Here is a 54620-nt window from a genome sequence, read left to right as displayed (position 1 = left end):
CTACAAGCCGGTATTGCAGACACTCTCTATGGCTTCCGCTACCTGGCGCTGGGTTTCGCCCCACCCGCGCCGGACCGACAGGGCTGCGAGCCGGGCGTTGGTCTCCAGGTCGCTGCGTTCGACTGCCCGAGAAAGGGCATCAGCCACGTTTTTTGGTGCCGGAGGAGTCCAGAGTGCAAATTCGGATGTCAGATCGGCCCTGGCCATTATGGAATCGTTTATGACTGGCAGGCATCCCGCTGCAAGCATTTCCTCCGCGCTGAGCGAGACATTTGTAAAGGACATTGCGATGCCGGTAATTGACCGATTGAACAGGACATTCAACTCGGCGGGACTGAGCCTGCCATGGTTGATTGTTGGGACGGTCCATCCAGAGATTGTGTCGCCAACCACATGGATATGTTGTTCGGGGTGCCGCTCATGAAACAGCTCAATCGCAAGGCGCCCAAGCAGATAGCCGCGTCTGTCCGCGTTCGGCCTAGCATAAAAAACTACGCCATTTCGTGGGGGACGGTCACCGAAGCCCTGGAGGCCGTATATATCCGTATCGCAGCCGAAGGGAACTGTGAAATCTGGCTTGACCTGGGCCTCAAGTTGTAGGCGCTTGGCTACCATATTCCCCAGAGCGATATTACTGAAGCCGAATTTATACGTGTCCTCGGCGAAGGAATAGAGCTCCCCGCGCGGATAAAAGTACGGTTCATAGTCCTGAATGAAGTAGAACCGATGGATGGGACCCCGTGCCAGGGCTGCAACCACATGAGCGGTTGCCCATGAACTGGCTACGACGGCGTCTACGCCATCGATCGCAGGAGTCGCGCTGCGTATGTCAGCTTCCATCTCGGGCCAGTACCGACGAACGGTGGCAATCCGCCCGGACACGTCGTTTGAGTCGTGATCGTAGAGGAACAGCGTGCACGAGTGCCCACGTTCCTCCAGCCCCTTGACCATGCGGAACAACGTGGTGTGACCGCCAGAGCCCGGCCCTGGAGCAGTACATACCCACCCAATGCGAAGGGGACCGCTGAGGGCGGGGGCGTGATCCAGGTCCAGGCTTCCGGACTCCATGAGGTCGCTTGGCCGAAGCGGTAGATCGAAGTCTCTCCAGCTGAAGCGGGCACCCATGCGCTGCGAGAGTCTGAAAGCACTGAACCGAGCGAATTGGGAGAATCCGGAGCGCTTCAGTCGCTCAATAACCCGGCCTGGGCGCGGGTTATTCATTGGCGTGAATTCGCGCAGGCTGGTGGTCAGTCTCGTCATGGCAGGCCCCTCGGGGAAGCGTCGCAAAGGATACTTACCTCACCAAACCTAATGTCCAACCGGAAACCGAAATGAGTGGGAAGTCCGTGGTGTGGGTCGCAGGGCGCAACTCTGCGGATTTTGCGGTAACCCTCGGCCAAACGAAGCCGGCCTGCGGGCAGACTGCACTCGAAAGTCGACAGGTTTTCCACATACGCGCCGCGCTGCTTCCGCTCCGCCGCACCCGGCGCCTAGCCTTGAGTCAAGCGCGAATCGCCTATCCGTTCCAAATGCACTAAGATATTGAAGTCTGTGCTGCGCCCTGCCTCCGTTCCGTTGGCCGGGCACGCATGGCATCGCAAATGAACCTCCTGTTACGGAAATGCCGTAACCGCTTAGCCCAAAGGAGGTGGGTTCACATATGCGTCCTTACGAATTGATGGTAATCATCGACCCCGAGGTCGAAGAGCGTACCGTTGAGCCGTCGCTTCAGAAGTTCCTGAACGTCATCACGACCGATGGTGGAACCATCGAAAAGGTTGACATCTGGGGCCGTCGTCGCCTGGCTTACGAAATCAAGAAGAAGTCCGAAGGTATCTACGCAGTGGTGAACTTCACCGCCAAGCCGGAAACCGCCAAGGAACTTGACCGCCAGCTGTCTCTTAACGAGACCATCATGCGCACCAAGATCACCCGCCCCGAAGAGCAGAAGGTTGTTGCTGAGTAATTTCGGCACAAATCTTCATTCTTCACCCCGCAGGATCGAAATCTTCACCCAGGATCGAACAAGGAGGCAGTAGATGGCAGGCGAGACCACCATTACGGTCATCGGTAACCTCACCAATGACCCGGAATTGCGGTTCACACCGTCAGGTTCGGCAGTAGCGAACTTCACCATCGCTTCCACCCCACGCACCTTTGACCGCCAGTCCAATGAGTGGAAGGACGGGGAAACCCTGTTCCTCCGCGCAGCGGTGTGGCGTGAAGCGGCCGAGAACGTAGCGGAGTCCCTCACCAAGGGCATGCGCGTGATCGTTTCCGGCCGTTTGAAGAGCCGTTCCTACGAAACAAAGGAAGGCGAAAAGCGCACCGTTATTGAGCTCGAAGTCGATGAAATCGGCCCGAGCCTGCGCTACGCCAACGCCAAGGTCAACCGCACCCAGCGCTCCGGCGGTCAGGGTGGGCAGGGCGGCTTTGGCGGCGGCAACGGCGGCGGCGGTGGCTTCGGAGGAGGCAACTCTGGTGGAAACCAGGGCGGCAACTCCGGCGGAAGCTGGGGCGGCGGCAACCAGCAGGCTGCACAGGAGGATCCCTGGGCCACGCCCGGCGTCTCCAACGCAGGCGGCTGGGGCAACGGCCCCGATTCCGAACCCCCCTTCTAAACCAAACTCCAGGCCCGACGCCGGGGATCGCCCGGGTGCCCGCAACGCACCCGGTGACTGCCGTCGTCGGACCACCACCATCCCGTGGATCAATATCCACGGGCTCCAAAGAATAGGAGCTCCACGATGGCTAAGGCTGAACTCCGTAAGCCCAAACCAAAGTCCAACCCCTTGAAGGCCGCTGACATCACTGTCATCGACTACAAGGACGTAGCATTGCTGCGCAAGTTCATCTCCGACCGCGGAAAGATCCGCGCCCGTCGCGTCACTGGCGTCACGGTGCAGGAACAGCGCAAGATCGCCCAGGCAATCAAGAACGCCCGCGAAGTTGCTCTGCTGCCTTACTCCGGCGCTGGCCGCGGCTAAGGAAGGGATTAACTAACATGGCAAAGCTCATTCTGACCCACGAAGTAACCGGTCTCGGTGCTGCTGGCGACGTTGTTGAGGTCAAGGACGGTTACGCACGTAACTACCTGCTGCCCCGCAACTTCGCCCTGACCTGGTCGAAGGGTGGCGAGAAGCAGGTTGAGTCCATCAAGGCTGCCCGTGCCGCCCGCGAGCACGCTTCCCTGGAAGACGCTCAGAAGCAGGCCGCTGCACTCTCCTCCAAGCCGGTCAAGCTCGTTGTCAAGGCTGGCGAGACCGGACGCCTGTTCGGCACCGTCAAGCAGGCCGACGTAGCCGACGCTGTTGAGGCCGCTGGCCTCGGCAAAATCGACAAGCGCAAGGTTGAACTGCCGGCACACATCAAGTCGGTTGGTTCCTACCAGGCCAACGTTCGTCTCCACGACGACGTTGCCGCTGTGATCGAACTCAACGTAGTGGCAGGCAAGTAGCCTTTCCGGCTATCCAGTCCTGAACTGCACGAAAAACCCCCGTTGCCCCAACCGGCAGCGGGGGTTTTCTCGTCTTCCCCTGCGCTGACATGGCACTTAACGGCAGTGTTGACGCGTCGCACTGCCGTTAAGTGCCATCTCGCGGGGTCAGGGGGTGTGCAGGAAAGTGGTGACGTGCCGGTAGCCGGTGCGGATCAGCTCGGCCAGCACCGCCTCGTCGACGTCCTCGAGCTTGTTCACATACAGGCAGCCCGCACCGGTCTTGTGTTTTCCGAGCCGGGGCAGCAGCTCAGCGGCCTCGGGCCCGTAGAGCAGCCCGTATAGGGACAGGCTGGCCTTGCGGGGCGAAAAGCCTACGGCCGGAGCGTCGCCCTCCCGGCCGCTTTCGTACTTGTAGTGGTACCGTCCGAAGCCCACGATGGTCGGCCCCCACATTTCAGGCTCTTCCCCAGTGATCTCGCGCATCAGCTGCTGCAGCCGCAGGCCGTCCCGGTGCCGGACGGGATGCTCCACGGCAGCGAGGAACTCGTCCACTGACATGCCGGTTACCTGGGTTTTGTTCTCAGCCATGAGGGAAGTCTGGCAGAGCACCGCTGACTTGTCAGACGCGCCGCAACGGCTGATAGCCTGCGGCGGTGAGCCAGAACCCTTCCCCCGCGCCCCGCCGTCGTCCTTTCACCCAAATGGACGTCTTCACGGACGAACCGTACCGCGGCAATCCGCTCGCGGTGGTTGGTGAGGCGGCCGACCTCACCACCGAACAGATGCAACAGTTCGCCAACTGGACCAATCTCTCGGAGACCACCTTCCTGCTGCCGCCCACACATCCCGAAGCGGACTACCGCGTCCGCATCTTCACGGCGAGCGAGGAGTTCCCCTTCGCCGGGCATCCCACGCTGGGGTCGGCGCAGGCCTGGCTGGACGCCGGCGGGGTCCCGAAGCAGGACGGCATGCTGGTACAGGAGTGCGGGGCGGGCCTGGTCCGTGTAAGGCGCGACGGCGGACGGCTGGCGTTCGCCGCGCCGCCGCTAACGCGGTCCGGGCCGGTGGCCGAGGCGGACATGCTCCGGATCGCCGAGGGCCTCCGGCTTGCCCGCCACGAGCTGCGGGACGGGTCCTGGCTGGTCAACGGGCCCGACTGGATTGGTGTGCTGCTGGAGTCGGCCGGGCAAGTCCTGGGCATCAGGCCGGATTTCGCGGCCTTGGGGGACCTGAACGTCGGGGTGATCGGGCCGCACCCAGCGGATTCGGAAGTGGATTTCGAAGTGCGAACGTTCATCCCCGGGGACGCAGCAGTTGAAGATCCGGTCACGGGCAGCTTCAATGCCGGTGCGGCGCAGTGGCTGATCGGCAGCGGGCGGGCGCCGTCGTCGTACGTGGCGGCGCAGGGAACCGCGCTGGGCAGGACGGGCCGGATCCATGTGGACGCTGCGGACGGCGACACCTGGGTGGGCGGCAGTTCCGCTGCCCGGATCAGCGGAACGGTGGTGCTCTAGCCCGGTCGGAATAAACGCGGCATGCGTCCGGTTACCTTGGTACATGCAAACACATGTAACGTAGTTTGTACCGAAACCAAGAGGAGTCCATTGTGGAAACCCGCCGCATCACCGTACTGTCCGCCGGCCTGGGTGTGCCGTCCTCAAGCAGGTTGCTCGCCGACCAGCTCGCCGCCGCCGCAGAGCACAACCTGACGGACGCCGGCTACCAGGTGACGGTGGACGTGGTGGAGCTTCGCGATCTCGCGGTGGACATCGCGAACAATTTCGTCACGGGCTATGCCGCTCCCCGCCTCGCCGACGTCATTGCCGGGGTCGAGGCATCCGATGGCATCATCGCGGTGAGCCCGGTGTTCAGCGCGTCCTACAGCGGCCTGTTCAAGTCCTTCGTCGACGTCCTGGACCCCAAGTCCCTGGAGGGCAAGGCCGTGGTGCTGGGTGCCACGGGCGGCACCGACAGGCACCAGATGGTGCTCGAGTACGCCATGAGGCCGCTCTTCAGCTACCTTCGGACCCGAATGACCGCCACGGCAGTATTTGCCGGCCCCCAGGACTGGGGAAACACCGACGACGGCGCCTCGCCCCTTTCGGATCGTGTCCAGCGGGCGGCGTCGGAGTTCGCCGCGCTGCTGCAGGGTGCGCAGCCGGCCCGGAAGCCGGCAGTGGCTGAGTCCCTCCCCTTTGAACAGTTGCTGGCCGGCATCTCCGGCGGACGGTAGCGCCCCGGTCTAGTCGTCGAGGAGGGCGATGAACTCGCGCGCCTGCTTCAGGGAGATATCCGAGTGCTTGGTGAGCGCCGTAGCCGCACCCTCGATGTCGCCGCTGCGGGCCAGTGTGCGGATCCGGCCGTAGATTTCATCGTTGAGCATGTTGCTGCTGACCTCCCGCGTGACGTCGCCTTTGCTGGCAATGGCGCGGTAGCGGTAGGGGAACCGCTGGGGTGTGTCGTCGTCGGCGTCGACGTCGGCAGCCGGCGCCTGCGGGGCGCGGTAGGGCTGTGGGTGGGCGGCTAAGGCCCCTACGGCGTCCCGGGAGGCCCGCAGGCCCTCTCCTGTGGACTCGTAGTAGAACTTGATGGCAGCCATCGCCTGCCCCTGCGCAATGAGCGCATACAGCCGCTGGTGCTGTTCTGCGCTGAGTCTGGCAGCGGCCAGGCGCGCCAGCTCGGACGCATCCGGTGCCGGGGCGCTCCCGGCTGTCCTGGCCGCTGCCTGCCGCCTGCTGATTGAGCGGGCTGCCAACGCAACGACGGCGGCCACGACCGCGAGGATAATGACGGGGATCACGAGCGATTCCATGTTCTAAAGCCGATCTACGTACTTCTTGGCGGTGGCCAGGTCGGTGTGGGCTGCCTGGCGCAGGAGCTTGATGGCCTGGATTCTGTGTCCGTCGCGGGCCATCGTCTGGAGCTGCATGGCGAGCTGCGGATCGAACAGGCCGCCGGGCAGTGTGTGGCCGGTCGCTGCGGCGCCCGCGCCGGGGCGCGCCCGCAGAGCTGCGCGGGCGTGGTCCTCCTGCTGCGACTGCTGCTGCTCGTTCTGGCTGGGGCGGGTATTTGCTTCGAGCCGGGCGCGCACGGCCGTTGCCAGCCGCACCTGTTCGGCATAATGGGCAGCTGAGCGCCTGGCGAGGTCCTGCTGGTATTTTTCGGCATCCGATGTGCCGGTATCGCGCGGCCTTAGCGCCGTTGTGAGCGTCCAGAGGACTGCCACCAGGACACCGGCCGGCAGTAACACCATCAGTATGTCGCCCATGCTTAGAGCTTATGCCAGATGGGCGTTATCCACAGCACATTCCTTCGCTCGCATACACCAGGACCGCCCGCCGGTCAAAAGTTGGGAGCACTGTAAGTTTCATCACCTGCATGGCATGAATTACGGCCCGGACCGCTCCAAAACCCTCCGGCTTTCAAGCTCGACACGCCCCAAGCTGTGGATGAAGGTTTCCCAAAAGAATTTTTCCTCCACATGCCGCGGATAACATTTTCGCAGGTCAGGGGCTGGTGATGGGGCAAAGATTTTTTGTTTCCACAGGTTCATGCACAGGCTGTGCACAAGCTATGCCGCGTAGTGCACAGGTTATCCACAGGCCCCGGGGATGGATGGCTTGGAGGCCGGGGCAGGGGCGGCTAACGTTGCGGGATACCTGTATTTGAGAGTGCCGGAAGGCGCCGCCCGTGTGGGTGGAGCCGCTGCCACCCGGGCTTCCCGTCCGGGATCCCGCACCTCTGTGGATAACCTGTGGACGATGGGGATAAGTCCAGCGTGCCCGGCCGTCGATGCTTTTCGGGGCGGACGGTCCGGGTTGTCAGTGGCCGCTGGTAGACCTGAATGTACGTCGTCCCGTTGAGTAGCAGCGGGGCGGCAACGGCAGCACAAATGACTTACGTGGCGCTTACCGCGGCACACAATGGAGGACGGCAGCTTTGTCAGTAACGCACCTGGACTCGATCGAGGGTACCCGCGGATCGGAAACGAGCCGAAAGCCTCCCCAGGACATACCGGCGGAACAGTCCGTGCTCGGCGGCATGATGCTCTCCAAGGACGCCATTGCCGACGTCGTGGAAATTCTCCGCGGCCAGGATTTCTACCGGCCCGCCCACGAGACCATCTATGAAGCGATTATTGACCTTTACGGCCGGGGCGAGCCTGCCGACGCCGTGACTGTCTCCGACGAACTCACCAAGCGTGCGGAAATCAACAGAATCGGCGGCCCCGCGTATCTGCATGAGCTTATTCAGACCGTACCTACGGCCGCCAATGCCGGATACTACGCCGAGATTGTGGCCGAGCGCGCCGTCCTTCGCAGGCTGGTCAACGCCGGCACCAAGATCGTCCAATTGGGCTACGGTTCGGACGGCGAGGTGGAGGATCTGGTCAACCAGGCGCAGGCCGAGGTTTATGCCGTGGCTGAGCGGCGCACCGCCGAGGACTACGTCGTCCTCAAGGACGTCATGGAGTCCACGGTGGATGAGATCGAGGCCTCCGGGCACCGCGGCGAAGGCATGACCGGGGTGCCCACCGGCTTCTACGAACTGGATGAGCTCACCCACGGACTGCACCCGGGCCAGATGATCGTGATTGCCGCCCGCCCCGCCGTCGGCAAGTCCACGTTCGCCCTGGACTTCGCCCGCTCGGCAGCCATCAAGAACAACCTCGCCACGGTGATGTTCTCGCTCGAAATGGGCCGGAACGAGATCGCCATGCGCCTCCTGTCCGCGGAGGCCACCATCGGCCTCCAGGACCTGCGCAAGGGCACCATTAAGGACGAACAGTGGTCCAAGATCGCCACCACCATGGGCCGCATGAACGACGCCCCGCTCTTCATCGACGACAGCCCCAACATGTCGCTGATGGAAATCCGGGCAAAATGCCGCCGCCTCAAGCAGCAGCACGACCTCAAGCTCGTCATCCTGGACTACCTCCAGCTCATGAGCTCCGGCAAGAAAGTCGAATCACGCCAGCAGGAAGTCTCTGAGTTCTCCCGTGCGCTCAAACTCCTGGCCAAGGAACTCCAGGTGCCCGTCATCGCCCTGTCGCAGCTCAACCGTGGCTCCGAGCAGCGCCAGGACAAGCGGCCCATGGTCTCGGACCTCCGCGAGTCGGGCTCCATCGAGCAGGACGCCGACATGGTCATCCTGCTGCACCGCGAGGACGTCTATGACAAGGAGTCGCCGCGTGCTGGGGAAGCGGACATCCTGATCGCCAAGCACCGCAACGGCCCCACCAAGGACATCGTGGTTGCCTTCCAGGGCCATTACTCGCGGTTTGCCAACATGGCGGCCGACGCCGGCGGTGGCGGCTTCTAGGCAGCGTGCGGTAAGGAGCCGGCTGGCTCAGCCCTGCTTCAGCAGGTGGTTGGGCAGCCGGTTTCCCGGTGCTTTCCCGCGGATCTCCAGCAACTCGCGGGCGTGGGCATGCAGGCGTTTGTCCTCATCCGTAACCGGCACCCAGGCGGGGATGGGCACCGAGTTGCCGCCGGCGTCGCGCGCCACCATCACGGTGAGGCAGTAGGTGGTGAGGTTCAGCTCCCTGCTCTTCGGGTCTCCCGAGCGGACGTGCACCGCGATGTGCATGCCTTTGGTGCCCGTGTAGACCAGGCGGGCCTCGACCTCCACCACATGTCCGATCAGCAGGGGCCGGTAGAACCGGACGCCGCCGGAGAACACCGCCACCGTGTCCTTCCCGCAGTACCGCGAAGCGCAGACGTACGCGGCTTCATCGATCCACTTCATGACGATGCCGCCGTGGACCTTGCCTCCCCAGTTCACGTCGGTCGGGGCGGCCATAAACCGCAGCGTCACGCGTTCGGCGGTCCCGGCGTCGGTATATTCCTGGGCGTTCATGGCTTCGACGATCTGTTCCCGGATCCCGATCCGGGCCAGTGCGTGATCGCGCTCCTGGATCTCTGCCGGGGTGACGGGTTCGAACTGTTTCACCGGTACGGGTTTGCCGTCATCGCCCACCGCCACGAAGATCACCATGCACTGGCTGCGCATGGTGGCTGGGCCGCCCTTGGGATCGCCCGATGAAACCACCGTCCGGATGTGCATGGAGGAGCGGCCGGTGTAGACGATCGTGGCCTCGACCTCCACCATGTCGCCGCTGTTTACCGGGTCTGCGAAGTGGATGTTGCCCACGTAGGCCGTGACGCAGTAGGACTTTGCCCATCCCACCGCCGCGGCATAGGCGGCCTTGTCCACCCATTCCAGCACGGTTCCGGCATCCACCGAACCGCTGTGGCCCACGTCGGTGGGTGCCGCCAGGAAGCGAAGAGTGACGGAATTTGCCGCGGTCTCAGTCATGCTGCCCACCTTAGAGCGTGCGCCCGGTCCGCCCCAGTTGTGACGCCGCCCGCCACCCTGCACGCTCTTTCACTTAACGGGCCCAAACGCCAAACGCTCGCTCACTTTCCTGAAGAAAGTGAGCGAGCGTTTCGGGAAATCCCACGTTTAGTGAGAGAGCGTCCGGGGGCAGGGGGTGCTTTAGGCGAGGACTGCCAGCTTGTTGTTCATGCGGCCGAACACTGCGCGGTCCACGGAGATGCGGCCTGCGCCGATGAGGGCGAATGCCAGGGCGGCAGCCCCCAGGAGCAGTACGAGTTCGTAGCCGCCCTTGTCGGCGTAAACCCCGGCGCCGGCGTGGACCAGGACGATCGCGCCGATCATGTCCAGGGCGAGCAGCGCGGCGACGACGCGGGTGAGCACGCCCAGGATGAGGGCGATGCCGCCGGCAAGTTCGAGAACGGCGACCATGGGTGCTGCCACGTTTGCCGCGGGAACTCCCATCTGGGTGAAGGCGGCCTGGGTGCCTGCGATAGTCCACTCGTTGAACTTCTGCCAGCCGTGGGCGGCAAAGAGGAAGCCGAGGGCGACGCGCAAAATGGTCAGGGCGGAGGTGGTAAGGCGTGAATGGTTCATGCTTCAAGTGTTGCGGTATATTGGTTGAAGTGTCAAGTAATATAGGGGTTTTGTGTTCTTTGTCATGACGCGGGACGTCACGGACGGCGGGCGCCTGCACCCGGCCCGCCCTTAAGCTGGCACTGTGCCGATCCCATCCTCCGTTGCGCCCGCGGTGCGCCCTGCCAGTCCTGCCCGGGAGATTCTGCGGCTGGCGGTTCCGGCATTTGGCGCGCTGATTGCCGAGCCGCTCTTCCTGCTTGCCGATTCGGCCATTGTGGGCCATTTGGGGGTCGCCCAGTTGGCCGGGGTGGGGCTGGCTTCTGCTGTGCTTCACACCGCCGTCGGCCTGATGATCTTCCTGGCCTATTCCACCACCCCTGCGGTGGCCCGGGCGATGGGTCACGGCCAGTTAGGCAAGGCTCTCGCTGCAGGGCGCGACGGCGTCTGGCTGGCTTTGCTCCTGGGCATTGTCCTGGCGGTGGCCGGCTTCTGGGCCGCCGAACCGCTGGTCATGCTGATGGGAGCGGAGGGCGACGTGCGGATGTTCGCCGTGGACTATCTGCGCTGGTCTATGCCCGGCCTGGTGGCCATGCTGCTGATCTTTGCCGGGACGGGCGTGCTCCGCGGGCTGCAGGACACCAAAACACCGCTTGTGGTGGCCACCGCCGGCTTTACCCTGAACATCCTGCTTAACCTTTGGCTGGTCTATGGCCTCGGCTTGTCGGTGGCCGGCTCGGCGATCGGCACCAGCGCGGCCCAGTGGGCCATGGCTGCCGTCTACCTGGTGATGGTCCAGCGGAATGCGGCCAGGCACAGCGTCAGCCTGCTGCCCCACTGGAAAGGTATCCGGGCGCTGACCCGTGTGGGCTCCTGGCTGATGCTTCGCACGCTAAGCCTGCGCATCGCGATTCTGGCCACGGTCTTTGTGGTCACCGGGCAGGGTGCCGTGAACCTCGCGGCACACCAGCTGGCCATGACTATTTTCTCGTTCCTCGCCTTTGCGCTCGATGCCCTCGCGATCGCCGCGCAGGCGCTGATCGGCAAGGAGTTGGGTGCGTCAAACCCGGCGAACGCACGGCGGCTGACGCGGACGATGATTCGCTGGGGCATCGGGTTCGGCGCTGTCACCGGGGCGCTGCTGGCCATCGCGGCACCGTGGGCAGGGGTGTTGTTCACCGCCGACGCCGACGTCCGGTCTGCCCTGACGTATGCCCTGTGGATACTGGCGGCCGGCCAGCCCATCGCCGGCTACGTTTTTGTCCTCGACGGTGTGCTGATCGGAGCCGGAGACGCCAGGTACCTGGCGCTGGCCGGGGTGGCGAACCTCGCCTTCTATGCCCCGCTGCTGGCGGCGGTTGCAGCCGCCGGAGGATCCGGCCCGGCCGGGCTCGCGTGGCTGTGGGCGGCGTTTGCGGTCGGCTACATGGCCGCCCGTGCTGTGACGCTGGGCTTGCGCGCACGGTCTGACCGCTGGATGGTGCTGGGTTCGCCTTAGGACCAGCTCCCACTAAACTGGACCGGTGAACCCACCACTGACCCGTGCAGACACGGCCGCAGAAACCGCCCACCAGGCTGACCTGTGGAAGCCGGTACTCCTCCGTGCCCTGGCCGGCCTGGCCTTTGGTGCGCTGACCATTTTCTGGCCGTCGCCGTCAGTCCAGCTCATGGGCTGGGCGGGCGGACTCTACCTCCTGGCTACCGGCCTGCTGGTGCTCTGGGGAATCCCGAAGACCGGCTACATGCGGGACCGGATGCCCGGCAAGATCTTCGCCGCCGCAGGGGCTGCCCTGACGGGGGCGGGCGTTGCGCTGGTCCTGCTGCACGGTGACCGGGTCTTCGGCTCCGTGGCGGCCCTGGGCGTGGGCGTGGCCGGAGCAGTGGAGCTCTATTGCGGTATCCGGTACCGGGGAAGGCACGGGCTTGCCCGCGACTGGATCGCCTCGGGCATCATCGGACTCGGCACTGCGGCGATTCTTCCCTTCTTCATCAGCCTGGGCGCCCACGCCCTGCTGGGTGTGGCCGGCGGCGGTGCCATCATCTCCGGCGTGTTGTGGGTACTGTCCGGGCTGACCCTCAGGCACGATGCCAGGGACGCCGCCCGGAAGCCGTAAACTAGAAGCAGGCCGTTCTACCCGGCGTAGAAAAAGCGTGGGACGGCTACCATTCAATATTCAAAACCAGCAGGCCTCTCCGGCCCGGCTGTAGGAGGAAATATCGTGGCAGACCAGCAACCAGGCAAACCGCGCAGGCTGCGGACCTCGGTGAAGGGGCCGCTGATGTTTTCCGCGTTCTGGGCCGTCCTCGCCTTCGTATCGGTGCTGATCTTTGCCTCCGGCGGCAGCGCAAAGTCCCCGCGGTTCGATCTTGCCTTCACGGGTGCCGGCATTGCTTTTATTGTCACGTTGGTGATCGCTGCCATGCTTTCCATGAGCTACAAGGAAAATGCCGAACACCTGGGCAAGGGCTCGGGCGTCAACCTCAGCTCGGCTAAGAAGCCCTCTCACGGCTTCGGCGGGAACAGTCACGGCCAGGCGGACGGCTCTACGGATACGCCCGACGTCGACGGTCCAGGTACGGGCCGCTCCTAGCCCGGCGGCGGCGCCTAGCCCGCCGGCGAGCTGACTGCTGTCGCCTGCCTTGCCCGGTAGGCGGCGACGTGCGCGCGATTGGCGCAGTTCCCCGTGTCGCAATACCTCTTGGACCGGTTGCGGCTCAAGTCCAGGACCACGGCGTCACAGTCGTCCGCGCCGCAAACCAGCAGGCGGTCCATCTCCTTGCTCCGGATGACGTCCACCAGTGCCATGGCAGCCTCCGTCCCCATCCTGTCTGCGAGTGGGGCGTCCCCGGTAGTGGCGTGCAAATGCCAGTCCCACCCGTCGTGCTTTTTGAGCTGGGGGAGCGCATTGGCTTCGCGCAGCAGCCGGTTGACGCCGGCCACCGCGGTGTCCTCGTCAGCGGTCCATAAAGCGGCCAGCCGCTCGCGCAGCTCGTGGACGCTCGCCACTTCGGCGCCGTCGCGGGTGCGGGAGCCGCTGAAGCGTTCCGCTTCGAGAAAACGGTCCAAGTCGGCCACTGTAACCAAGGACTCGCGTCCGTTCGCGGCCGTGTTGATCAGATTCACCACCGTGCGCAGGGCAACTTCCGTGTCAGGGGCAAAGACCACCTTGACTCCTTACTGAAACCGGGCGTAATGTCAGGACCATTACCCCACTTTACTCCTGACAGGAGGCGCCGGTGTCCGCCGCGCTCAAACCCGCAACCGCACGTGGATTTCTGGGCTCCGGCCTTGGCATAGCGTTCTTTTCCTCGGCCGTCTTCGGATTGTCCGGCTCGTTTGCCAAGGCACTTTTGGAGTCGGGCTGGTCGCCCGGCGCAGCCGTGACCGCGCGATTGACCGGTGCCGCGCTGATCCTGGTCATCCCCGCGGGCCTGGCACTGCGGGGACGCTGGCACCAGCTGCGGGACAACTGGATCGCCATCTGCCTTTTCGGGCTGATCGGGGTGGCTGCCTGCCAGCTCTTCTACTTCAACGCCGTGGCGCGCCTCTCCGTGGGCGTGGCCCTGCTGCTTGAGTACCTCGCCCCGGTGCTCATTGTGCTGTGGCTATGGGTGGCCAGTCGCAAACGGCCGCGGGCCTGGACATTCGGCGGAACGGTGCTGTCCGTCGCCGGCCTGGTGCTGGTGCTGGACTTCACCGGGGCGGTCAAAATCGACGTTGTCGGCGTCCTCTGGGGGCTTGCCGCCGCGGTTTGCCTGACCATCTATTTCTTCATCACGGCCAAGGAGAATGATTCGCTGCCGCCTATCGTCCTGGCATCAGCCGGGCTGCTGGTGGGTGCGGTGGTGATGTGGCTGGCCGCGGCCACCGGGATCCTTCCCATGGCCTTCAACACCGCCGACACCCGGCTGGGTCCTTGGATAACCGCCTGGTGGATTCCCTTGGCCGGGCTGGTCATCCTGGCAACCGTCCTGGCCTACGTTTCCGGCGTCATGGCTGCCCGCGCGCTGGGCTCGAAGGTTGCGTCCTTCGTCTCGCTGACCGAGGTGCTGTTCGCCGTGATTTGGGCGTGGCTGCTGCTGGGCGAGCTGCCCGGCGCCATCCAGCTCCTCGGCGGTGTGTTTATTGTTGCCGGGGTAGTCCTGGTGCGGCTGGACGAGCTGCGCACCGGTGCCGCGCTGCACGCCGGCGTTGCCGCCCCGCTGGATCACGCGAACGACGTCGAGCCTGTCCCCCGGGTGCCGCGCGGGTAAACGGGTGCCGCGCGGGTAATCGGGTGCCGCGCGGCCGCCCGAAGGGCCCTTTCTGCAAGCAAAGCAGGCCTAGCGTGAAGCCTGGTCCTGTTCGTTGGCGTTCTTCGTGGCCTTCTGGCCGGCATCCTTCAGCGCCTGGACCACCTGGTTCAGCGCATTGGTGTGCGTGCCGGACCATTCGCTGCGAAAGTGATCCGCGTCCGGGCCCTTCCACAGGGTGCTGTCCAGCAGGCGGGTCAGGTTGCTCCGCTGCTGCTCGATCTCCGACGCACCGGCCTGAAGCTTCGTGCCAAGAGTCCTGAGCTGCTCTACATCTGCGCCCCAAATAGCCATCAGTTTCTCCTCATAAAGTCATTGGATCCGATCCAGATCGGCATCCCCAGCGGCCTCCGGCTCATCCGGAAGATCCATTGCCCCAAACCTATCCCGGCCCGCCAAAACCCGTCGATGGGCACCGCTGCCCATGCACCGCTCCTCACGGGCGGGACCCCGGGCAGGACCCCGGAAAGGGGACCGGGCCGCGCCGGACCGGGGTCGATTCCGGGCGTGGCAGAGCCTAGCATGGCGGTATGTGCCGGAATATCCGAACCCTTCACAACTACGAGCCGCACGCCACCTCCGAGGAAGTGCATGCCGCCGCCCTGCAGTATGTCCGCAAGATCAGCGGGAGCACCAAGCCGTCCAAAGCCAACGAGGACGCCTTTGAAGCCGCAGTGCACGAGATCGCGCACGTCACCCAGCACCTGCTGGATTCGCTGGTGACGCAGGCGCCGCCGAAGGACCGCGACGAGGAGGCGGCCAAGGCCAAGGCCCGGTCCGCCGTCCGCTTCGGCACGGCCTGAGCGCAGCCTACTTGCCGAAGCTGCGCAGCCGCAGCGAGTTGGCCACCACCAGGACCGAACTCGCGGCCATCGCACCGCCGGCAAGCATCGGGTTCAGAAGACCCAGGGCCGCTACCGGTATGCCGATGGCGTTGTAGAAAAACGCCCAGAACAGGTTGGTCTTGATGGTGCCGAGGGTCCGCCGGGAGAGTTCAATCGCCTGGGCCACCTGGCCGAGGTCATCGCCCATGACAGTCAGGTCCGCAGCTTCAATGGCCACATCGGTGCCGGAGCCCATGGCGATGCCCAGATCGGCCTGGGCCAGCGCGGCGGCGTCGTTCACGCCGTCGCCGGCCATGGCCACCGTGGCACCGTCGGCCTGAAGCTGCTTCACAACCTCAACTTTTCCGGCTGGCAGCACCCCTGCGTGCACATCGTTAGCGGAAATCCCGACGGCGGCAGCCACCTGTGCGGCCACTGCAGCGTTGTCCCCCGTCAGGAGGATAGGCCGTAGCCCCAGCCGCTTCAGCCGTTCGATGGCCGCCGCCGATCCTTCCTTAAGGGTGTCCCGCAGGGTGATGATGCCGGCAGGAACGCCGTCCACCGCAACCCAGATGGCCGTGGCGCCGCCAGCTTCCGCGGCCGCCAGCTTTTCCTGCTCCAACGGGGAGATGCGGACGCCATTCTCACTCAGCCAGCCCGTGCGGCCCGCCAGGATGACGCGCCCTCCCACGGTTCCGGCCACTCCGCCGCCGGGCGCCGAACGGAAGTGTTCGACGGCGGGAAACCCGCCGCCGTCGTACGTGGCCTGCACCTGGCGGGCCGCCGCGGCGATGGCATGGGCGATGGGGTGCTCCGAGGCAGCTTCGACTGCACCGGCGAGCCGCAGCACGTCCTGGCCACGGTGGCCGTCAAAGGCAACGGTGCCGTCCACGGAAAGCTTCCCCGTGGTGATCGTGCCGGTCTTGTCGAGCAGGATGGTGTCCACGGTCCGGGTGTCCTCAAGGACCTGCGGGCCTTTGATCAGGATCCCCAGCTGGGCTCCGCGCCCCGTTCCGGTGAGCAGGCCCACCGGGGTGGCGAGCCCGAGGGCGCAGGGGCAGGCGATGACCAGGACGGTGACGGCGGCGGTGAACGCAGCCCGAAGCTCTCCGGGGTCAATCGCCGGGCCGCTGAAGGCGAGCCACAGCCCGAAGGTCAGCACCGCCACGACCAGCACCACCGGGACAAAAACCTCGCTGATCCGGTCAGCGAGCCGCGCTATGGGGGCCTTGCCGGTCTGCGCCTGGGAGACCAGCCTCGCCATTTGGGCGAGCGTGGTCTCCGAACCCACCCGGGTGGCCCGGACCAGCAGGCGGCCGGACGCGTTGATGGTGGCGCCGGTCACCTTGCTCTCCGGCCCCACCTCCACGGGGACGGACTCGCCCGTCAGCAGCGAAGCGTCGACGGCGGAGCTTCCTTCGATCACCACGCCGTCGGTGGCAATCTTCTCGCCCGGGCGGACCACCACGATATCGCCCACGCGGAGCTGATCGGCCGGTATTTTATGTTCGGCGCCGTCCTGCAGGACAGTAGCGTCCTTGGCGCCAAGGTTCAGAAGGGCTTTGAGGGCGTCGCCGGCCTTCTGCTTGGCATTGGCTTCCAGGAACCGGCCCAGGAGCAGGAAGGTGGTGACCACCGCGGCGACCTCAAAGTACAGGCCGCCGGTTTCCATGCCCTCCATGCCGGGGTGTTCGGTCATGCGCGGGTCCAGCGCCAACTGCCAGACGCTGAAGAGGTACGCCGCGGCGACGCCGATGGAGACGAGGGTGTCCATGGTGGAAGCGAGGTGGCGTGCGTTGACCGCGGCGGCGTGGTGGAAGGGCCAGGCGGCCCAGCTCACTACGGGAAGCGCCAGCAGGCCGGCCACCCAGCCCCAGTGGGGGAACTGCAGGGCCGGGATCATCGAGATGAGGAATACGGGAACGGTCAGCGCTGCGGCCAGGATCAGCCGGGGGCGCAGCTCGGCGGCGGTGCCGCCGTGGGACAGGTGATCTTCCGGGTGCCCATGGACGCCTTGGGGACGGGCCGGGAGTGTCCGGAGGGTTGCCTTGTAGCCCGTGGCGTTGACGGTGTCCACAATTTGCTGGTCCGTGATACCCGCCGGAACCGTGACGTGGGCGGACTCAAGGGGAAGGTTCACAGACGCTTCGACGCCGTCGAGCTTGCCGAGCTTCCGTTCAACGCGGTTCACGCACGACGCACACGTCATGCCCTCGATGTCCAGTTCAACCACGCGGTTACCCGCCTGTTTCAATGACTTCTCCGTGTGCACGGTGGATCGCCCGATTTCTGAATAGTGCCCGGTGTATACGTAATTACGCGTCGATTGCCACAACCAGGTAGCCCGCCTCGGCTACGGCTTCGCCGATCTCGGCCGGTGACAACTCCTGGCTGGAGGTGATGGTGACGGTGGAGACGCCCCCGGCGTTGAGGTCGACGTCGACTCCCTCAACCCCGGCGAGGGACTCGATTTCTTCAGTGACGGAGGAAATGCAGTGACCGCAGGTCATCCCGGACACACTGACGGTGGTGGAGACGGTGCTCATGGTTGCTCCTTGATAAGGGCCGGGCGGGTTGTCCCGGCTGTGGTTGGCTGGTTGGCTGTGCTGCTGTCAGCGCAGGAGGCGGCCAATGGCTTCTGCCGCTTCCTTGACCTTGACGTCGATGGCTTCCGCGCGCAGGTCAGGATCAGGCTCGGCGGCGGCGCCCACCACGCAGTGCCCGATGTGTTCTTCTACCAGGCCCAGGCTGACGGCGTGCAGGGCCTTGGTGACGGCGGAAACCTGGGTCAGGATGTCGATGCAGTATTTGTCCTCATCCACCATGCGGGCAATGCCGCGGACCTGGCCTTCGATCCGTTTGAGCCTCCGCAGATAGGCGTTTTTGTTGGCTGTGTAGCCGTGCGGGGACGCGGCCTCGGGTGCTGCCTGCCCCTGGATGGTTGCCTGTTCTGAGTCCATAGCCACAACATATACCCCAAGGGGGTATCAAGGCAAGTACCCCCGGGGGGTATCAGGCTAAAGATTCTGCGCACAAAAAAGCTCCGGAGTGCGTTATTGGGGGATACGCACTCCGGAGCAGTCTTTGGGCAGATGCCAACGGCCCTTGGACCGAATCTCTCTGCTTGAATCAGCTTACTTGCCGGTATCGCCCGGCGCCAGCACCTCGAATAACTACTTTCGCTTTATTATTTCGGGCGTCTTCATGCGGGCCTCAGCACCCGTCCGGCCGGGCTATTCACGGTCCTCGTGCGCCGGCATTCGGTAGGGAACCACCAGCACCGGCCGGCTCTGGTGGTGGGTCAGCCACAGGCCCACCGAGCCGTTCAGCATTTCGGAGATCCTGTGGGACAGGCCGCGTTCGGAGGTGCCCACGATGATCATGGGAACATTGCTCTCCGCGGCGAGCCGGCCGAGGGCACGGGCCGGGTCGCCCGCCAGGGTGCGGAGAGTCCACGGGACAGGCGTGCCGCCCGTCCCGGCATTGGCCAACGTGCCTTGAATCAAGGCTTTAAGGCCGGCGGTCACTGCTTGGATGTCCGCGTCGTCCCGATCCGGGTGGAGCGAAAGGCGATGTGCCGACCGGCCGGGATCCCACTCCACCAGATAGCTGGCTTCGTCAACATAGGCACATAACAAAGGCGCCGACAGCCGGGCGGCAAGGTTCGCCGCCGTCGTCAGCACTTCCGGGTGCTGATCGGGCCGCACCCCCACGAGGAGCGGGGGCGGCCCACTGAACCGTTCAGGAGTCATAGCCCCATTTTGTGCCCGCCGCCGGTCCTTGAACAGGGCCAACCGGATCGCGCGGTCAGGAACGGGTGGTCAGGCGCGGACAGGTGACGCAGAGACCACGACGTTTTTGCCCCACGGATCCTCTGTGTAGCAGCTGATCAACACCACCCGGTTGGGCACCATGTCCCAGATGGGGCTGTCCTTGAGGCTGGCCTTGAGATAGGTGGTCACGCTGTCCACCCGGTAACGGATGCTGCCGGTCGCTGTGACGACGTCGAATTCGTCGCCCACCGCAGCCCTCGAGCTGAGGTGGTTGAACGGGGCGTCCCGGTCTTCCCAGCTGTGCCCGATGACGTACGTGGTGTTGTCCGAGCCGCTGCCCGGACTCCCGAACGGAGTGAGCCAGTAGCCGTCCATGGTGGCCGGCGGCACCACGGTCCGGGTGGCAACCGCCGAACCATCCGGTTCGAGCGGGTGGACACCGGCATCGATTGCCGCCCCCGGGTAAATGATCCGCACCGGCGCCGAAGCGGCCGGGAGTGCCAGCCCGGGATCGGCCGCAGCGGACGCGGGGCCGGAAACGGGGCCGGGGGCTCCGGCCTGTTCTTTGGACAGCGGCCAGGGAAGGGCCGACGGCGGTGCAGCCGCGGGTGCCGCAATTTGGGCAGCGTGGATGCCGGCAGCCCCGGGGTTGCCGGCGTCCCAATGGCTGAGTATCGGGCCGCCGAAGGTCAGGGACAGGAAACCCAGGACTCCGCACAGCAGGATCGCGAAGTCGCCCCGGTTCAAGCCCCGGCCGCGGGCCCGCCCTGAAGCGCGCCACAGTCGTCCGCCCGCGTTATGCCTGCCAGGTTTCTTTGGCATGAGGTCCCCATTTCCGTGCGGCTGGTCAGGTGCAGCTAATCGGAGAACGAAACGAGGGTGTCCCGCCGGGTATGGCGGGACACCCTCTGTGGTGTCGTCAGACGCCCGGTGGCGTCAGCGCGCCGTCGGAGGTTCTGTCCGGGACCTGCGCCGCACCGAGACCACTGCGCCCGCACCCAGCAGAACGCCCAGTCCGGCCAGCCAGGTAGTGCTGCCCTCAGTCCCGCCCACGGCCGTCTGTGCGTTGAAGCCTTCGTTGGTGCCTCGACTGACAGCCGCTGCTGGAACCTTGGCGGCCGCCACCTGAGGCGCGGCGACCTGACCGGCCGGGGTCTGCGTGACCGGGGTCTGCGCAGCGGGCGCTTCAGGCACCACCACTGGCTGTTTTGCTGGTGGCTGCTGCGCGGTCGGCTGTTCGGCGGGCGGCTGTTCTGCCGGTGGTTGTTCAGCTGGCGGCTGTTCGGCTGGCGGTTGTTCAGCCGGTGGCTGTTCGGCTGGCGGTTGGTCTGCCGGTGGCTGTTCGGCCGGCGGCTGCTCTTCCACGGGAGGCGCCACGACCACGCCGCACAGTTTGTAGCCCTCCCCGGCCACCCAGTTCAGTCCGGCGGGCAGGAACTCATTGGGTTCGATGATGTCGTTGGGGTGTCCGGCGTGTCCGTTCACTCCGTTCGGCCCCGCATTCGAGCTGACGCTGATCATCTTCCCTGCATGGCAGATGTCCATTTTGTCGGCGGCCGCCTGGGCCGGGGCCGTAACGCTGAGCAATGCCAGCCCTGCGACCCCCAAAATCGGTAAGGCTTGACGTTTCATGGTGTTTCTCCCCAGATTGTGTGAAACGGACCATGGCCGGAAGGAGTAGCGGACTCCTGGTGCCCCGGCACGGTCAGCTTGCTTGAGACTTCAGGCTAGGGCCGCCGGCCGGGGCGGGTCCTGAGTAGCGGGTACTCGTCTTTGAATGCCATTGACCTGCGGTGATACCTGCTTCTACGCGGAAATGACAGCGCGCTACCGGACTGGGATACCCGTACCGGCGATGCAGCCCGGACCCTTGAACGGCGACCTGCACGCGCCTACCGTTGTGTCATACGAAAGGTGCGTGACTGGCCATGGAAATCTATATGTGGTGGTTGGACCTGAACCTGAACAGCAAGGAATGGCTGCGGGAGAACCTGCGCGCCGAGGAGCTTCCATTACACGTGCTCCAGGGCATCGCCGAGGCGGGCGGGCCGCACCCGGAGACTCTCGTTGCCGTCCTCACAGGGCAGGACTGGGATTTCATCGAGGCCCAGTCGGAATTCATCGACTGAGCCCTCGCCGAGCTGGTCTGGGTTACCCACATGGCCGAAAAAACCGTTGCGGCCGCCCAGCCGTGATGGTTGCATTGGGGCATGGCAACCGCAGAGAGCTTTGTCCTGGCGATCGGAACCAAAAAAGGCCTTTGGTTGGCCACCAGCGACGACCGCCAACGGTGGACCTTCACCGGCCCGCACTTCCTGATGAGCGAAATACCCAGCATCGGCATAGACACCCGGGACGGCCGGACCAGGATCATGGTGGGCGTCAGGTCTGAGCATTGGGGCCCCACGGTGGCGCACTCCGATGACCTGGGCGCCACGTGGTCGGAGCCCGAAAACGGCGCCATCGCCTTTCCCGAAGATACTGGCGCGGCGGTGGAGCGGATCTGGCAGATCTACCCGGACGCAGAGTCGCGGCCCGGCGTGGTGTGGGCGGGAGCAGAGCCGATTTCGGTGTGGAAATCCACCGACGGCGGCGAGCACTTTGAACTCAACCGCGGTCTCTGGGACCATCCCCACCGCAGCGAATGGGGCGCCGGATACGGCGGCGCCGCCGCACACTCCATCGTGGTCAACCCCGCCGGGGACAACGTCCATATCGCCATGAGCACCGGGGGTGTGTACCGCTCGCTCGACGGCGGGACCTCCTGGGAGCCCCGCAACACCGGGATCTCGGCGTACTTCATGCCGGACCCCAACCCCGAGTTCGGGCAGTGCGTGCACAAGATTGCAGCGGACGCCGCCGTCGAAGGCCGCCTCTATGCGCAGAACCATCACGGCGTTTACCGCACAGATGACAACGGCGAGCACTGGGAGTCCATCGCGGAGGGGCTTCCGGCGGACTTCGGCTTTGTGATGCTCACCCATCCCCGGCGCGAGGGCACAGCCTGGGTAGTGCCGTTGAAGGCAGACGGCGAACGGATCCCGCCCGAGGGCAAGCTTGCCGTGCACCGCACGGACGATGCCGGCGCCACCTGGAAGCGGCTCGATTCCGGGCTGCCCACCAGCGAGTACAACAGCGTCCTGCGCGACGCCGCTGCCGTGGATTCCGCCGAACCGGCAGGCGTCTACTTCGGTACCCGAGGCGGCACGGTCTACGCCAGTGCTGACGAAGGCGAGACGTTCACCGAAGTGGCCACCCACTTGCCGGACGTCCTGTGTGTCCGCGCGGCCGTCATCCAGGGTGCGGCACTCCCGGTGCCGGAAACTGCGGCCGCCCGCAGTGCCTGACATCAGTGTGGTGCTGCCCAGTGTCCTCCAGCCTCTGGCCGGCGGGCAGTCCATCCTGACTGCGCCCGCCGACGGGCCGGTGACTGTGGGGAAGTTGCTCGAAACGGTGACGGGGGACTACCCGGTGCTGGCCCGGCGCCTGCGGGACGAAACCGGGGCACTGCGCCGCTACGTGAATATCTACGTAAACGGCGACGAAGTGCGCAGGCTCCACGGCCTGGAAACCGAAGTGGCCGCCGGTCAGGAGGTTCTGATCATCCAGTCGGTGGCCGGCGGCTGAGCGGGGTCCTCGACGGCGGGCAGTCCTGGCTGACTACGCCCGCCGCCGCGGTCCTGGAAGATGGACCCGTGCCCGGCGCAGAGCCTCAGGCCACGCGCCACACGCTGCATTCGTCCGTACTGATGGCTTTCCTGGAGCCGGTATGGCGGTCCATGATCCACACCATCCCGATTCCGGGGGCGGTCTCCTGGACACTGCCACGGCGGATTACCACGTCGTCGTAGTTCGGGCCCACGGACATCCGGGCTTCGATTTCGTCGCCGCGGTGGAGCTGGTCCAGGGCGCGGACCCGGGTTACATGGGCTTTGGCTTCCTTCAACATGGTGGCCTCCTGGCTGGAGCTGTCGCCTGCGCTTGCCGGCACTTCCAGTGTGGCGGCGCATTGTTGCGGAACGGTTTCCTGATGGTTATCGCCCTGTTAGTTCTCGGAGCCGGTCCGGTTTCGGTACCGGCAACAGATTGATCGGCCGGATTGCCGCCGGATTGCAGCCACTGCGGCGAACCGGGCGCATAGGGTTGGTACATGGAGATCGCAGGCGGGATCTGGACGGTGCTGCTGAGCGCTGCGGCGGTGGCTCCACTGGCAACCTTTGGCGTTGTCCTGGTGGCCTTCCTGACTTACCGGCAGAAAACGAACGCTGACAAGCGCGACCAGTGGTGGAAGCGCGCACAGTGGGGCATCGACTCGGCCCTGGACGCGGCCGATCCGCCGCGCCGGCTGGCCGGGATCAAGGTGTTGGTTCAACTCATTGGCAGCGATCTTGCCACACCGGAGGATGCTGACCTGATGAGCGCACTCGCCGTGGGCATCCAGGACCAGGAGCTCGCCCGGCACGAGCTTGTAGCCACACCTCGGGAGGGCGTGATTCCCGGGGCGCGCCCCGGCGGCCAGCCGGGTACGCGGCACGAAGTGCTGCTTAACTCACGGGGCAGGACAGCGGTGGTGGATTCGGCCGCAGCAGCCGGCATACTCCACGAGGCTGAGCTGCTGCTGGCCCCTGACGTGCGACGATCTTACACCTAGGCCTATCGCGGGCGCTGCCGGCGGGCAAGAATGTTGCCTATGAAACTCCCCGTCATGCCTCCTGTCCCGCCCATGCTCGCCAAGGCCGTCAGCGGCTTTGGCGGTGTCCCCGAAGGAGGCGGCCTCAGCTTCGAACCCAAGTGGGACGGGTTCCGGTCCATCATTTTCCGCGACGGGGATGATCTGGAGATTGGCAGCCGCAACGAGAAGCCCATGACCCGCTACTTTCCGGAGCTGGTGATTGCCCTGAAGGAGAATCTGCCGCCGCGGTGTGTGGTGGACGGTGAAATCATCCTGGTGGGTGCCTCCGGCGAACGGCTGGACTTCGACGCCCTGCAGCAGCGCATCCATCCCGCCGCCAGCCGGGTGAAAATGCTGTCCGAGCAGACGCCAGCCAGATTCGTGGCCTTTGACTTGCTGGCGCTCGGGGATGAGGACTACACCGGCAGGCCCTTCGCGGAGCGCCGGGCCGCCCTGGAAACGTCTCTCGCCGGCAGCAAGTCCCCCGTCCACCTCACCGCCGCCACCCAGGACGTGGCCACCGCAGAACAATGGTTCGAGCAGTTCGAGGGCGCGGGCCTGGACGGGATCGTGGCCAAGCCGCTGGATGGCACGTACCAGCCGGACAAGCGAGTGATGTTCAAGATCAAGCACGAACGCACGGCCGACTGCGTGGTGGCCGGCTACCGGGTGCACAAGAGCGGGCCGGACGCCATCGGTTCGCTGCTGCTCGGGCTGTACAGGGAGGACGGCGGCCTGGCCAGTGTGGGGGTGATCGGCGCCTTCCCGATGAAGCGGCGGCAGGAACTCTTCGAGCAGCTCCAGCCGCTTGTCACCGACTTCGATGACCACCCGTGGGCCTGGGCCAAACAGGCGGAAGGCGAGCGGACGCCGCGCAACGCCGAGGGCAGCCGGTGGAGCGGCGGCAAGGACCTGTCCTTTGTGCCCCTCAGGCCGGAACTGGTGGTGGAGGTCAGGTACGACCATATGGAGGGTGAGCGCTTCCGGCACACGGCCCAGTTCTCGCGCTGGCGGCCGGACCGGGATCCCGAATCCTGCACGTACGCCCAGCTGGAGGAGCCGGTGAACTTCGATCTCGCGTCGGTGCTGGAGACCGGACGCCCGTAGGGCCTCACGCCGCCGCCGGCGTGCTTCAGCTGCCGGACTGGCCCGTTTATCAACGCGAAAGCCCGCCATTTCCAGAAATGGCGGGCTCTCGGGTTTCAAAACCGGGCTGGTGCGTTACTTCAGGCCGAGCTGCTTGGTGGGTACCTTGTAGGTTTCCTTGGCCGTCAGGGCGGAGATCGCTGCGATACCGCAGATCACGGCGGTGAAGATGCTGATCTGGACCCAGCCGCCGGGCTTGATGCCGCCCATCGCAGCCACGATGGCCGGAGCAAAGCCTGCCATCAGGAAGCCCAGCTGCGTGCCAATCGCCAAGCCGGAGAAGCGGACCTTGGTGCTGAACATCTCGGCGTAGAACGACGGCCAGACCGCGTTGGAGGCTGCATAGCCGAAGGAGAAGAACCCGATGGCGGCCACGAACATCAGCGGCACGCTGCCGGACTCGAGGCTGAGCAGGAACAGCGGGGTAAGGACTGCGCTGGCCACTGCACCGTAGATGAAGACCGGCTTGCGGCCGATCCGGTCGGCAAGCTTGCCGAACAGCGGCTGGGTGCCCAGAGCCACGAGGTTGGCACCCACTACCAGCCACAGGGTGGTGGTGCCGTCTACGCCGGCCACCGTTTTGGCGTAGCTGATGGCCAGGGTGCCGAACACGGTGGAAACGGCGGCGATGAAGGCGCAGGCAACGACGCGCAGGACGTCGCGCCAGTGGCCCTTGAGGAGATCGGCAACAGGCAGTTTCGAGATCTGGGCCGTCTTCTGCGCTTCCGCGAAAGCGGGCGGTTCGTGCAGCGTGCGGCGGATGAAGAACGCAACCACAACGACGACGGCGCTGAGCCAGAACGGGATGCGCCAGCCGATGCCGTACTTGATCTCGTCCGGGAGGGCCAGGACGGGAATGAAGACGAGGGCTGCGAGGATTTGGCCGCCCTGGGTGCCGGTGAGGGTCCAGGAGGTGAAGAATGAGCGGCGATTGTCCGGGGCGTGCTCCAGCGTCATCGAGGAGGCGCCGGCCTGCTCACCTGCAGCCGAGAGGCCCTGGCAAAGCCGGGCCAGAACCAGCAGGGCCGGAGCCCACCAGCCTACGGTCTTGAAGTCGGGAAGGCAGCCGATCAGGAACGTCGAGGCGCCCATCAGGACCAGGGTGAACATCAGGACCTTCTGCCGGCCCACGCGGTCCCCGAAATGGCCCAGGATGACGGCGCCCACGGGCCGTGCCACGTAGGCAAAGCCGAAGGTGGCGAACGACATGATGGCCGCGTTCGCGTCGGCGCTGGGGAAGAAGACTGTCGGGAAGATCAGCGCTGCCGCGGAACCGAAGATGAAGAAGTCGTAATACTCGACGGCGCTGCCCAGGAAGCTGGCGAGGGCGGCTTTCTTTGGCGTCCCGGCCGGGGCAACGATGCCCGGCTCCGCGGACGGAAGTGTCTGGCTCATGGAGTTCCTTTTGGTGTGACGACGTTGTCGCGGATGGATCTGGAGAAGCGCAGCCGCACCTGCCTGTCGTGGCAGAGGGCGGTGCGGCTGGTGTCCGTTCAAAAGACCCGGACTAGTAGCCACATGGTGGGAGCTACTTGTGCGATACAGCAATGATGGCTGTGAGCACTGTCACTTGTCAAGAAAATAATCACCATCTAGAAATAGCTCTCACAATGTGGCAACATCGAGATATGAGTGTGAACCAAACCACAGCCGACAATGACGTCTCCAGCGGGCAAGACCCGAGCCCGGCCCCCGACCAGGCCGCCGCCCCCGCCCCAGGCGAGGGCAAGTCCGCCCGGTCCGCAGACCGCACCGACATGGTGGGCAAGGCACTAAGCCTGCTGGTCCTGCTGGGGGATGAGCCGCGCGGTGCAAGTGCCGCCGAGATCTCGCGCCGCGCCGAGCTTCCGTTCAGCACCACCTACCGGCTGCTGGGTTCACTCACCCGGGACGGTTTTGTGGACTACGAGCCGGACGGCCGGCGCTACCACCTTGGCCTGCGCATCTTCCAGCTGGGCCAGCGGGTCTCGAACCACCACGGCTTTGCCGGTACGGCGCTTCCGATCCTTCGCCGCGTCACCGACCAGACCGGCGAGGCCACCATCCTCAGCGTCCGCGACGGCCATCACCACCTCACCGTCAACAAGGTGGATGGCCCCCAGACGTTCCGTGTCACAAGCGACCCCGGCCACCTGGGCGCCCTGCATGCCACCGCGGTGGGCAAGGCCCTTGTGGCGTTTGCCGAGGATGCGGAACGGGAGGCCCTGATCGAGGAGCTCGACCTGGCGCCGCTCACCGACCACACCATCACCGACCGCGCCGCCTTCCGCGCCGAAATGGAGCGGGTTCGGCGTCAGGGTTTTGCCGTGATGGATGAGGAAAACGAGAACGGGATGCGCGCGGTGGCGGTCCCGCTTCTCAACGCCCAAGGCCATGCCTTTGCGTCGCTCGCCACTGCTGTCCCGGTTTTCCGCCTCAGTATGGAAGGCCTCCTGGCGCACGTTCCCCTGCTTCAGGACGCTGCTGCCGAGCTCGCCGCGCGGCTGCCGCAGCGCTAAAAACGGCCCCAAAAGTTCGCATGTAGAACAAGCGTGCGATAAGTGAACATCTGCTGTACTGTAATCCCTATCACCTGGCCCGCCGCGTCCGCCCTGTGCGCCGCCGCCCGTCAGGTGCCGTATCAAAGGAGCTGCCCGGATGAGCAATCGAACTGAGTCCTACCTTGTGGGACTGGTCGGCGACGGCGTCACGCCGTCACTCACTCCACCCATGCACGAACGCGAAGGCGACGTCCAAGGCCTGCGCTACCTCTACCGCCCCATCGACCTGCTGGAACTCGGATTGCCGGGCGACGCCGTCGGGGAGCTGCTTAAGTCCGCCCGCAGCCTCGGTTTCAACGGACTGAACATCACCCACCCCTGCAAGCAGCTGGTCCTCCAGCACCTTGACGAAGTCTCGCCGGATGCGCGCAGGCTCGGCGCCGTCAACACCGTGGTGATCGAAGACGGCCGCTTCATCGGCCACAACACCGACTTCTCCGGTTTCGCCGCCGCCCTGGCGTCCGGCCTTCCGGACGCACGGCTGGACCGCGTGGTCCAGCTCGGCGCAGGAGGCGCCGGGTCCGCCGTCGCCTACGCGCTGCTCACCGCCGGCGTGAAGGTGCTGGACCTGGTGGACACCGACGCCGCCCGCTGCGCGGCACGTGCCGCAGAACTGTCCGGGTTCTTCCCGGACCGCACCATTACACCGCGTACGACGGCGGAGCTGCCGCAGCTGATGCCGCCGGCTGACGGTCTGGTGCACTGCACACCCGTAGGCATGGCCGCTCATCCCGGCGCCCCGCTGGACCTGGAACTGCTCGAAGCCCGGCATTGGGTGGCGGACATCGTCTACCGGCCCATCGAGACCGACCTTGTGCTGAGCGCCCGCGCCAAGGGCTGCCAGGTCCTGGACGGCGGCCGCATGGCCGTTGGACAGGCGGCGGACTCGTTCCGGATCTTCACCGGCCTGGACGCCGACGCGGACCGCATGCGCAGCCACTTCCTGGAACTCGTGGCCCAGGAAGAGGTGGCTGCCTGATGCGCACCGGAATCGCCACAGTTTGCCTCTCCGGCACCCTGAAGGAAAAGATGCAGGCCTGCGCCATCGCAGGTTTCGACGGCATTGAAATCTTCGAGCAGGACCTCGTCACCTCGCCCCTCACCCCGGAGGACGTGCGCAAGATGGCGGCAGACCTGGGCCTGACGCTGGACCTTTACCAGCCCTTCCGCGACTTCGACAGCGTGTCCGAGGATCTCCTCGCCGCCAACCTTCGCCGCGCCGACGCCAAATTCAAGCTGATGGCCCGGCTGGGCATGGACACCGTGCTGGTCTGCTCCAACGTGGCCACCGCCAGCATCGACAGCGACGACCTCCGCGCGGAACAGCTCGGCCGGCTGGCTGCCCTGGCCGGGGATCACGGCGTCAAGGTTGCCTATGAGGCCCTGGCCTGGGGCAAGTACGTCAGCGATTACGAGCACGCCCACCGGCTGGTTGAGGCCGTGGACCACCCCAACCTGGGCACCTGCCTGGACTCCTTCCACATCCTCTCCCGCAACTGGGACACAGCGCCCATCGAAGCCTTCAGCCCGGACAAGATCTTCTTCGTCCAGGTGGCGGATGCCCCGAAGCTTTCCATGGACGTCCTGTCCTGGAGCCGGCATTACCGGGTGTTCCCCGGCGAGGGCCAGTTTGAGCTGGCCAAGTTCATGGGACACGTGGTCCGTGCCGGGTACAGCGGCCCGGTCTCGCTGGAAATCTTCAACGACGTCTTCCGGCAGTCCGATGTTGAGCGCACCGCCGTGGACGGCATGCGGTCGCTCATCTGGCTGGAGGAGCAGAGCGCCAAGTGGCTCGAGGCCAACGCCCCGGCCCTCTCCGCCGGAGCCCTCGGCACCCCCGGCATTGGTGCGAGTGGCAGTGGTGCCACGTCCCGCCGTCGTTATCCCATGGAACTGGCCACCCTCCCGCAGGTGGCCGAACCGGCCGGCTACAACTTTGCCGAGGTCAAGGCCGCCGACACCAAGGGCCTGGAAACGGTCCTGGGCCAGCTCGGCTTCGAATTCAACGGCCGTCACCGCACCAAGGACGTGCAGCTCTGGACCATGGGCCATGCCCGGGTCATCGTCAACGAGTCGGCGCCCGCTTCTTCCGACAGCGCGGCGGACACCTCACCGGCCATTGCCGCGTTGGGGTTCGACGTCGATTCCCCGGTGATCGCCTCGGCCCGGGCGCAGCAGCTCAAGGCCCCGGTGGTTCCGCGTAAGAGCCAGGCCAACGAGGAAGTGTTCCAGGGCTTCGCCGCGCCGGACTCCACAGAGATCTTCCTGTGCCAGGGCAGCCCCGACGGCACGGCCGCGTGGACCAGCGAATTCGGCGAGGGACTGGAAGTTCCGGTTGCCGGTGCCACCGCCGTGATCGACCACGTCAACCTCGCCCAGCCATGGCAGCACTTTGACGAGGCCGTCCTGTTTTACACGAGCGCTCTGGCGCTGGAGCCGCAACCTTTCGCCGAGGTGCCCAGTCCCACCGGGCTGGTCCGTTCGCAGGTCATGACCACCGGAGACAGGGCAGTGCGGCTGGTGCTGAACCTGGCGCCCCTGATCCAGCAGGACGGCGCTTCCGGAGCGGATCCATCGCGAACGGGCGCGCGGAGGACCTACCAGGAGCACATCGCGTTCGCGGTGGGCGATCTGGTGTCCACTGCCAGGGACTGCAAGGCCCGCGGACTGGAGTTCCTGCAGATCCCGGCCAACTACTACGAGGACCTGGCGGCCCGGTTCGGCCTCGATCCCGACTTCCTGGCGACGCTGCAGGAACTGAACCTCCTGTACGACCGCGACGCCGACGGCGAGTTCCTGCATTTCTACACCGCTACCGTGGGCAGCGTGTTCTTCGAAATGGTGGAACGCCGCGGCGCCTATGACGGCTACGGGGCGCCGAACGCTCCCGTTCGCCATGCAGTCCAATACGACCTCCTGCACCGACTCAACCCCGTACCCACCAGATAACACCAACACCCTGTGAAAGGAGGCTGCTGTGCCTGAAGAAATCAACTTTGAAACCTACAACGCGGATCCGCTCACAGAGGACGTGTCCGATGAAGTCACGGAGGCCGCAACGAAAGAGTACGCACCCCTGGACGCCGCCGCTGAGTCGCAGGCGGATCTCAGCGCCGAGATGAAGGCGCTCGGCGATGCCTACGCCCAGGCCCTCAAGAACGGCGGCCAGGCTGAAATCCAGCCGCGGCTGGACTACGCACCGTACCGCAGCAGCGTCCTGCGCCACCCCACCAAGGACCTGCACCACGCGGACCCTGAGACCATCGAGCTGTACTCGCCGGCGTTCGGGCACATGGACGTGCACGCACTGGAGGCGGACCTCACCATCCAGCACAACGGTGAACCCTTGGGTGAACGGATCGTTGTGTCCGGGCGCGTCCTCGACGGTGACGGCCGCCCCGTGGCCGGCCAGCTCGTGGAGATCTGGCAGGCCAACTCGGCCGGCCGCTACATCCACAAGCGCGACCAGCACCCGGCACCGCTGGACCCCAACTTCACCGGCGTGGGCCGCTGCATCACCGGGGCTGACGGCTCCTACAGCTTCACCACCATCAAGCCCGGCGCCTACCCGTGGAAGAACCACCTCAACGCCTGGCGCCCGGCCCACATCCATTTCTCCCTGTTCGGCTCCGAATTCACTCAGCGGATCATTACCCAGATGTACTTCCCGGGCGACCAGCTGTTCCCGCTGGACCCGATCTACCAGTCGATCGTGGACCGGGACGCCCGCGACCGGCTCGTGGCCACCTACAACCACGAGCAGACCAAACCTGAGTGGGCCATGGCCTACAACTGGGACATCGTCCTGACCGGGTCGAAGCGGACCTGGACCGAGAACGAGGCCCTCGGAGCGGAAGGAGATGACCATGAGTAATCCCAGCCCCACCAAGCTGACTCCCACCCCCGGCCAGACAGTCGGACCCTTCTTCGGCTACGCACTGCCCTACGCCAAGGACCGCGAACTGCTGGCTCCCGGTTCCCCGGGATCCATCCGGCTCCAGGGCACCGTGTATGACGGAGCGGGCCACCCGATCCCGGACGCGATCCTGGAAATCTGGCAGGCTGATTCCGAGGGCAAAGTCCCGCAGCACACCGGATCGCTGGTGCGCGACGGCTACACGTTCACCGGTTTCGGCCGCAGCGCCGTAGGCAACACCGGCGTCTTCACCTTCACCACCGTCAACCCCGGCCCCACCGAGGAAGGCGCAGCAGCCTTCATCTCCGTGGCGGTCTTTGCCCGCGGCCTGATGAACCGCCTCTTCACCCGGATCTACCTGCCGGAAAACGAAGAGGCGCTGGCGAAGGACCCGCTGCTGAGCTCCCTGGATCCGGAACGCCGGAAGACGCTGATCGCCCGCCGCGACGCCGACGGCGGACTCACCTGGGACATCCGCCTGCAGGGTGAGGGCGAAACAGTCTTCCTGGACTTCCAGTGACTGGTGCCGCCCTGGGTTCCGGAAGCGCGGCCGACGGCGACGTCGGCCTGCTCAGCCCTGTCTCGGCGTCGCCCCTGGTGGCGGCGCTGACCGGCGACCAGGCTGTGCTCGGGGCGATTCTCGCCGTCGAGTCCGGCTGGGCCGCCGTGCTGGACAAGGCGGGCCTGGCACCTGCCGGGTCCGCCGCCGTCGTGGCGTCCGCGGCAGAAGCGGGCCGCTACGACGCAGCAGACATCGCGCTCCGGGCCCAGGGCGGCGGCAACCCCGTCATCCCGTTGCTGGCTGACCTGCGGAAACAGGTTTCGGCGCTGGACGCCACCGGCATTGGTGCCGGAAAAGCCGTGCACACCTCGCTGACCAGCCAGGACGTGCTGGACACGGCCCTGATGCTGCTGGCGCGCAACACCGTTGAGGCGCTGCTCGGCGACCTGAAAAGCACGACGACGGCGCTTGCTGCGTTGGCGGAACAGCATGCGGACACGCTGGGCGTGGGCAGGAGCCTGACCCAGCATTCCCTCCCGTTTACGTTCGGGCTCCGGGCAGCGCAATGGTTCCATGGCGTGGCCGCCGCGGGTCACCAACTGGAAACCGTTCAGTTCCCGGTGCAGTTCGGCGGCGCCGCCGGAACCCTCGCCGCCGCAACCGTACTGAGCGACGGCACGTCCGCCACGCCGTTCACGCTGGCCGATTCCCTGGCCAAACAGCTGGGCCTCGCCCCTTCCCCGGCACCATGGCACACCAACCGGCTGGCCGTCACCGCCCTCGGCAACGCCCTTGCCACAGTGCTCGGCGCCGCCGGCAAGATCGCTACGGACGTCCTCTTTATGAGCCGGCCCGAAGTAGCCGAACTCGCCGAACCCCGCGCTGCGGGCCGCGGCGTGTCCTCCGCCATGCCGCAGAAGCAGAACCCGGTGCTGTCCGTCCTGATCCGCAGCGCCGCGCTCCAGGCTCCGCAACTCGTGGCCCAACTGCACGTGGCCGCCGCCAACTTCAACGACGAACGGCCCGACGCCGCCTGGCACACCGAATGGCCGGCACTCCGCCAGCTGCTGCGGCTGGCGCTGGGCGCCGCGGGGCATCTCCGCGAGCTGGCTGAAGGCCTCCAGGTTTTCCCGGATGCCCTGCGCCGTAACCTGGACCTGGCCGGACCGCTGCTGCTGGCCGAAGGGGTGGGCGCCGCCGTCGCCCCGCTCCTGGCCGAGAAGGATGGCCGCACGGGCAAGGAGCAACTGCAGGAAGTGGTGAACCGGACCTTGGCCGCGCCTGCCGCTGAGCAGGGAGCCACCTACCGCCGCGAGCTCCGCGAGGCCGTCCCCGGGGACGTGCTAACTGATCTTCGGCTGGACGAACTCCTTGACCCCGCCAATTACGTGGGACAGGCAGCAGAAATCTCCCGGCGCATCCTGGCCGCGTACCCCGATTTTGCCCCGGCCAACCCCGGGTCAGCAGGCCCTGTCCCCTCAACCCACCCCGACCAGAACGGAGCCAACCGTGGCTAAACCGACCCTGAAGGCAGTTCTGCTTTCGCCCGAACGAGCCCTCGGCGAACACCCGCTGCTGGTGGTTGGCCCGTCCCTTGGTACCTCGTCCGCAGTCCTCTGGGGCGCGACCGCCACGCTGCTGGCCAACGACTACGACGTGGTGGCCTGGGACCTGCCCGGCCACGGCGTCTCACCCAAGGCCACCGAAACCTTCGACGTCGCCGCGCTGGCGGACTCCGTCGTCGAGCTGGTGGACTCGATTGCCCCCGGCGAGACGTTCCACTACGCCGGCGTCTCCCTCGGCGGTGCCACCGGACTGCAACTCGGCATGAAGCACGGCGAACGCCTCAAGAGCCTGTCCGTCCAGTGTTCCGGCGCCAAGATCGGCACCCCGGAAGGCTGGCTGGACCGGGCCGAACTGGTCCGCTCCCAGGGTACCCCCGTGGTCATCCAGGGCTCGGCGGAGCGCTGGTTCGCACCCGGGTTCATGGACCGCCAGCCGGACCTGAGCAGCAAGCTCCTGCACTCCCTCCGGGACGCCGACCGCTTCAGCTACGCGTTCTGCTGCGAGGCGCTGGCCGCCTATGACGTCCGCACCGAACTCGGCAGCATCACGGTCCCCACCCAGGCTGTGGCGGGTGTGGCGGACACTGTTGTGCCGCCGTCGTTCGCGGAAGAAATCGCTGCCGGCATCACCGCCGGGGGAGGCACCGCGAACGCGGTATCCCTGGAAGGCGTGGCGCACCTGGCCCCCGCGGAGGCACCCGCCCACGTTGCCGAACTGCTGCGGAGCCTCATCACGTGGAGCGAATCGCGCGGAGCGGCCAAGTGAGCGGGCCGGGTGCCGGAAGCGAACGGCACGGCGTGGTGCAGCCGGACGCCACCAGCCAGGAAATTTACGACGGCGGCATGGTGGTCCGGCGCGAAGTGCTGGGCGCCGCGCACGTGGACCGGGCGAACGCCAGGAAGGACGGGTTCACCGAGGACTTCCAGGACATGATCACGCGGATCGCGTGGGGCGGCATCTGGACCCGCCCCGGCATTTCGCGCCAGATGCGCTCCGCCGTGACCATCACCGCGATGGTGGCGCACGGGCACTGGGAGGAGCTGGCCATGCACATCCGGGCGGCCCTCACCAACGGCCTGAGCAGGGACGAAATCAAGGAAATCCTGCTGCAGACCGCCATCTACTGCGGCGTGCCGTCCGCCAACACGGCGTTCAAGACCGCGCAGCAGGTCTTCCATGAAATGGACAACGAGGAGATCGACACGACCCGAGCCGACGCGCCTGACCTCCCCCAAACCTGACCGCCCCAACCTGCACCCACCCAACTGACTCGCACTTGACGTCGTGAAACGCGCGTTTGGCGACGTTAACTGCCAGTCAGTTGGGTTCCCAGACAACAAGAGGAACATCATGAACCAGGCTTTTGTGTACGACGCCGTTCGCACCCCGTTCGGGAAGTTCGGCTCCGGCCTCGCGGCCGTCCGCCCGGATGACCTTGCAGCGCACGTGATCAAGGAATCCGTCAAGCGTGCCCCGGGACTGGACCCCGAGCGGATCGACGAGGTGGTGTTCGGCAACGCCAACGGCGCCGGCGAAGAGAACCGCAACGTCGCCCGGATGGGCACCCTGCTCGCGGGCCTGCCCGTCTCCATCCCCGGCACGTCCGTGAACCGGCTCTGCGGCTCCTCCCTGGACGCCGCGATCATCGCCTCGCGCCAGATCAACGCCGGCGACGCCGAATTGATGCTCGTCGGCGGGGTTGAATCCATGTCCCGGGCGCCCTGGGTGCTGCCCAAGACCGAGAAGCCCTACCCCGCGGGGGACCTGAACCTTGCCTCCACCACGCTGGGCTGGCGCCTGGTCAACAAGGCCATGCCCAAGGACTGGACCATCTCCCTGGGCGAGGCCACCGAACGGCTCCGCGAAAAGTACGGCGTGACCCGCGAACAGCAGGACGAGTTCGCCGCGAACTCCCACAACCTCTCAGCCGCGGCGTGGGACGAAGGCTTCTACGACAACCTGGTCACCACGGTCCCGGGCACCGACCTGGTCCGGGATGAAGGCATCCGCGCCGGCTCCTCGGCCGAGAAGCTCGCCGGCCTGAAGACTGTGTTCCGCACGGAGAACGGCACCGTCACCGCCGGGAACGCGTCGCCCCTGTCCGACGGCGCGTCCGCGGCCTGGATCGGCTCCGAGGCGGCCGCCGGGCTGCTCGGGCTTGAGCCGTTGGCCCGCATCGCGGGGCGCGGCGCGCACGCCAACGATCCCCAGTTCTTCGGCTACGCCCCCGTCGAGGCGGCGAACAAGGCCCTCGCGAAGGCCGGCATCGGCTGGGACCAGGTGGGCGCCGTCGAACTTAACGAAGCGTTCGCCGCGCAGTCCCTGGCCTGCATCAGCGCCTGGGGCATCGACCCCGCGATCGTGAACCGGCACGGCGGCGCGATCGCGATGGGCCACCCCCTCGGCGCGTCCGGCACGCGCATCCTGGGCACCCTCGCCCGGTCCCTGCAGGCCTCCGGCGAACGCTGGGGCGTCGCCGCGATCTGCATCGGCGTGGGCCAGGGCCTCGCCGTCGTCCTCGAAAACGTCACTGCCGGAACCAAGGCCTAAGGAAAGGCATAACAATGCTGAATTTTGTTGACACCGTAGCCGAGGCCGTGGCCGGCATCAAGGACGGCTCCACCGTGATGATCGGCGGGTTCGGCAACGCCGGGCAGCCCTTCGAACTGATCGACGCGCTGATGGACTGCGGCGCCAAGGACCTGACCGTGGTGAACAACAACGCCGGCCAGGGCGATCAGGGCCTTGCGCTGCTGATCAAGGAAGGCCGGGTGAAGAAGATGATCTGCTCCTTCCCGCGGCAGTCCGACTCCTGGCACTTCGACGCCAAGTACCACGCCGGCGAAATCGAGCTGGAGCTGGTCCCGCAGGGCAACCTGGCCGAGCGGATCCGCGCTGCGGGCGCCGGAATCGGCGGGTTCTTCACCCCCACGGGTTACGGCACCATGCTCGCCGAGGGCAAGGAAACCCGGATGATCGACGGCCGCGGCCAGGTGTTCGAAACGCCCATCCACGCCGACGTCGCCCTGATCAAGGCACTGAAGGCCGACGGCGTGGGGAACCTCGTGTACCGCAAGACCGCCCGGAACTTCGGCCCCATCATGGCCGCTGCTGCCAAGCACACGGTGGTCCAGGTCTCCGAGATTGTCCCCACGGGCGGCCTCGACCCTGAAAACGTCGTGACCCCCGGAATCTACGTCAACAGCATCGTGAAGGTGGCCTGAGCATGAGCACTGCAACTTCCATCCAGACGTCCGACAAGCCCCTGGGCCGCAACGAGTTGGCCGAGCTGGTGGCCCGGGACATCAAGCCCGGCTCGTTCGTGAACCTCGGCATCGGCCAGCCCACCCTGGTGTCCAACTACCTCAAGCCGGAGCAGAACATCACGCTCCACACGGAGAACGGCATGCTGGGCATGGGTCCCGTGGCCGAGGGAGACCAGATCGACGGCGACCTCATCAATGCCGGCAAGATCCCAGTGACTGAACTCCCGGGGGCGTCCTACTTCCACCACGCCGACTCGTTCGCGATCATGCGCGGCGGCCACCTGGACATCTGCGTCCTGGGTGCGTTCCAGGTCTCCGCCACCGGCGACCTCGCCAACTGGCACACCGGCGCCCCGGACGCCATCCCCGCCGTCGGCGGTGCGATGGACCTGGCCACCGGCGCCAAGGACGTCTTTGTCATGATGACGCTCCTGACCCGCGAGGGCGCCTCCAAGATTGTGGAGGCGTGCACCTACCCGCTCACCGGCGTCGGCTGCGTCACCCGCGTGTACACGGACAAGGCTGTCTTCCTGACGGGACCCGACGGCGTCACGGTCCGTGAGACGTTCGGCTGCACCTTGGAGGAACTCCAGGAGCTCGTCCCGGTGCCGCTGAAGGCAGCGGCTTAGTTCAGGCCCGGGCGCCCCTAGGATTGGTAACCATGACCAACGCACCAGCCACTGCACGTACCGCTCCGCAGGCGAGTGACCAGTACGTGCAGTCGCTGGCGCGCGGGCTGGCCGTCATCCGCGCGTTTGATAACGAACACCCGGTCATGACCCTCACCGAGGTGGCGGCCCGGACCGACCTGACCCGGGCCACCGCCCGCCGGTTCCTGCACACGCTCGTGGAGCTGGACTATGTGCGGACCGACGGTAAGACGTTTGCCCTGACGGCCCGGGTCCTGCAGCTCGGCTACGCCTACCTCTCCGGGCTGTCCCTGCCGCAGCTGGCCCAGCCGCATCTGGAAGACCTGTCCCTCACACTGGGCGAGTCAACTTCCGCTGCCGTGCTGGACGGCACCGAGATCGCCTACATCGCGCGGGTGACCACGCGACGGATCATGAACGTGGGCATCACGGTGGGCACCCGCTTCCCCGCCTACGCCACGTCCATGGGCAGGGTGTTGCTGGCTGCCTTGCCGCCCGCGAAACTGAAGGAGTACCTGGCCGCAGCGGACATCAAGCCGCTGACCCCCCGGGCTTTGGGGAGCGTCCCCGAGCTGCTGGCGGTGCTGGACACTGTCCGGGCCCAGGGCTGGTGCCTGCTGGACCAGGAGCTCGAAATGGGCCTGATGTCCGTGGCGGCCCCCGTGTATGACGGGCCCACCAAGGTGGTGGCAGCAGTGAACGTATCGCTGCAGGCCCAGTCCGTCGCGGCCCAGCCAGACCCGGACGCCTACCTCGCCGCGGCAGCCCGGGAAATTGTGGCCACGGCGAAGCTGATCTCGGCGGACCTGACCGCGCGGCGCTAAAAGCAACAGAGGACGACGGCGGGATTCCCGCCGTCGTCCTTTTCTTTTGGCAGCGTTGCGGCTACTTGATGGGATTGCCCAGCTCACGCAGCGGGGTTTTATTGGTTTCGCGGGCCCAGAGTGCGCCGGCGACGGCGAGGATTGAGGATGCGGCAACGATCCAGGCCGCCGGTCCCCAGTTGGCCTTTTCAGCTCCCACGAGGGCGGTGCCCAGCAGCGGGGTGAAGCCGGCGCAGAGAATGCCGATCTGCAGGCCGATGGCCATTCCCGGGTAGCGGACCTTGACGTTGAAGAGTTCGGCGAACCAGGCGGGGTAGATCGCGTTGGACATTGCATAGGTACCCGCGGTGATCAGGGTGCTGGCCAGGAAGATCATCGGGATGTTGCCCGTGGAGATCACCGAGAAGTACACAAAGATCATGATGCCTGAGCCCAGGACACCGGCGATGAAGACCGGGCGCCGGCCGAACTTGTCCGACAGCAGGGCAAAGAGCGGCTGGGAGACGATGGCGATCACGTTGCCCACGATGCTGACCCAGAGCATGGTGGACGCCGGCACGCCAACGGACACGGCGTAGGCCAGCCCGAAGGACTGCATAAACGTGTTGGTGACGGTTTCGAAGGACATCAGGGCCACCTGGAAGAACTGGGCCGGGTGGGTCCTGAACATCTGCGCGAAGGGGAGTTTAACGAGTTCGCCGTGGTCGTGCTTTTCCTCGAAGACTTCGGGTTCTTCCAGTGAACGCCGGACCAGGTAGGCGACGATCAGCACAACGATGGAAAGCCAGAACGGGATCCGCCAGCCCCAGGCGAGGCGGTCTGCCTCGCTCATGGCGGCCACGGGCAGGAAGGCGAGGGAGGCCAGCACGATGCCGGCGGCGATGCCGCTCATGGCAAAGCTGGCAAAGAAACCGCGCCGGCCCTCCGGTGCTTCCTCGGTGGAGAGCGCCGACGCCCCGGCTGTTTCGGCGCCGGCGGAGAGGCCCTGCATGAGCCGCAGGAGGACCAGCAGGGCGGGGGCCCAGTACCCGGCGGTATTGAAGTCCGGCAGGGCGCCGATCAGGAACGTTGCGCTGCCCATGAGGACCAGCGTCAGGACCAGGGTGTTTTTGCGCCCGATCCTGTCGCCCAGGTGGCCGAACACCACTGCGCCGAATGGCCTGGCGACGTAGGCCACTCCGAATGTCGCGAAGGACGCCAGCAACGCGATGGTCGGATCGCCGGAGGGGAAGAAGATCTTCGAGAAGACCAGGGAGGCGGCCGTGGCGTAGATAAAGAAGTCGTAATACTCAAGGGCGCCGCCGAGGAAGGCGGCCAGGGCTGCTTTCTTCGCGCGCTTCAGTTGGCGCTCTACCTGTGCCGGCGTCTGGGTCTGGGACCCCGCTGCGATGTTTGTCATTCCGCTGCTTCCTTCCACGCTGAAGGCTGTGGTTTGTTTTGTCGGATTGTGTGCGCATACCGTACATGTGTGCGGAATGCGATTTATTAGAGCATACTGGGTGGTGAGTCATATCACAACGCCCGCGCCAAAAGAGGCATGCGAGAGCTGACCGGCGCGGCCCTCAGGAAGGTTGACATGGAAGACGCAACGGCGGACTCCCGCTTATTCCTCATTGGCTCCGCCGCTTCGCAGGCAATGTCGCCGGGGCTCTGGAATCCCCTCCTGGAACAGTTGGGCAGCAGCTGGACGTACGAGGCGTGGGACGTGCCCGCGGAGCAGGCCATGACGCGCGTCCGGGGCCGCTTGCTGGACCGTGACGTCGTGGCGGCCAACGTCACCATGCCGCACAAGCAATGGGCGGCCGGGACGGCAGACAGCTCAACCGATGCAGTGCAGCTCAGCGGTGCCTGCAACCTGCTGGTCCGGCAGGGACGCAGGCTGCATGGCCACAACACGGACATCACCGCTGCGGCTGTCCTCCTGGGCAACCGGTATCAACGGCACGCGCTCCTCCTCGGAGCCGGGGGAGCAGCCCGGGCCGCGTTGATCGCGCTGGACCGAAACGTGGGCAAGGTATCCATTACTGACCGGGATCCGAACGCTTCCGGAGATTTGCTGCACCTTGCCCTTGACCTCGGCATCGACGCGCAAGCCGTCACGTGGCAGCAGGCGCAGGACCTGGCTTCCGAGGCGTCCCTGATTGTCAATGCCACGCCCATCGGCAAAGGCATTTCAGACGGGCCGGCCTGGGGCGACGGACCGGTCGCCGCCGATGCCCTGGTGTACGACTTCGTCTACGCCGGCCATGTCACGGCCAGCATTGCCAAGGCCCGGGAAGCCGGCGCCACCTGCGTTGACGGGTGGGACCATCTGCGGGAACAGGCCGTGGCCATGGTCCCGCTCCTGGGCCTCGACGGGGCGGCCGACTCGTTACTGGCGGAATCCCTCGATGGGCTGAAATCCAGGCACTAAGCATCAAGCGGGAGGGTGCCGGTTTCAGCGGCCGGCGCGGACAGCCTGCCTATAAGATCGGATCAGGCCCTACCCCGGCAGCACCGCGCGGGCGGCCATATGGAGAGGAACAGCAGTTCAATGGAGGAGCAGCCAGCCTACTTTGTGAAGTCGGTTGAAAAGGCCTTTGACGTGCTGCTGGCTTTCAGTCCTGAGCATCCGCGGTTGACCGTCTCCCAGATTGCGGCACGGACGGACATGACCAGGGCTTCGGCGCGGCGCTTCCTCATGACGCTGGCGGATCTGGGCTACCTCCGGGCTGAGGGCGCGAGCTTCGAATTGACCGCCCGCTCGCTGGACATTGGCCGTTCCTTCCTTGCGGGCATGGCCCTTCCCAACGTGGCCGAGCCGCACCTGAAGTCCCTTGCCGAGAGTTTGAATGAGACAACGTCCCTGTGCATCCTTGACGGCGCCGACGTGGTGTACGTCGCGTGCGTTCCGTCCCCGAGGCTGCTCAGTGTTTCGATCACGGTGGGCACCCGCTTCCCGGCGTGGGCAACCTCCATGGGCAGGGTCCTGCTCGCCGGGCTTCCCGAAAAGAAGCTGCAGATGTACCTCGATTCAGTTCATTTCCAGCGTTTTACCGGACGTTCCATCGGCAGCCGGGATGAGCTCCGGAGCGAGGTGGACTCGGCGCGGACGCGGGGATGGTCCATGGTGGCCGAAGAGCTGGAGGACGGGCTGCGTGGCGTGGCCGTTCCGGTGTGGCGTGGAAACGAGGTGGTTGCGGCCGTCAACGTCTCGCTGCAGACGCACCGGGCCTCCGCGGAAACCATCGAAAAGACGGTCATTCCCCTGCTTCAGGAGACTGCCGCAAAGATAGCCCTGGACTACGCCGGACCGCATGCTGCCTTCGCCCGGGTCGCGGGGGCATAGAATCTAGCCAACTACGTCCGTAAGGGAGCTGGCGGTTGATACTGGGCATACCGCGGGAACGGCATGAGGGTGAGCGCCGTGTTGCCGCCACACCGGAAACGGTCAAGCAACTGACGGGGCTGGGCCTCGACGTCCTGATCGAAGCGGGCGCGGGTGCCGCCGCCGATCACTCAGACCACGAGTACGTCCTGGCGGGGGCGTGCGTCCGCCAGGCCCTCGATCCCGCCGAGTTGGATATCCTCGCCCACGTCCGTCCGTTGGAACCGGCGACGGCGAAGGCCCTGAAACGGGGCGCCGTCACCGTGGGCCTGGCCTCGCCGTCGTCCGAGCTGGCAACTGTGCAGGCTCTCGCGGAGGCCGGCGTCACCTCCTTCGCCCTGGAGTTGGTGCCCCGCATCTCCCGCGCCCAGTCCATGGACGCCCTCAGCTCCCAGGCGCTGGTGGCCGGGTACCGGTGCGTGCTGGAGGCCGCCATCCGGTTCCCCCGGTTCTTCCCGCTCTACATGACGGCCGCCGGGACTGTCCCGCCGGCGCGCGTGCTGGTGCTCGGCGCCGGAGTCGCGGGGCTGCAGGCCATCGGTACCGCCAAGCGGCTCGGCGCGCGCGTGTCCGCCAACGACATCCGGCCCGCGTCAGCCGACGAAGTGGCATCCATGGGCGGAACCTTCATCAAACTGGACCTGGAAACCGCCGAGGCGTCCGGCGGCTATGCGCGCGAACTCAGCGCGGACCGCGGCGCCCTCCAGCGCGAACTCCTCGCCCCGCACGTCGCCCAGGCGGATGTCCTGATTACGACGGCGGCAGTCCCCGGCCGGCGCGCCCCGCTCCTGGTGAGCCGCGGGATGGTGCAGGGCATGCGCCCCGGTTCCGTCGTCGTCGACCTCGCTGCAGAGTCCGGCGGCAACGTGGAGGGCTCGGTGCCCGGCGAGGACATCCTGGTGCCCACCGCCGACGGCCAAGGCCACGTCACGCTCGTGGGGCTGAAGGACGCGCCGTCCGCGATGGCCTCGGACGCCTCCAGGCTCTACGCCAAGAACATTGCCAACCTGCTCGGTCTCATGACCCGGGACGGCACCGTGGCTCCCGACTTCGGTGACGACGTGATCTCCGGCGCCTGCCTCACCCACGACGGCGCCGTGCGGCACCTGCCCACCGCCGAAGCCCTGGCGGGGGCCCTGCAGAACGAGGGGGGAAGCTGATGGATGGCATGAGCCTGCTGACCGTGACCGTGCTGGCGGTGTTTGTGGGCTTCGAGGTGGTTTCGAAGGTTTCCAGCACCCTGCACACGCCCCTCATGTCCGGAGCCAATGCCATCCACGGCATCATCCTGGTGGGTGCCGTGATCGTGGCCGGCCAGGCAGCGGACCCGGGCATCCTGGCGGTGGCGCTGCTCGCTGTGGTGCTGGCCACTGCCAACCTGGTGGGCGGGTTTGTGGTCACCGACCGGATGCTGCACATGTTCCGTGGGCGCAAGGAACCCGTCCGCGCTGACGTGCAGGGTACCGGGCCTGCAGCCGGGGAGGACGGAAAGTGAGCCTCCTGGACCCCGTCTGGACCTCCCTGCTGTACCTCGCCGCCGCGGTGTTTTTCATCCTCGCCCTCCGTGGCCTCAGCTCTCCCCGGACGGCCCGCCGCGGCAACCTGATCGGGGCCTTCGGTGCGTTGCTCGCCGTCGTCACGGTTTTCCTGTCGGCCCGGCTGGAGAACATCCCCTGGATCATCGGCGCCATGGCAGTGGGGACGGCGGTGGCGGCCCCGGTGGCCCGGCGGGTGAAGATGACCCAGATGCCCCAGCTGGTTGCCCTGTTCAACGGCGTCGGTGGCGGCGCTGCGGCGCTCGTCGCCCTGCTGGAACTCGGCCACACCGAGGACCCCTGGGTGCGGCTCGCGATCGTTTTCACGCTCCTGGTGGGGGCGGTTTCCTTCGCCGGATCGGGCCTGACGTTCGCCAAACTCCAGGAACTGATGACCACCCGTCCGGTGCTGTTCCCCGGACTCCCCGTGGTGATGGCGGCAGTGCTGCTCGCGGCGGTGGGCGCCGCCATTGCCGTGATCCTGACGGGTTCGCTGGCACTCGCGGTGCTCCTCATGGTGCTGGGTCTCGCCGCTGGTGCGCTGCTGGTGCTTCCGGTGGGCGGGGCCGACGTGCCCATCGTCATCTCGCTCCTGAACGCCTTCACCGGCCTCGCGGTGGCGGCGTCCGGCGTGGTGCTGGGCAACGTGCTGCTGGTCGTGGCGGGAACCCTTGTGGGCGCTTCCGGCACCATCCTGACCCGGGCCATGGCCGCGGCGATGGGCCGCAGCGTTGCCGGCATCCTGTTCGGCGCCTTCAAGGGAGGCTCGACGGCGGGATCCACCGCCGTGAGCGAACGTCCGGTCAGGTCCTCCAGCGCCGAGGACGTCGCGGTCCTGCTGGGCTACGCGCAGCGGGTGATCATTGTGCCGGGCTACGGGCTGGCCGTGGCGCAGGGCCAGCACACCGCCGCGGAACTGGCGCTGGCCCTGGAGGCGCGCGGCATCGACGTGGACTTTGCCATCCACCCCGTGGCGGGCCGGATGCCCGGGCACATGAACGTGCTCCTGGCCGAGGCCAACGTGCCGTACGAGTCGCTGAAGGAAATGGGCGAGATCAACTCCGAATTCCGGACGGCTGATGTTGCGCTGGTGGTGGGCGCCAACGACGTGGTGAACCCGGCCGCGAAGACGTCCTCCGGCTCGCCGATCTACGGCATGCCCATCCTGGAGGTGGCCGAGGCGCGCCAGGTGATCTTCCTGAAACGCTCCATGCGGCCCGGTTTCGCGGGGATTGAGAATGAGCTGCTGTACGAGCCGCAGACGTCCCTGCTTTTTGGCGACGCCAAGGATTCGTTAGCCAAGGTGCTGGGCGCCGTCAAAGCCCTGTAGCAAGTAGCCTTTCTACAGGCATATTCAACTTCACCGAAGGACACCATGACTGCCAGCAACTCCAACGACCTCAAGCGCCCGGCCATCATCATCAATCCCGCCAAGCCGGTGGAGGTTGACGTGAAGGCACTCGCGGCCAAGCACTGCTCGGAGAACGGCTGGGGTGAGCCCATCTGGCTCGAGACCACCAAGGACGACCCGGGTGTCGGGCAGGCGAAGGAGGCACTCAAGCAGGGGGCCGACGTCGTGATTGCTGCCGGCGGCGACGGCACCGTGCGGTGCGTGGCGGAGGTGCTGGCCGGCGGTGACGTGCCCATGGGGCTGCTGCCGTTCGGTACGGGCAATCTCCTGGCCCGCAATTTGGGGATGGACGTCACGGACTTTGACGGCGCCATGGCCGGCGCGCTGGCGGGAACCGAGCGGAAGATCGACGTTGTCCGCGCACGCCGGAAGGACCCGGACAAGGAGCAGCTGTTCCTGGTCATGGCCGGGGTGGGCTACGACGCCACCATCATGGCCGACACCAACGAGGACCTCAAGGACAAGGTGGGCTGGCTGGCCTACGTGGACGCCGGGATCCGGAACCTGCCCGGCAAGCCGGTCAGGGCTACCATCACGGTTGACGGCAATGAGGTGGTGCACCGCGGCATCCGCAGCGTCATGGTGGGCAACTGCGGCAAGGTCCAGGGCGGCCTGGAAATCTTCCCCGACGCCAAGATGGACGACGGCCTGCTGGACGTGGCGGTACTGGCGCCCCACCACGGCAAGTTCGGCTGGCTCTCCGTGATCGCCGGCATGATCGGCAAAGGCCGGGGCAAAGACACAGCGGTGGAGTACTTCCAGGGGAAATCGGTGGAGATCACGCTGGAGCACAACGACGACTACCAGCTCGACGGCGATCACGACGGCGAAGGCAGGCACGTCCTGATGACCATGGACCCGGGGGCGCTCACCATTCGGATGTAACCCGCCCAACTGGGTAGCAGCAGATGTCGTTTTGAGGGCTGAGAACGACATCTGCTGCTACCTACATGGGTGAGCCGGCTTCTCGGGGGGAAACCGGCGCCGGGCGGTGGGCCAGGATCTCGGCGAGCTCGGCTAGCCGGTGCGCACGGGCTGATTCGGCGGGCGTGAACGGCTCCCCCGGCCGGACAAAGGTGAGCGGTCCGTGCCAGGCGGTGGGGATCTTCAGGCGCGTACCGGCGTCGTAATTTTCGACGGCGGCCTCCGACCTCGTGAGGATCCGGGCGTGCAGCAGTTCCGCCACTGCAAGCGGCAGTTCCCCTGGTGCGCCGGCCACTCTCGCCGCGAGGCTGAGCGCCCTGGTCTGGCCGTCCGCCAGGGCCAGCGCGGTGGTGGGCCACACGTGGGAACGGGAGCCGCCGGCGTCGTCCAATGCCTCCAGCAGTTGCCGCTCACTGATGTTTCCCGGCGCGGACAGCACAAACTCGTCCAGCACTCCGTTGGCGACCGGGTGGACGTGGATGCTGAGGATGTTGGTCTCCAGCCGGGACAGCGCCCGCGTGACCTTCTGCAGCGTACCCGGCTGGTCCTGCAGGACCGTGCGGGCCCGCCATAATGCCGGTGCACTGCCCAGTTTCTTCCTGTGCCGCAGCGCGGGCGCGTGCAGCCAGCCGCGGAGGATCCTGGCGGCCGAGGGTTCGGCCACCCAGATGACCAGTACCGTGGCAGTCAGGGTGAGGACAAGCACCTTGGCCACGTACGGCAGGTGCGTTTCCACCACCAGGGCATGGACCAGCAGTTCAATCGGGAGCATCACGGCCACGTTGGCCACGGTCAGTCGGGTCTTGGTGGGTTCGGGCATCAGGCCGCAGACTTCACAGCTCAGGTCACTCGCCGTATGGGCTGTTGCAGTGCGTGCAGAGGGCTTCATGGCTCCAGCGTTGCGTGCTGGTGTTTCGGGGACGTTGCCCTCCCGTTCCAAACGTGGGAAAGCTCCGGGACATAGGATTGGAAAGCTGGTACCGCCGTTCCAAAGCGGGTACTGACCGCCAGGGGCTACCGAAGGAAGAGGCACCCGGAACGTGAAGTTCTTCGCCGAAATGTTCAGCATTGCGCCGAGCAACAATGACCATCAGCCGGCCCTGCGCTGCGCCGTCGGAATATTTGTTCCGCTGCTCACCCTGCTTCTCCTGGGGAGGCTGGACTTGGCAATTTTCGCCTCCTTCGGCGCGTTCACCGGGATCTACGGACGAAACGAACCACATGGCGCCAGGTTTGTGTTGCAGCTTCGGGCAGGCCTGCTGATGCTGCTGGTCATGTTCCTGGCGGCGCTCGCGGCGAGGGCGGGCGACGCCTGGGGACTGGACCAGGCCGCCGCCACGTGGTTCCTGGTCGCGGCCACCACCCTGGTGGCCGGCGGGTGTTCCGTGGCCATCGCCCTGCTGCGCCTTCGTCCGGCCGGCTCGCTGTTCCACATCTTCGCGTTCGCGGCCATCGCCTCCATCCCCAACCAGCCACCGGTCCCCGCGGCCATGCTGGTGGCGGTGCTCACCACCGCGCTGTCGCTGGTGATTGGCTTCTCCTCGCGCGTCCTTCCGAGCTACCGCAAACCGTGGGCCTGGCCGGCCCCGATCCGGCTGGCCGAGGGCGAGAAACGGGCAGCGTGGCTGGAAGGCCTGGGCTACCTCGTGGCCGCCGGGGTGGCCGGTTCCCTTGCCACGGTAGTGGGGCACTGGCTGGGATTTGGACACAACTATTGGGCGATGGTGGCAGCCGTGGTCCCCCTGGTGGGGCATACCACCCGGCACCGCGTCCGCCGTGGCATCCAGCGAATCATCGGCACCGTGCTGGGCCTGGCACTGCTTGCCGTCATCCTGCTGCTGCACCTCGCGCCCTGGCAGATTGTGCTGGTCATCGCCCTGTGCCAGTTCGGTGCTGAACTCTTTATTGCCCGCCAGTATGTGCTGGCCCAGGTGGTTGTGACGCCGCTGGCCCTGATCTCCACCCTGCTGGTGGTCCCGGCGTCGCCCACTGTCCTGCTCCGGGACCGGATTGTCGAGACGGTGATCGGCGCCGCAGTGGGTGTTGCGGTGGTCCTGGCGCCGGCCCTGTGGCGGCGCGTGCGCCGGGCGTGACCGGGGCTTAGTTCGGGGAATGCCCGACGGCGGGGGATTGGCCGGGTGCCAGCCGGATGGCGTGGGGGACGGTCACCAGGGCCACGACGGCGATGACGGCAGCGGCGGCAAAGGTGTAGAAGCCCCACGGGTACGCAATGCCGCCGGCAACCAGGGCGCCCGTGACGGCCGGCCCCATGATCGCGCCGATCCTCCCCACACCCGCGGCGAAGCCCAGCGCCGTGGCACGGAGGCGGGCAGGAAACAGCTGGCTGACCCACGCGTAGACCAGCACCTGCGAACTGAACACAAACACACCGGTGACAAACACTGCGGCGTTGAGGAGCAGCTCGTTCTGCATCCGGACGCTGAGGATGGCCAGGAACACGGCGGAGAGTCCGAACCAGAGGAGTACGATCTTTTTGGTGCCGTGCTGGTCGGCAAGGATCCCGGCCACTACCAGTCCAACCACGGCGCCAACGTTCAGGACCAGCAGCAGCACCAGGCCGGTGCTGACCGTATAGCCGGCGCCAGCCATCAGTTGCGGGAGCCAGGTGTTCAGGCCGTACACCAGGAGGAGGCCCATAAAGGACGCGACGGCGATCGCCAGTGCGACGAGCGGGTAGGGCTTTTTGACGAGGTCGCGGAAACTTGTGCGTTCGTCGGCGGCAGGTTCCGCGGCGTCCGCAGGGACGGCAGGCAGGGTCTCCGGCAGTTTGAACCAGAGGAACGGCACCAGCGCAAGGCCCGCGAGTCCGCCCACCACGAACATCATCCGCCAGTCCGGGATTACCAGGATGGCCAGGAAAGCCGTGGCAACAGCACCCACGTGATAGCCGGTCATCGTCCGGGTGGTGGACTTGCCGGCCGTGCCCGCGGGTGCGTAATCGTTCATGTAGGCCAGGGCGGCCGGCAGGCAGGCGCCAAGGCCCAGTCCGGCGAGGAGGCGGAAAATGCCGAACACTGCCACGTTGGGTGCGAACACCACTGCGATGGTGAAGACGGAGAACCAGAGCACGCAGCCTGCCAGGAGCCGGCGCCGGCCGAACCGGTCGGACAACGGTGCAATGAACAGGGCGCCGATTCCCACACCCACCAGCGAGATGGTGGCGGCGTAGGTGGCACCGACGGCGTCGAAGCCCAGTTCCTGGGTCTTGATCAGCGTGGGGATCACTGTGCCGAGGACAACCAGGTCAAAGCCGTCAAGGACCATGGCCAGCCAGCAGAGCCATACTGGCCATTTGGAGCGGTGCTGGACTGGCGTCGTTGGCATGGCAAAACCTCGGTACATCGTGAGCGGAAAACTGGTGCGGCACATGGCCTGACGAGGCCGCAGCGTGACAGCCCTCACTGAGAGTTGTATCACCCGGAGGTGTAATCTAGGTCAAAAGCCACCATTCAATGGAAGGAGTCGATTGTGGCGAACTCTGGCTCAGGCGATTCCGTGGTGGATCGGGTGGTCCGTGTCATTGCCGCCTTCCCCGAGGGCTCAGGCAGCCTGCAGCTCTCGGACCTGGCCGCACGCGCCGGACTCCCGCTGACCACCGCCCATCGGCTGGTCCGGCAGCTGGCAGGCCACGGCCTGCTGGAAACCGGCGAGGGCGGGGCGGTTCGTTTGGGGCTGCGGCTATGGGAGCTGGTCAACCGCAATTCACCTACCCTGGCGCTGCGGCAGGCCGCCATCCCTTTTATGGAGGACATCCAGCAGGTCCTGCACCAGAACATCAACCTGGCGGTACTGGACGGCTGGGAGGCGCTGTTCGTCGAACGTCTGTCCCGGCGCGGATCCGTGGCCAACCGGGCCAAGGTGGCCGGCCGGATGCCTGTCCACGTGTCGTCGGCGGGGCTGGCCCTGATGGCATTCCAGGACAGGACCACCCAGCGGGACTACCTGAAGCAGTTCGCTGATCCGGCCGGAAGCATGCAGCCGGAAATGGTGCGTGCCCTGCTGGCCGAGACCACCCACCAGGGGTTCGCGCAGCTGGCCGGCGTTGTTGATCCGGATACGTGGGGCATCGCCGTCCCCGTGCTGGACGCACGGCAGGCTGCGGTGGCTGCGCTCGGTGTGGTGGTTCCCCTGCATGAGGTGCGGCTCCAGGCGTTGGTTCCCGCGTTGCAGACGGCAGCCCGCGGCATTGCGCGCCGGCTGGAAGAGCAGCGGAACTGACCTCCAATTCCGTTGAACGGAATTGCTATAACGCTGATGCTGTTACCGGGCCCACACTGTTAGCAGATCAACTCAACGGCCCGCCAGGAAGTGCAGGGCCCCCGCAACGAAGCGAGAACACGCCATGGCAGCACGCAAAATCATCACCACGCAGGTGGCCATCATGGGCGCCGGCCCGGCGGGCCTGATGCTCTCCCACCTGCTGGCAAAGGCCGGCATCGAATCCACCGTCATCGAGGTCCGCAGCCACAAGGAGATTTCCGAAACGGTCCGCGCCGGCATCCTGGAACACGGCACGGTCAACCTGCTGCTGGGCAGCGGAGTGTCCGACCGGGTGCTGCGCGACGGCGACCGGCACGACGGGATCGAACTGCGGTTCAACGGCGAGAGCCACCGCATCGACTTCAAGGACCTGGTGGGAGAATCCGTCTGGCTGTACCCGCAGACGGACGTTTTCCTGGACCTCGCCGCGCGGCGGAAGGCCGACGGCGGCGATGTCCGCTACAGCGTCACGGACACCACCGTCCACGACCTTGAGGGCAAACCGAAGGTCTGGTTCACCGACGCCGAGGGCGTGGAGTACGAGATCCAGGCGGAGTTCCTGGTGGGCGCCGACGGTTCACGCAGCCACTGCCGCTTCCAGATCCCCGAGGCCCACCGCAAGTGGTACTTCCATGAGTACCCGTTCGCGTGGTTCGGCATCCTGGCAGAGGCCCCCAGAAGCTCCGATGAGCTCATTTACGCCAACTCGGACAACGGCTTTGCCCTGATCAGCCAGCGCACCGAGACAGTGCAGCGCATGTACTTCCAGTGTGATCCGAAAGAGAACGTCGCCGAGTGGGACGACGACCGGATCTGGGCGGAATTCCGCAGCCGGGTCAACGGCAACGGCTTCGAACTCAAGGAAGGCCCGGTCATCGACAAGATGGTCCTGCCGTTCCGCAGTTTCGTGCACACCCCCATGCGCTACGGAAACCTGTTCCTGGCCGGCGACGCCGCGCACACCGTTCCCCCCACCGGGGCCAAGGGCCTGAACCTGGCCATCCACGACGTCAAAGTGCTCTTTGAAGGCCTGGACAGCTACTACAAATCCGGTTCCACGCAGCTGCTGGACACCTACAGTGACCGCGCCCTGGACCGTGTGTGGAAGGCCCAGCAGTTCTCTTACTGGATGACCACCATGCTGCACACCCCCGCCGATGCCGACGACTTCTCCCGGGCCCGCCAGCTCGGCGAACTCAACACGGTGGTCTCCTCAAAGCACGGCAGGGCCTACCTGGCTGAGGCGTACACCGGCTGGCCCGGACGAAGCTAGGCCCGGCGGCGGCTGGGCTCCCCCTTAGGCGCCCAGCCGTCCGCCCGATACCTCGAGGTAGCATGAACCGCACAGGGATTCGTACCAGACGTCCTGCCCGTCGATGGCGACCTGGTCGCCGTCGAACACCACGTCAGTGCCCACGCGCCGGGTGTTGAAGATGGCCTTGCGCCCGCAGCGGCAGATCGTCTTGAGCTCCTCCAGCGTGTGGGCGACCTCCAGCAGCCGGCGCGATCCGGGGAAGGCGTGTGTCAGGAAGTCCGTCCGGATGCCATAGGCCAGCACCGGCACGTTATCCAGGATGGCGATGCGGAACAGGTCATCCACCTGGCCGGGTGTGAGGAACTGGGCCTCGTCCACCAGCAGGCAGGCCACCGGCTTCTGGTCCACGTGTTCCAGCAGGGCATCGGGGTCGTCGCCGGCTGCGTGGGCGGCGAACAGCTCCCGGACGGACGTGGCGGGCGAAATCAGGAAATCCACGGACCGCGTCATCCCCAGCCGGGACACAATGTCGGTGTCGCCTTTGGTGTCCACGTCCGGCTTGGCCAGCAGGACGCGCTGGCCCCGCTCCTCGTAGTTGAAGGCAGCCTGCAGGAGTCCGGTGGATTTACCGGAATTCATGGCGCCGTAGCGGAAGTAGAGCTTGGCCACGATGGTCCTTTCACTGGTCCGGCTATCGATCCTATGCCGAATATCCTCGGGCCGGAGCAGCCGGCCGGACCTCTATATCTCCAGGCCGCAGGTGGGCCGGCGCGGCATCGAGCTGTCAAAACAGCAGGGGCGATAGCCGGGACGTCAGTTCACGGGCCGCATCCGCGTGCTCGGAGATGGTGGCGAACCTTTCCGCGGGGCCGGTGAGGCAGAGGGCGCCGCCGGCTGATCCGTTGGGCATTCGAACCGGAAGGGCCAGGCTGGCGGATCCGGATTCAAACTCATTGACTTCCGAGGCCTGGCCTGTGCGCCTTATTTCCGCCAGTTGCTGCTCCAGCCGGGCATTGTCCGTAATGGTCTGCTCCGTCAGCTTTACCAGCTGACCGCCCGGAAGCGGGAAGACCGAATCGGCAAGCTCAGCGAGCATCAGTTTGCCTGCTGCGGATGTGTGCGGATACCGGAGCAGCTCGAACACCGAGTGGAGCGGATAATCAGGATCTTCATCGGCGATCCTGAGGGAAGCGCTCCTGAACATAAAGAGGTGCACCGCGAACCGGTTTCCGCTCCGGAACTCTTCTATGACGGTGCGCGCCGCGGTGGGAACGGTGGGCGGCGTTGCCGCCGTCACCAGATCTGCAATCGCGTGTCCGAGCGCGAAGCCGCGGAGATCGGAAGTGCGGACCAGATATTCGTCTCCAACAAGCGCATTCAGGAGCCTGTAGGCAGTCGCCGGAGGCATGCGAAGGGCGTCCGTGATCTCTTTCGCCGTTGTCCCGGTGCCGAAGCGTGCCACGATTTCCAGGATTCTGAGCGAGTTGGACGCCGGGCCGGAACCTGCGTGTTTTGGTCTGTAGTTCATTTAGCCGGCCCGCCATGGAACAGGTCTGATTCCCGGGTCTCGTCATAAATGCCCACTGACGCCAGGCGTGTGGGGAGGCGGCGGTGAAGATACATGCCGTAAGCGACGCTGGCTGCGAGGACGCCGCCGTAGATGAGGGTCTGCAGGTTGCCCGTTCTAATCGATGTTGCTGCCGCCGTCCAGAGGACCGCGCCCAGGACCACGGAGGTTGCTGCCCCAAGGATCCAACTGCCGTATGTGTTCTCCCCGATCCTGCGCAGGAAGAAGGGCAGGGACGCGCTGGCAAGGACATAGGACCCCAGATATCCGTAGGCACCCAGCGTGAAGAGGTTGGCGAGGCCCTGCTCAGGTCTTGCTCCGGAGAGGACCATCGCGATGGGAATTATGGCAACCACCGGCATGACGGCCAGGATCGCCGTCGAGGGTGTCCGAAAAACGTGATGCGTCCGGCCCACTGCCCGCGGGGCGACGCCTTCTCTGCCCATGCAAAAGAAAATCCGGGCCAAGGCGTTCACGGACGCGATGGCGCATGCAAACCACGACGCACTGATTCCCAGGTCAAGCAGTGCGGCGAACACCGGGGAAGTCTGCGAAAAAAGGTCGGACAACGGCGTGGGACTGGAGGTGATGTCTGACGGCGCACCTCTGAGGGCTACGTCCTGGGCGGTCGCGGCGAGGAGATAGAGCACGCCCGCCAGGATGGGAGTCCAGGTGATGGCACGCGGCACGCTGACGAAGGGCTTCTGCGCCTCGCCCCCGAGGGTGGTGGGGCTTTCAAAGCCAACAAAGGCGCTGACGGCCACCACGATTGCGATCGATAGCGAATCAAGATGTCCGTTCCACGCAAACAGGGCCCCGAGATTCACATTCGGCTCGTTGAAGGCGAAATAGACCACCATGAGGACGGCAAGGATCGCGATTGAAATGGATTCCATTAAAAGTGTGGACCACGCCGATAACTGGATTCCCCTGACCATCAGGAAGCAGGCGGCACCGGCGGCCGCAAGAATAACCAGCGCCGAAACAAGCCTGGGATCGGCAACGGGGATGCCCAGGTTCATAAACAGCTCAACGGCGTAGGTACCGACAGCCAGCAGGCTGGCCATGGCGACGAGGCCGTACCCGAAGATGGCGGACCAGCCGGCGGTAATGGCTGTCCGTTGGCCAAGCCCCTTGGCTGTGTAGCTGTACAGCCCGCTGACGGCAGCCATGCGCTTGGCCATGGGTCTCAGGCATAGGGAAACCAGGATCATGACCGCCATGGCCGCGCCGAACGTCAGCACAAGGTTGGGCCCGTCGGACCCAAAAACAAGACCCGGAAAGATCAGGGCCGGAATGACTGTCATCGCGCCGGCAGGGGCCACGTTGGCTATTGACTGCGCGAACACCGGCAGGAAGGACAGCTTCCGCCGCCTCAGACCCTCCACTGGAGAGCGGGGCGTGATGAACCGATCACCGCGCGCTGACACTGGGACCAACTTTCCCTCCGGCGTGCAGGCTCGTCATTGATTTCGCGTGACGCAAGTCACCGGCCGGAGGAGCAAAACATTAGCATTCCCAGCCCTCGATGACGGCCGTGTGCGCGTTTGTGAATGTTTCCAACATGTTAACTGCGGTGGGAAAATGCCTCGACGAATTTCCCACGGAGATATCCCGGGAAGGCTCGCGCCGCCCGAGTTGAATGACGTAGCTTTTCTTCCACGGACGGAATGCAAGTGATCGGCATCACGTCGGCAGGGCTCCAGGTAGCGCCCGGCCGGCGCTTCTGAAATTCAGGAGGCCGAGTGCAAGTGATCCCTTCTTTCGCCTCAACCGGGGCTCGGGAGTGGTCTTTGGAACAGCAACGTATGAACAGGGAATTGACAGTTCCGACACAACTAAAGATGAGTCGTTCTGTTATTCCACGAATCTTTGCGGCTATTGATTCCGCAATGGAATTTCCACCGGCATTAGCCGGGGAAGCCGCTATCCCGTAGTCCTCATTTTGAAAACGAAC

The 54620-nt window shown here is 65.9% G+C and carries 60 protein-coding genes; 38 read left to right on the top strand and 22 right to left on the bottom strand.

Annotated elements, in window-relative coordinates; all coding sequences use genetic code 11:
• Entirely contained in the window at positions 1–1260 is a 1260-nt protein-coding gene (locus NQJ30_RS08155; RefSeq protein WP_255769386.1) for a rhamnosyltransferase WsaF family glycosyltransferase, read from the bottom strand.
• A gap of 400 nt (positions 1261–1660) precedes the next feature.
• Between NQJ30_RS08155 and rpsF the strand changes: the two genes are divergently transcribed.
• From rpsF to rplI, 4 genes are all read left to right on the top strand, one after another.
• Positions 1661–1966: a 30S ribosomal protein S6 gene (gene rpsF / locus NQJ30_RS08150; RefSeq protein ID WP_078107099.1), complete on the top strand. Its 306-nt coding sequence runs from the start codon at positions 1661–1663 to the stop codon at positions 1964–1966.
• A 73-nt stretch (positions 1967–2039) separates the two neighbouring features.
• Entirely contained in the window at positions 2040–2621 is a 582-nt protein-coding gene (locus NQJ30_RS08145) for a single-stranded DNA-binding protein (RefSeq protein WP_255769382.1), read from the top strand.
• 126 nt (positions 2622–2747) lie between these two features.
• Positions 2748–2987 carry a 30S ribosomal protein S18 gene (rpsR, locus tag NQJ30_RS08140; protein ID WP_003800144.1) on the top strand — a complete coding sequence of 80 codons (240 nt, stop codon included), beginning with the start codon at positions 2748–2750 and terminating at the stop codon, positions 2985–2987.
• Between the two features lie 17 nt (positions 2988–3004).
• Positions 3005–3457 (top strand): 50S ribosomal protein L9, encoded by a 453-nt coding sequence (gene rplI, locus NQJ30_RS08135; RefSeq protein WP_255769380.1) that lies wholly within the window; start codon positions 3005–3007, stop codon positions 3455–3457.
• A gap of 147 nt (positions 3458–3604) precedes the next feature.
• Here the strand turns inward: rplI and NQJ30_RS08130 are convergent, their stop codons facing one another.
• Entirely contained in the window at positions 3605–4027 is a 423-nt protein-coding gene (locus tag NQJ30_RS08130) for a DUF1801 domain-containing protein (protein WP_255769379.1), read from the bottom strand.
• Between the two features lie 113 nt (positions 4028–4140).
• On the opposite strand from NQJ30_RS08130, the gene NQJ30_RS08125 reads away from it, so the two are divergent.
• The gene (locus NQJ30_RS08125; protein ID WP_374113235.1) at positions 4141–4953 is read left to right on the top strand and encodes a PhzF family phenazine biosynthesis protein; all 813 of its coding nucleotides are present in this window, start codon (positions 4141–4143) and stop codon (positions 4951–4953) included.
• 92 nt (positions 4954–5045) lie between these two features.
• Positions 5046–5672, top strand: coding sequence for an FMN reductase (locus tag NQJ30_RS08120; protein WP_255769375.1), 627 nt, complete (start codon positions 5046–5048; stop codon positions 5670–5672).
• A 9-nt stretch (positions 5673–5681) separates the two neighbouring features.
• Here NQJ30_RS08120 and NQJ30_RS08115 read toward each other — a convergent pair whose 3' ends face one another.
• Together NQJ30_RS08115 and NQJ30_RS08110 are read right to left on the bottom strand one after the other, a co-directional pair.
• Complete coding sequence (locus tag NQJ30_RS08115; protein ID WP_255769373.1) at positions 5682–6251, bottom strand: hypothetical protein; 570 nt, start codon at positions 6249–6251, stop codon at positions 5682–5684.
• A 3-nt stretch (positions 6252–6254) separates the two neighbouring features.
• Complete coding sequence (locus NQJ30_RS08110; protein WP_255769371.1) at positions 6255–6707, bottom strand: hypothetical protein; 453 nt, start codon at positions 6705–6707, stop codon at positions 6255–6257.
• A gap of 671 nt (positions 6708–7378) precedes the next feature.
• Here NQJ30_RS08110 and dnaB point away from each other — a divergent pair.
• Complete coding sequence (dnaB, locus tag NQJ30_RS08105) at positions 7379–8761, top strand: replicative DNA helicase (protein ID WP_255769369.1); 1383 nt, start codon at positions 7379–7381, stop codon at positions 8759–8761.
• A gap of 27 nt (positions 8762–8788) precedes the next feature.
• Here the strand turns inward: dnaB and NQJ30_RS08100 are convergent, their stop codons facing one another.
• Both NQJ30_RS08100 and NQJ30_RS08095 read right to left on the bottom strand, forming a co-directional pair.
• Entirely contained in the window at positions 8789–9757 is a 969-nt protein-coding gene (locus NQJ30_RS08100) for an acyl-CoA thioesterase (RefSeq protein WP_255769367.1), read from the bottom strand.
• Between the two features lie 180 nt (positions 9758–9937).
• Positions 9938–10372 carry a DoxX family protein gene (locus tag NQJ30_RS08095; RefSeq protein WP_255769365.1) on the bottom strand — a complete coding sequence of 145 codons (435 nt, stop codon included), beginning with the start codon at positions 10370–10372 and terminating at the stop codon, positions 9938–9940.
• Positions 10373–10496: 124 nt separating this feature from the next.
• Here NQJ30_RS08095 and NQJ30_RS08090 point away from each other — a divergent pair, with 124 nt between their 5' ends.
• The 3 genes from NQJ30_RS08090 (at position 10497) to NQJ30_RS08080 (ending at position 12942) form a co-directional block, all read left to right on the top strand.
• Positions 10497–11849, top strand: coding sequence for an MATE family efflux transporter (locus NQJ30_RS08090; protein WP_374113233.1), 1353 nt, complete (start codon positions 10497–10499; stop codon positions 11847–11849).
• A gap of 25 nt (positions 11850–11874) precedes the next feature.
• Positions 11875–12465 (top strand): hypothetical protein, encoded by a 591-nt coding sequence (locus NQJ30_RS08085; protein WP_255769363.1) that lies wholly within the window; start codon positions 11875–11877, stop codon positions 12463–12465.
• 105 nt (positions 12466–12570) lie between these two features.
• A complete protein-coding gene (locus NQJ30_RS08080; protein WP_255769362.1) occupies positions 12571–12942 on the top strand; it encodes a hypothetical protein in 372 nt (123 codons plus the stop codon).
• Positions 12943–12956: 14 nt separating this feature from the next.
• Here NQJ30_RS08080 and NQJ30_RS08075 read toward each other — a convergent pair whose 3' ends face one another.
• Entirely contained in the window at positions 12957–13517 is a 561-nt protein-coding gene (locus NQJ30_RS08075) for a CGNR zinc finger domain-containing protein (RefSeq protein WP_255769360.1), read from the bottom strand.
• Between the two features lie 71 nt (positions 13518–13588).
• Between NQJ30_RS08075 and NQJ30_RS08070 the strand changes: the two genes are divergently transcribed.
• Complete coding sequence (locus tag NQJ30_RS08070; RefSeq protein WP_255769358.1) at positions 13589–14605, top strand: EamA family transporter; 1017 nt, start codon at positions 13589–13591, stop codon at positions 14603–14605.
• 69 nt (positions 14606–14674) lie between these two features.
• Here the strand turns inward: NQJ30_RS08070 and NQJ30_RS08065 are convergent, their stop codons facing one another.
• Positions 14675–14938 carry a WXG100 family type VII secretion target gene (locus NQJ30_RS08065; protein WP_255769356.1) on the bottom strand — a complete coding sequence of 88 codons (264 nt, stop codon included), beginning with the start codon at positions 14936–14938 and terminating at the stop codon, positions 14675–14677.
• 236 nt (positions 14939–15174) lie between these two features.
• On the opposite strand from NQJ30_RS08065, the gene NQJ30_RS08060 reads away from it, so the two are divergent.
• Entirely contained in the window at positions 15175–15447 is a 273-nt protein-coding gene (locus NQJ30_RS08060; RefSeq protein ID WP_255769354.1) for a DUF2277 domain-containing protein, read from the top strand.
• A gap of 7 nt (positions 15448–15454) precedes the next feature.
• Here NQJ30_RS08060 and NQJ30_RS08055 read toward each other — a convergent pair whose 3' ends face one another.
• The 6 genes from NQJ30_RS08055 to NQJ30_RS08030 all read right to left on the bottom strand — a co-directional run bounded on the left by NQJ30_RS08055 (position 15455) and on the right by NQJ30_RS08030 (position 20873).
• Positions 15455–17677, bottom strand: coding sequence for a heavy metal translocating P-type ATPase (locus NQJ30_RS08055; protein ID WP_374113234.1), 2223 nt, complete (start codon positions 17675–17677; stop codon positions 15455–15457).
• Positions 17678–17783: 106 nt separating this feature from the next.
• Positions 17784–18014 carry a heavy-metal-associated domain-containing protein gene (locus tag NQJ30_RS08050; RefSeq protein ID WP_255769351.1) on the bottom strand — a complete coding sequence of 77 codons (231 nt, stop codon included), beginning with the start codon at positions 18012–18014 and terminating at the stop codon, positions 17784–17786.
• Between the two features lie 66 nt (positions 18015–18080).
• Positions 18081–18428: a metal-sensitive transcriptional regulator gene (locus tag NQJ30_RS08045; RefSeq protein WP_255769349.1), complete on the bottom strand. Its 348-nt coding sequence runs from the start codon at positions 18426–18428 to the stop codon at positions 18081–18083.
• Positions 18429–18701: 273 nt separating this feature from the next.
• Positions 18702–19220, bottom strand: a complete 519-nt coding sequence (locus NQJ30_RS08040; protein WP_255769347.1) for a universal stress protein — start codon at positions 19218–19220, stop codon at positions 18702–18704.
• Between the two features lie 69 nt (positions 19221–19289).
• On the bottom strand, positions 19290–20063 hold the full coding sequence (locus NQJ30_RS08035) for a class F sortase (RefSeq protein WP_255769345.1): 774 nt from the start codon (positions 20061–20063) through the stop codon (positions 19290–19292).
• Between the two features lie 114 nt (positions 20064–20177).
• Positions 20178–20873, bottom strand: a complete 696-nt coding sequence (locus tag NQJ30_RS08030) for a hypothetical protein (protein ID WP_255769344.1) — start codon at positions 20871–20873, stop codon at positions 20178–20180.
• 296 nt (positions 20874–21169) lie between these two features.
• Here NQJ30_RS08030 and NQJ30_RS08025 point away from each other — a divergent pair, with 296 nt between their 5' ends.
• From NQJ30_RS08025 to NQJ30_RS08015, 3 genes are all read left to right on the top strand, one after another.
• On the top strand, positions 21170–21370 hold the full coding sequence (locus NQJ30_RS08025; RefSeq protein WP_255769342.1) for a hypothetical protein: 201 nt from the start codon (positions 21170–21172) through the stop codon (positions 21368–21370).
• Between the two features lie 81 nt (positions 21371–21451).
• A complete protein-coding gene (locus tag NQJ30_RS08020) occupies positions 21452–22588 on the top strand; it encodes a WD40/YVTN/BNR-like repeat-containing protein (RefSeq protein ID WP_255769341.1) in 1137 nt (378 codons plus the stop codon).
• Positions 22581–22868 carry a MoaD/ThiS family protein gene (locus tag NQJ30_RS08015; RefSeq protein WP_255769339.1) on the top strand — a complete coding sequence of 96 codons (288 nt, stop codon included), beginning with the start codon at positions 22581–22583 and terminating at the stop codon, positions 22866–22868. The genes NQJ30_RS08020 and NQJ30_RS08015 overlap by 8 nt, the downstream gene beginning before the upstream one ends.
• Before the next feature lie 85 nt (positions 22869–22953).
• Here the strand turns inward: NQJ30_RS08015 and NQJ30_RS08010 are convergent, their stop codons facing one another.
• Positions 22954–23190, bottom strand: coding sequence for a hypothetical protein (locus tag NQJ30_RS08010; RefSeq protein ID WP_255769337.1), 237 nt, complete (start codon positions 23188–23190; stop codon positions 22954–22956).
• Between the two features lie 201 nt (positions 23191–23391).
• Here NQJ30_RS08010 and NQJ30_RS08005 point away from each other — a divergent pair, with 201 nt between their 5' ends.
• The gene (locus tag NQJ30_RS08005) at positions 23392–23892 is read left to right on the top strand and encodes a hypothetical protein (protein ID WP_255769336.1); all 501 of its coding nucleotides are present in this window, start codon (positions 23392–23394) and stop codon (positions 23890–23892) included.
• A 39-nt stretch (positions 23893–23931) separates the two neighbouring features.
• Positions 23932–25020 (top strand): ATP-dependent DNA ligase, encoded by a 1089-nt coding sequence (locus NQJ30_RS08000; RefSeq protein ID WP_255769335.1) that lies wholly within the window; start codon positions 23932–23934, stop codon positions 25018–25020.
• 114 nt (positions 25021–25134) lie between these two features.
• Here NQJ30_RS08000 and NQJ30_RS07995 read toward each other — a convergent pair whose 3' ends face one another.
• On the bottom strand, positions 25135–26454 hold the full coding sequence (locus NQJ30_RS07995; RefSeq protein WP_255769334.1) for an MFS transporter: 1320 nt from the start codon (positions 26452–26454) through the stop codon (positions 25135–25137).
• A gap of 233 nt (positions 26455–26687) precedes the next feature.
• Here NQJ30_RS07995 and NQJ30_RS07990 point away from each other — a divergent pair, with 233 nt between their 5' ends.
• The 12 genes from NQJ30_RS07990 to NQJ30_RS07935 all read left to right on the top strand — a co-directional run bounded on the left by NQJ30_RS07990 (position 26688) and on the right by NQJ30_RS07935 (position 38323).
• A complete protein-coding gene (locus NQJ30_RS07990; RefSeq protein WP_255769333.1) occupies positions 26688–27557 on the top strand; it encodes an IclR family transcriptional regulator in 870 nt (289 codons plus the stop codon).
• 139 nt (positions 27558–27696) lie between these two features.
• Entirely contained in the window at positions 27697–28578 is an 882-nt protein-coding gene (locus tag NQJ30_RS07985; RefSeq protein WP_255769332.1) for a shikimate dehydrogenase, read from the top strand.
• Complete coding sequence (locus NQJ30_RS07980) at positions 28578–30548, top strand: bifunctional sugar phosphate isomerase/epimerase/4-hydroxyphenylpyruvate dioxygenase family protein (protein WP_255769331.1); 1971 nt, start codon at positions 28578–28580, stop codon at positions 30546–30548. The genes NQJ30_RS07985 and NQJ30_RS07980 overlap by 1 nt, the downstream gene beginning before the upstream one ends.
• 28 nt (positions 30549–30576) lie before the next feature.
• Positions 30577–31473 (top strand): protocatechuate 3,4-dioxygenase subunit beta, encoded by an 897-nt coding sequence (gene pcaH, locus NQJ30_RS07975; RefSeq protein WP_374113232.1) that lies wholly within the window; start codon positions 30577–30579, stop codon positions 31471–31473.
• On the top strand, positions 31466–32035 hold the full coding sequence (gene pcaG / locus NQJ30_RS07970) for a protocatechuate 3,4-dioxygenase subunit alpha (RefSeq protein WP_255769330.1): 570 nt from the start codon (positions 31466–31468) through the stop codon (positions 32033–32035). Before pcaH ends, pcaG begins: the two co-directional genes overlap by 8 nt.
• Positions 32032–33534, top strand: coding sequence for a lyase family protein (locus NQJ30_RS07965; protein ID WP_255769329.1), 1503 nt, complete (start codon positions 32032–32034; stop codon positions 33532–33534). Before pcaG ends, NQJ30_RS07965 begins: the two co-directional genes overlap by 4 nt.
• Positions 33527–34348, top strand: a complete 822-nt coding sequence (locus NQJ30_RS07960) for an alpha/beta fold hydrolase (protein ID WP_255769328.1) — start codon at positions 33527–33529, stop codon at positions 34346–34348. Before NQJ30_RS07965 ends, NQJ30_RS07960 begins: the two co-directional genes overlap by 8 nt.
• Positions 34345–34824, top strand: a complete 480-nt coding sequence (gene pcaC / locus NQJ30_RS07955) for a 4-carboxymuconolactone decarboxylase (protein WP_255769327.1) — start codon at positions 34345–34347, stop codon at positions 34822–34824. The genes NQJ30_RS07960 and pcaC overlap by 4 nt, the downstream gene beginning before the upstream one ends.
• Before the next feature lie 109 nt (positions 34825–34933).
• On the top strand, positions 34934–36133 hold the full coding sequence (locus tag NQJ30_RS07950) for a thiolase family protein (RefSeq protein ID WP_255769326.1): 1200 nt from the start codon (positions 34934–34936) through the stop codon (positions 36131–36133).
• A 14-nt stretch (positions 36134–36147) separates the two neighbouring features.
• Positions 36148–36807: a 3-oxoacid CoA-transferase subunit A gene (locus tag NQJ30_RS07945; RefSeq protein ID WP_255769325.1), complete on the top strand. Its 660-nt coding sequence runs from the start codon at positions 36148–36150 to the stop codon at positions 36805–36807.
• A 2-nt stretch (positions 36808–36809) separates the two neighbouring features.
• Positions 36810–37478 carry a 3-oxoacid CoA-transferase subunit B gene (locus tag NQJ30_RS07940; RefSeq protein WP_255769324.1) on the top strand — a complete coding sequence of 223 codons (669 nt, stop codon included), beginning with the start codon at positions 36810–36812 and terminating at the stop codon, positions 37476–37478.
• Positions 37479–37510: 32 nt separating this feature from the next.
• On the top strand, positions 37511–38323 hold the full coding sequence (locus NQJ30_RS07935; protein ID WP_255769323.1) for an IclR family transcriptional regulator domain-containing protein: 813 nt from the start codon (positions 37511–37513) through the stop codon (positions 38321–38323).
• A 61-nt stretch (positions 38324–38384) separates the two neighbouring features.
• Here NQJ30_RS07935 and NQJ30_RS07930 read toward each other — a convergent pair whose 3' ends face one another.
• Complete coding sequence (locus tag NQJ30_RS07930) at positions 38385–39722, bottom strand: MFS transporter (protein WP_255769322.1); 1338 nt, start codon at positions 39720–39722, stop codon at positions 38385–38387.
• A gap of 177 nt (positions 39723–39899) precedes the next feature.
• On the opposite strand from NQJ30_RS07930, the gene NQJ30_RS07925 reads away from it, so the two are divergent.
• From NQJ30_RS07925 to NQJ30_RS07900, 6 genes are all read left to right on the top strand, one after another.
• Positions 39900–40736 carry a shikimate dehydrogenase family protein gene (locus NQJ30_RS07925; RefSeq protein WP_255769321.1) on the top strand — a complete coding sequence of 279 codons (837 nt, stop codon included), beginning with the start codon at positions 39900–39902 and terminating at the stop codon, positions 40734–40736.
• Positions 40737–40856: 120 nt separating this feature from the next.
• On the top strand, positions 40857–41651 hold the full coding sequence (locus NQJ30_RS07920) for an IclR family transcriptional regulator domain-containing protein (protein WP_255769320.1): 795 nt from the start codon (positions 40857–40859) through the stop codon (positions 41649–41651).
• A 35-nt stretch (positions 41652–41686) separates the two neighbouring features.
• On the top strand, positions 41687–42850 hold the full coding sequence (locus NQJ30_RS07915; protein ID WP_255769319.1) for a Re/Si-specific NAD(P)(+) transhydrogenase subunit alpha: 1164 nt from the start codon (positions 41687–41689) through the stop codon (positions 42848–42850).
• Positions 42850–43185 carry an NAD(P) transhydrogenase subunit alpha gene (locus tag NQJ30_RS07910; protein WP_255769318.1) on the top strand — a complete coding sequence of 112 codons (336 nt, stop codon included), beginning with the start codon at positions 42850–42852 and terminating at the stop codon, positions 43183–43185. The genes NQJ30_RS07915 and NQJ30_RS07910 overlap by 1 nt, the downstream gene beginning before the upstream one ends.
• Positions 43182–44555 (top strand): NAD(P)(+) transhydrogenase (Re/Si-specific) subunit beta, encoded by a 1374-nt coding sequence (locus NQJ30_RS07905; RefSeq protein ID WP_255769317.1) that lies wholly within the window; start codon positions 43182–43184, stop codon positions 44553–44555. The genes NQJ30_RS07910 and NQJ30_RS07905 overlap by 4 nt, the downstream gene beginning before the upstream one ends.
• A 45-nt stretch (positions 44556–44600) precedes the next feature.
• Entirely contained in the window at positions 44601–45521 is a 921-nt protein-coding gene (locus NQJ30_RS07900) for a diacylglycerol/lipid kinase family protein (protein ID WP_255769316.1), read from the top strand.
• Between the two features lie 61 nt (positions 45522–45582).
• Here the strand turns inward: NQJ30_RS07900 and NQJ30_RS07895 are convergent, their stop codons facing one another.
• The gene (locus tag NQJ30_RS07895; RefSeq protein ID WP_255769315.1) at positions 45583–46449 is read right to left on the bottom strand and encodes an ACT domain-containing protein; all 867 of its coding nucleotides are present in this window, start codon (positions 46447–46449) and stop codon (positions 45583–45585) included.
• A gap of 151 nt (positions 46450–46600) precedes the next feature.
• On the opposite strand from NQJ30_RS07895, the gene NQJ30_RS07890 reads away from it, so the two are divergent.
• The gene (locus NQJ30_RS07890; protein ID WP_255769314.1) at positions 46601–47653 is read left to right on the top strand and encodes an FUSC family protein; all 1053 of its coding nucleotides are present in this window, start codon (positions 46601–46603) and stop codon (positions 47651–47653) included.
• Positions 47654–47660: 7 nt separating this feature from the next.
• Here the strand turns inward: NQJ30_RS07890 and NQJ30_RS07885 are convergent, their stop codons facing one another.
• Positions 47661–48905 carry an MFS transporter gene (locus tag NQJ30_RS07885; RefSeq protein ID WP_255769313.1) on the bottom strand — a complete coding sequence of 415 codons (1245 nt, stop codon included), beginning with the start codon at positions 48903–48905 and terminating at the stop codon, positions 47661–47663.
• Between the two features lie 144 nt (positions 48906–49049).
• Between NQJ30_RS07885 and NQJ30_RS07880 the strand changes: the two genes are divergently transcribed.
• Together NQJ30_RS07880 and NQJ30_RS07875 are read left to right on the top strand one after the other, a co-directional pair.
• Positions 49050–49799 (top strand): IclR family transcriptional regulator, encoded by a 750-nt coding sequence (locus tag NQJ30_RS07880; protein ID WP_255769312.1) that lies wholly within the window; start codon positions 49050–49052, stop codon positions 49797–49799.
• A gap of 124 nt (positions 49800–49923) precedes the next feature.
• Positions 49924–51114 carry a 4-hydroxybenzoate 3-monooxygenase gene (locus tag NQJ30_RS07875; RefSeq protein WP_255769311.1) on the top strand — a complete coding sequence of 397 codons (1191 nt, stop codon included), beginning with the start codon at positions 49924–49926 and terminating at the stop codon, positions 51112–51114.
• 24 nt (positions 51115–51138) lie between these two features.
• On the opposite strand, the gene NQJ30_RS07870 is transcribed toward NQJ30_RS07875, so the two are convergent.
• The 3 genes from NQJ30_RS07870 to NQJ30_RS07860 all read right to left on the bottom strand — a co-directional run bounded on the left by NQJ30_RS07870 (position 51139) and on the right by NQJ30_RS07860 (position 54093).
• Positions 51139–51765, bottom strand: coding sequence for a thymidine kinase (locus tag NQJ30_RS07870; protein ID WP_255769310.1), 627 nt, complete (start codon positions 51763–51765; stop codon positions 51139–51141).
• Positions 51766–51880: 115 nt separating this feature from the next.
• Positions 51881–52624: an IclR family transcriptional regulator gene (locus NQJ30_RS07865; protein ID WP_255769309.1), complete on the bottom strand. Its 744-nt coding sequence runs from the start codon at positions 52622–52624 to the stop codon at positions 51881–51883.
• Complete coding sequence (locus NQJ30_RS07860) at positions 52621–54093, bottom strand: APC family permease (RefSeq protein ID WP_255769308.1); 1473 nt, start codon at positions 54091–54093, stop codon at positions 52621–52623. Before NQJ30_RS07860 ends, NQJ30_RS07865 begins: the two co-directional genes overlap by 4 nt.
• Between the last annotated feature and the right edge of the window lie 527 nt (positions 54094–54620).

It is taken from the genome of Pseudarthrobacter sulfonivorans, assembly GCF_024391045.1.
GTDB lineage: Bacteria > Actinomycetota > Actinomycetes > Actinomycetales > Micrococcaceae > Arthrobacter > Arthrobacter sulfonivorans_B.
The sequence above is the reverse complement of the archived record's forward strand: the minus strand, read 5'-3'. Positions and strand labels throughout refer to the sequence as shown.

What these genes read in the sequence shown, in the direction of transcription:
- NQJ30_RS08155 (WP_255769386.1), bottom strand. Translation starts at nt 1,260, where the DNA reads ATGACGAGACTGACCACCAGCCTGCGCGAATTCACGCCAATGAATAAC.
- rpsF (WP_078107099.1), top strand. Translation starts at nt 1,661, where the DNA reads ATGCGTCCTTACGAATTGATGGTAATCATCGACCCCGAGGTCGAAGAG.
- NQJ30_RS08145 (WP_255769382.1), top strand. Translation starts at nt 2,040, where the DNA reads ATGGCAGGCGAGACCACCATTACGGTCATCGGTAACCTCACCAATGAC.
- rpsR (WP_003800144.1), top strand. Translation starts at nt 2,748, where the DNA reads ATGGCTAAGGCTGAACTCCGTAAGCCCAAACCAAAGTCCAACCCCTTG.
- rplI (WP_255769380.1), top strand. Translation starts at nt 3,005, where the DNA reads ATGGCAAAGCTCATTCTGACCCACGAAGTAACCGGTCTCGGTGCTGCT.
- NQJ30_RS08130 (WP_255769379.1), bottom strand. Translation starts at nt 4,027, where the DNA reads ATGGCTGAGAACAAAACCCAGGTAACCGGCATGTCAGTGGACGAGTTC.
- NQJ30_RS08125 (WP_374113235.1), top strand. Translation starts at nt 4,141, where the DNA reads ATGGACGTCTTCACGGACGAACCGTACCGCGGCAATCCGCTCGCGGTG.
- NQJ30_RS08115 (WP_255769373.1), bottom strand. Translation starts at nt 6,251, where the DNA reads ATGGAATCGCTCGTGATCCCCGTCATTATCCTCGCGGTCGTGGCCGCC.
- NQJ30_RS08110 (WP_255769371.1), bottom strand. Translation starts at nt 6,707, where the DNA reads ATGGGCGACATACTGATGGTGTTACTGCCGGCCGGTGTCCTGGTGGCA.
- NQJ30_RS08100 (WP_255769367.1), bottom strand. Translation starts at nt 9,757, where the DNA reads ATGACTGAGACCGCGGCAAATTCCGTCACTCTTCGCTTCCTGGCGGCA.
- NQJ30_RS08095 (WP_255769365.1), bottom strand. Translation starts at nt 10,372, where the DNA reads ATGAACCATTCACGCCTTACCACCTCCGCCCTGACCATTTTGCGCGTC.
- NQJ30_RS08065 (WP_255769356.1), bottom strand. Translation starts at nt 14,938, where the DNA reads ATGGCTATTTGGGGCGCAGATGTAGAGCAGCTCAGGACTCTTGGCACG.
- NQJ30_RS08060 (WP_255769354.1), top strand. Translation starts at nt 15,175, where the DNA reads ATGTGCCGGAATATCCGAACCCTTCACAACTACGAGCCGCACGCCACC.
- NQJ30_RS08055 (WP_374113234.1), bottom strand. Translation starts at nt 17,677, where the DNA reads ATGACGTGTGCGTCGTGCGTGAACCGCGTTGAACGGAAGCTCGGCAAG.
- NQJ30_RS08050 (WP_255769351.1), bottom strand. Translation starts at nt 18,014, where the DNA reads ATGAGCACCGTCTCCACCACCGTCAGTGTGTCCGGGATGACCTGCGGT.
- NQJ30_RS08045 (WP_255769349.1), bottom strand. Translation starts at nt 18,428, where the DNA reads ATGGACTCAGAACAGGCAACCATCCAGGGGCAGGCAGCACCCGAGGCC.
- NQJ30_RS08040 (WP_255769347.1), bottom strand. Translation starts at nt 19,220, where the DNA reads ATGACTCCTGAACGGTTCAGTGGGCCGCCCCCGCTCCTCGTGGGGGTG.
- NQJ30_RS08035 (WP_255769345.1), bottom strand. Translation starts at nt 20,063, where the DNA reads ATGCCAAAGAAACCTGGCAGGCATAACGCGGGCGGACGACTGTGGCGC.
- NQJ30_RS08030 (WP_255769344.1), bottom strand. Translation starts at nt 20,873, where the DNA reads ATGAAACGTCAAGCCTTACCGATTTTGGGGGTCGCAGGGCTGGCATTG.
- NQJ30_RS08025 (WP_255769342.1), top strand. Translation starts at nt 21,170, where the DNA reads ATGGAAATCTATATGTGGTGGTTGGACCTGAACCTGAACAGCAAGGAA.
- NQJ30_RS08020 (WP_255769341.1), top strand. Translation starts at nt 21,452, where the DNA reads ATGGCAACCGCAGAGAGCTTTGTCCTGGCGATCGGAACCAAAAAAGGC.
- NQJ30_RS08010 (WP_255769337.1), bottom strand. Translation starts at nt 23,190, where the DNA reads ATGTTGAAGGAAGCCAAAGCCCATGTAACCCGGGTCCGCGCCCTGGAC.
- NQJ30_RS08005 (WP_255769336.1), top strand. Translation starts at nt 23,392, where the DNA reads ATGGAGATCGCAGGCGGGATCTGGACGGTGCTGCTGAGCGCTGCGGCG.
- NQJ30_RS08000 (WP_255769335.1), top strand. Translation starts at nt 23,932, where the DNA reads ATGAAACTCCCCGTCATGCCTCCTGTCCCGCCCATGCTCGCCAAGGCC.
- NQJ30_RS07995 (WP_255769334.1), bottom strand. Translation starts at nt 26,454, where the DNA reads ATGAGCCAGACACTTCCGTCCGCGGAGCCGGGCATCGTTGCCCCGGCC.
- NQJ30_RS07990 (WP_255769333.1), top strand. Translation starts at nt 26,688, where the DNA reads ATGAGTGTGAACCAAACCACAGCCGACAATGACGTCTCCAGCGGGCAA.
- NQJ30_RS07985 (WP_255769332.1), top strand. Translation starts at nt 27,697, where the DNA reads ATGAGCAATCGAACTGAGTCCTACCTTGTGGGACTGGTCGGCGACGGC.
- NQJ30_RS07980 (WP_255769331.1), top strand. Translation starts at nt 28,578, where the DNA reads ATGCGCACCGGAATCGCCACAGTTTGCCTCTCCGGCACCCTGAAGGAA.
- pcaG (WP_255769330.1), top strand. Translation starts at nt 31,466, where the DNA reads ATGAGTAATCCCAGCCCCACCAAGCTGACTCCCACCCCCGGCCAGACA.
- NQJ30_RS07950 (WP_255769326.1), top strand. Translation starts at nt 34,934, where the DNA reads ATGAACCAGGCTTTTGTGTACGACGCCGTTCGCACCCCGTTCGGGAAG.
- NQJ30_RS07945 (WP_255769325.1), top strand. Translation starts at nt 36,148, where the DNA reads ATGCTGAATTTTGTTGACACCGTAGCCGAGGCCGTGGCCGGCATCAAG.
- NQJ30_RS07940 (WP_255769324.1), top strand. Translation starts at nt 36,810, where the DNA reads ATGAGCACTGCAACTTCCATCCAGACGTCCGACAAGCCCCTGGGCCGC.
- NQJ30_RS07935 (WP_255769323.1), top strand. Translation starts at nt 37,511, where the DNA reads ATGACCAACGCACCAGCCACTGCACGTACCGCTCCGCAGGCGAGTGAC.
- NQJ30_RS07930 (WP_255769322.1), bottom strand. Translation starts at nt 39,722, where the DNA reads ATGACAAACATCGCAGCGGGGTCCCAGACCCAGACGCCGGCACAGGTA.
- NQJ30_RS07925 (WP_255769321.1), top strand. Translation starts at nt 39,900, where the DNA reads ATGGAAGACGCAACGGCGGACTCCCGCTTATTCCTCATTGGCTCCGCC.
- NQJ30_RS07920 (WP_255769320.1), top strand. Translation starts at nt 40,857, where the DNA reads ATGGAGGAGCAGCCAGCCTACTTTGTGAAGTCGGTTGAAAAGGCCTTT.
- NQJ30_RS07910 (WP_255769318.1), top strand. Translation starts at nt 42,850, where the DNA reads ATGGATGGCATGAGCCTGCTGACCGTGACCGTGCTGGCGGTGTTTGTG.
- NQJ30_RS07900 (WP_255769316.1), top strand. Translation starts at nt 44,601, where the DNA reads ATGACTGCCAGCAACTCCAACGACCTCAAGCGCCCGGCCATCATCATC.
- NQJ30_RS07895 (WP_255769315.1), bottom strand. Translation starts at nt 46,449, where the DNA reads ATGAAGCCCTCTGCACGCACTGCAACAGCCCATACGGCGAGTGACCTG.
- NQJ30_RS07885 (WP_255769313.1), bottom strand. Translation starts at nt 48,905, where the DNA reads ATGCCAACGACGCCAGTCCAGCACCGCTCCAAATGGCCAGTATGGCTC.
- NQJ30_RS07875 (WP_255769311.1), top strand. Translation starts at nt 49,924, where the DNA reads ATGGCAGCACGCAAAATCATCACCACGCAGGTGGCCATCATGGGCGCC.
- NQJ30_RS07865 (WP_255769309.1), bottom strand. Translation starts at nt 52,624, where the DNA reads ATGAACTACAGACCAAAACACGCAGGTTCCGGCCCGGCGTCCAACTCG.